Source organism: Butyrivibrio sp. LB2008 (assembly GCF_000621565.1).
Lineage (GTDB): Bacteria > Bacillota > Clostridia > Lachnospirales > Lachnospiraceae > Butyrivibrio.
In genome coordinates this window covers 316,634-358,845 of record NZ_KK211306.1, presented here as the reverse complement: position 1 = coordinate 358,845, position 42,212 = coordinate 316,634, and the positions used below count along the sequence as shown (strand labels likewise).

32 protein-coding genes and 1 riboswitch (1 of these 33 cut by a window edge) are annotated in these 42,212 nt (G+C 41.4%); of the genes, 28 read left to right on the top strand and 4 right to left on the bottom strand.

Annotated features, from left to right (window positions below; translation table 11 throughout):
• The first annotated feature begins 158 nt into the window (after positions 1–158).
• The 22 genes from T356_RS19590 (at position 159) to T356_RS19575 (ending at position 32,188) form a co-directional block, all read left to right on the top strand.
• Positions 159–1,253 carry an ABC transporter substrate-binding protein gene (locus T356_RS19590; RefSeq protein ID WP_051563456.1) on the top strand — a complete coding sequence of 365 codons (1,095 nt, stop codon included), beginning with the start codon at positions 159–161 and terminating at the stop codon, positions 1,251–1,253.
• Between the two features lie 3 nt (positions 1,254–1,256).
• Positions 1,257–2,282, top strand: coding sequence for a FecCD family ABC transporter permease (locus tag T356_RS0114190; protein WP_026515053.1), 1,026 nt, complete (start codon positions 1,257–1,259; stop codon positions 2,280–2,282).
• Positions 2,283–2,285: 3 nt separating this feature from the next.
• Positions 2,286–3,056 carry an ABC transporter ATP-binding protein gene (locus T356_RS0114185; RefSeq protein ID WP_026515052.1) on the top strand — a complete coding sequence of 257 codons (771 nt, stop codon included), beginning with the start codon at positions 2,286–2,288 and terminating at the stop codon, positions 3,054–3,056.
• A 62-nt stretch (positions 3,057–3,118) separates the two neighbouring features.
• Complete coding sequence (locus tag T356_RS0114180; protein ID WP_026515051.1) at positions 3,119–5,287, top strand: ATP-dependent helicase; 2,169 nt, start codon at positions 3,119–3,121, stop codon at positions 5,285–5,287.
• Entirely contained in the window at positions 5,265–6,098 is an 834-nt protein-coding gene (locus T356_RS0114175) for an FG-GAP repeat protein (RefSeq protein WP_026515050.1), read from the top strand. The genes T356_RS0114180 and T356_RS0114175 overlap by 23 nt, the downstream gene beginning before the upstream one ends.
• Positions 6,095–6,961 carry a hypothetical protein gene (locus T356_RS0114170; protein WP_026515049.1) on the top strand — a complete coding sequence of 289 codons (867 nt, stop codon included), beginning with the start codon at positions 6,095–6,097 and terminating at the stop codon, positions 6,959–6,961. Before T356_RS0114175 ends, T356_RS0114170 begins: the two co-directional genes overlap by 4 nt.
• A gap of 3 nt (positions 6,962–6,964) precedes the next feature.
• The gene (locus T356_RS0114165) at positions 6,965–8,074 is read left to right on the top strand and encodes a hypothetical protein (RefSeq protein ID WP_026515048.1); all 1,110 of its coding nucleotides are present in this window, start codon (positions 6,965–6,967) and stop codon (positions 8,072–8,074) included.
• A gap of 180 nt (positions 8,075–8,254) precedes the next feature.
• Positions 8,255–9,796, top strand: coding sequence for a hypothetical protein (locus T356_RS0114160; protein WP_026515047.1), 1,542 nt, complete (start codon positions 8,255–8,257; stop codon positions 9,794–9,796).
• A gap of 53 nt (positions 9,797–9,849) precedes the next feature.
• The gene (locus T356_RS0114155; RefSeq protein ID WP_155839045.1) at positions 9,850–10,242 is read left to right on the top strand and encodes a hypothetical protein; all 393 of its coding nucleotides are present in this window, start codon (positions 9,850–9,852) and stop codon (positions 10,240–10,242) included.
• 161 nt (positions 10,243–10,403) lie between these two features.
• Positions 10,404–11,465 (top strand): hypothetical protein, encoded by a 1,062-nt coding sequence (locus tag T356_RS0114150; protein WP_026515045.1) that lies wholly within the window; start codon positions 10,404–10,406, stop codon positions 11,463–11,465.
• Between the two features lie 156 nt (positions 11,466–11,621).
• Complete coding sequence (locus T356_RS19585) at positions 11,622–12,107, top strand: sensor histidine kinase (protein ID WP_207640527.1); 486 nt, start codon at positions 11,622–11,624, stop codon at positions 12,105–12,107.
• A 353-nt stretch (positions 12,108–12,460) separates the two neighbouring features.
• Complete coding sequence (locus T356_RS0114140) at positions 12,461–13,540, top strand: FtsW/RodA/SpoVE family cell cycle protein (protein WP_026515044.1); 1,080 nt, start codon at positions 12,461–12,463, stop codon at positions 13,538–13,540.
• Positions 13,541–13,568: 28 nt separating this feature from the next.
• Positions 13,569–14,465 carry a hypothetical protein gene (locus tag T356_RS0114135; RefSeq protein WP_026515043.1) on the top strand — a complete coding sequence of 299 codons (897 nt, stop codon included), beginning with the start codon at positions 13,569–13,571 and terminating at the stop codon, positions 14,463–14,465.
• A 360-nt stretch (positions 14,466–14,825) separates the two neighbouring features.
• A riboswitch (ZMP/ZTP riboswitch) is annotated at positions 14,826–14,911 on the top strand.
• A gap of 229 nt (positions 14,912–15,140) precedes the next feature.
• Positions 15,141–15,848, top strand: coding sequence for an IMP cyclohydrolase (locus T356_RS0114130; RefSeq protein WP_035781192.1), 708 nt, complete (start codon positions 15,141–15,143; stop codon positions 15,846–15,848).
• Between the two features lie 92 nt (positions 15,849–15,940).
• Positions 15,941–17,119 (top strand): phosphoribosylaminoimidazolecarboxamide formyltransferase, encoded by a 1,179-nt coding sequence (locus T356_RS0114125; protein WP_026515041.1) that lies wholly within the window; start codon positions 15,941–15,943, stop codon positions 17,117–17,119.
• A gap of 1,255 nt (positions 17,120–18,374) precedes the next feature.
• Entirely contained in the window at positions 18,375–19,880 is a 1,506-nt protein-coding gene (gene pdxR / locus T356_RS0114115; protein ID WP_242846617.1) for a MocR-like pyridoxine biosynthesis transcription factor PdxR, read from the top strand.
• A gap of 103 nt (positions 19,881–19,983) precedes the next feature.
• The gene (locus T356_RS0114110) at positions 19,984–20,529 is read left to right on the top strand and encodes an ECF transporter S component (RefSeq protein WP_026515038.1); all 546 of its coding nucleotides are present in this window, start codon (positions 19,984–19,986) and stop codon (positions 20,527–20,529) included.
• A 13-nt stretch (positions 20,530–20,542) separates the two neighbouring features.
• Positions 20,543–21,106: a TIGR01440 family protein gene (locus tag T356_RS0114105; RefSeq protein WP_026515037.1), complete on the top strand. Its 564-nt coding sequence runs from the start codon at positions 20,543–20,545 to the stop codon at positions 21,104–21,106.
• A 212-nt stretch (positions 21,107–21,318) separates the two neighbouring features.
• The gene (locus tag T356_RS19580) at positions 21,319–23,466 is read left to right on the top strand and encodes a GGDEF domain-containing phosphodiesterase (RefSeq protein WP_051563454.1); all 2,148 of its coding nucleotides are present in this window, start codon (positions 21,319–21,321) and stop codon (positions 23,464–23,466) included.
• 43 nt (positions 23,467–23,509) lie between these two features.
• The gene (locus T356_RS0114095) at positions 23,510–27,049 is read left to right on the top strand and encodes a PD-(D/E)XK nuclease family protein (protein ID WP_026515036.1); all 3,540 of its coding nucleotides are present in this window, start codon (positions 23,510–23,512) and stop codon (positions 27,047–27,049) included.
• Entirely contained in the window at positions 27,039–30,758 is a 3,720-nt protein-coding gene (addA, locus tag T356_RS0114090; protein WP_026515035.1) for a helicase-exonuclease AddAB subunit AddA, read from the top strand. The genes T356_RS0114095 and addA overlap by 11 nt, the downstream gene beginning before the upstream one ends.
• Before the next feature lie 44 nt (positions 30,759–30,802).
• Positions 30,803–32,188, top strand: a complete 1,386-nt coding sequence (locus T356_RS19575; protein ID WP_051563453.1) for a glycoside hydrolase family 53 protein — start codon at positions 30,803–30,805, stop codon at positions 32,186–32,188.
• A 9-nt stretch (positions 32,189–32,197) separates the two neighbouring features.
• Here T356_RS19575 and T356_RS0114080 read toward each other — a convergent pair whose 3' ends face one another.
• From T356_RS0114080 to asnA, 3 genes are all read right to left on the bottom strand, one after another.
• Complete coding sequence (locus T356_RS0114080) at positions 32,198–32,842, bottom strand: potassium channel family protein (protein WP_026515034.1); 645 nt, start codon at positions 32,840–32,842, stop codon at positions 32,198–32,200.
• A gap of 14 nt (positions 32,843–32,856) precedes the next feature.
• Positions 32,857–34,224 (bottom strand): TrkH family potassium uptake protein, encoded by a 1,368-nt coding sequence (locus T356_RS0114075; protein WP_026515033.1) that lies wholly within the window; start codon positions 34,222–34,224, stop codon positions 32,857–32,859.
• A gap of 146 nt (positions 34,225–34,370) precedes the next feature.
• Positions 34,371–35,381 carry an aspartate--ammonia ligase gene (asnA, locus tag T356_RS0114070; protein ID WP_026515032.1) on the bottom strand — a complete coding sequence of 337 codons (1,011 nt, stop codon included), beginning with the start codon at positions 35,379–35,381 and terminating at the stop codon, positions 34,371–34,373.
• A 224-nt stretch (positions 35,382–35,605) separates the two neighbouring features.
• Here asnA and T356_RS0114065 point away from each other — a divergent pair, with 224 nt between their 5' ends.
• From T356_RS0114065 to hflX, 4 genes are all read left to right on the top strand, one after another.
• Positions 35,606–36,025 (top strand): GNAT family N-acetyltransferase, encoded by a 420-nt coding sequence (locus T356_RS0114065; protein ID WP_035781190.1) that lies wholly within the window; start codon positions 35,606–35,608, stop codon positions 36,023–36,025.
• A 65-nt stretch (positions 36,026–36,090) separates the two neighbouring features.
• Positions 36,091–36,579, top strand: coding sequence for a GNAT family N-acetyltransferase (locus tag T356_RS0114060; protein ID WP_035781187.1), 489 nt, complete (start codon positions 36,091–36,093; stop codon positions 36,577–36,579).
• A gap of 130 nt (positions 36,580–36,709) precedes the next feature.
• Positions 36,710–37,237 (top strand): histidine phosphatase family protein, encoded by a 528-nt coding sequence (locus tag T356_RS0114055; protein ID WP_242846623.1) that lies wholly within the window; start codon positions 36,710–36,712, stop codon positions 37,235–37,237.
• A 487-nt stretch (positions 37,238–37,724) separates the two neighbouring features.
• On the top strand, positions 37,725–39,056 hold the full coding sequence (hflX, locus tag T356_RS0114050; protein WP_035781185.1) for a GTPase HflX: 1,332 nt from the start codon (positions 37,725–37,727) through the stop codon (positions 39,054–39,056).
• 1 nt (position 39,057) lies between these two features.
• Here hflX and T356_RS19570 read toward each other — a convergent pair whose 3' ends face one another.
• Entirely contained in the window at positions 39,058–39,759 is a 702-nt protein-coding gene (locus T356_RS19570) for an energy-coupled thiamine transporter ThiT (protein ID WP_035781182.1), read from the bottom strand.
• A 271-nt stretch (positions 39,760–40,030) separates the two neighbouring features.
• Here T356_RS19570 and T356_RS0114040 point away from each other — a divergent pair, with 271 nt between their 5' ends.
• Both T356_RS0114040 and T356_RS0114035 read left to right on the top strand, forming a co-directional pair.
• Entirely contained in the window at positions 40,031–40,267 is a 237-nt protein-coding gene (locus T356_RS0114040) for an HPr family phosphocarrier protein (RefSeq protein WP_026515027.1), read from the top strand.
• A 157-nt stretch (positions 40,268–40,424) separates the two neighbouring features.
• Positions 40,425–42,212, top strand: partial view of an ATP-dependent DNA helicase gene (locus tag T356_RS0114035; protein ID WP_026515026.1) — the 5' portion only. Its footprint extends 678 nt past the window's final position; only the first 1,788 of its 2,466 coding nucleotides appear in the window; it begins with the start codon at positions 40,425–40,427; its stop codon lies beyond the right edge, outside the window.

Genomic DNA, 42,212 nt, shown 5'->3' with positions numbered 1-42,212 from the left:
CCAAGCCCTATCGACGAAGTCGATTCAAATTGGCTTGGTTGATGCATTCTTGAACTTTATGTTCAAGAATGCATAATGTTGAGATTCAGGGGGCAAAAAGTGATTTTTGCCTCTTTTGATGTGAAAACATAAAAAAATCAAGCGATAGAGGAGAAAGTATGAAAAAGAGATTTTTAGAATTGGCATTGGTGCTCACAATGATGTGTACCGGAGTATTTGGTTGTGCAAATAATGGCGCGAAGGAAGCAGGCGCGGAGGTAAGCGCCGAGGCGGGAGCTGAAGGGAGCTTATCAGAAAATGCAGCCGCCGGTACATCAGGTAGTTCGTCGGATGACACAGCGCAGAATGGAAAGACCGACAGGAGCGGTAATCCCATCGAAGTTCCTGAAAATGTAGAGACCATCATATCTATGGCGCCTTCTACAACACAGATTCTTATTGACCTTGGACTTGGTGACAAGATCGTTGCCTGCGACACATATTCTTATGGCAGTTATTCAGCAGATCTCAAAGCTGATATTCCTCAGTTCGACATGATGACACCGGATCAGGAAAAGATTGTTTCACTGAACGCCGATGTTGTTTTTACGACAGGAATGAGCGCGAGCCACGGCGAGGATGTATTTGCTTCGGTAAAAGAAGCAGGAATCTGCGTCTGCGATATACCAAGCAGTGCGAGCTTAGCTGATATTGAAGCAGATATTCTTTTCATCGGAGACGTTGTAAAAAAGAATGATGAGGCAAAGAAAATCGTAGCTGAAATGCAAGATAGCATCGCTGAAATAAAGAATGTAGCAATGAATATAAAGGATGATCAAAAGAAAAAGGTTCTTTTTGAGCTCTTTACACCGTCTGCCGAGTCTCCTACAATCTACACCGCAGGTTCAGGCACATATATCACCGAGATGATTGAGCTTATCGGTGCTGAGAATGTTGCGGGAAAAGAAAAGGATGACTGGCCGGCACTTACAGAGGAAGCAGCAATCGCGATGAATCCGCAGGTTATTCTCACTGCTGATATGTATACTGATGATGTTATAAACGTGCTTCTTGGAATGAGCGGCTGGGAGAATGTAACTGCGATCAAAGACAAAGCTGTATATCAGATTGACAATGACACTGTGAACAGACCAAACCACCACGTGGTAAGCGCTATGGTCGAGATGGCAAAAGCTATTTATCCCGAAGTGTACAAGGATCTGGAAGATCCTTTTGCAAATGACAATGCAAAAGAGGAAAAACCTGCAGCATAAGATATGAATACAAAGAAACAGATAAGAAAAATCTTTTTTATCATATTGATCACGGCTATATCGCTGGTGCTGTGTATATGCGCGGGGAGCGTTCTTCTTTCCGCGCGTGAGATGGCGGACATTCTTGCGTATAAGATGTTTGGAAAGGCGCTTCCGGACGCGGTAAACGTCTCGAACGTTTCAATTCTGTGGGAAATCAGGATGCCAAGGGTTTTCTGCGCTTTTTTTGCGGGAGCTGCGCTGTCTCTTAGCGGAGCCGTGATGCAGGCGGTTCTTCAGAATCCTTTGGCTTCGTCCTACACGATGGGCGTTTCTGCGGGGGCATCCCTTGGTGCAGCAGTTGTGATCATAACGGGAGCCGCGGGGAGCGTGCTTGGATACTTCCTTCTTCCGGCAGCAGGCTTTGGTGCGGGACTTCTTACGGTTTTCCTCGTAATTGCCTTTGCGGCAAGAATCGACAGGAATATGCACAACAACACATTGATCCTGTTCGGTATGGTTTTTTCGCTCTTTGTAAATGCGATGCTCACGATACTTAGCACAATGTCGAGCGAGCACGTGCAGAGACTTATCATGTGGCAGATGGGCTCTTTTTCGGGAAAAAGATGGGTTCATGTCGCCGCACTTTGCATTTGCACGTTAATAGGCGGATTTCTTCTTATCTTTTTCCACAGAGAGCTTGATATCATGACTTTTGGCGAAGAGCAGGCGATGAGCATAGGTGTTGATATTAAGAGGAAAAAGACAATGCTCCTTGCGATAGCGTCTTTCCTTACGGGCGCGGCTGTGTGCTTTTCGGGGATCATCGGATTTGTGGATCTTACGATTCCTCAGATCGTGCGAAAGATATTTGGCGCAAAGCACAGCGTGGTCCTTCCGATGTCGATGCTCCTGGGCGGCGTATTTATGGCACTTGCCGACATGGTATCGAGGACGATAATGGCACCGAGAGAAATCCCTGTCGGCGCGGTGACTGCTATGATCGGTGTTCCTGTTTTTGTCTGGATTTATTTTAAGGGGAGGGAGTGAGCTATGCTGATACGTTGTGAAAATGTCATATGCGGCTACGGCAGAACGCCTTCCGAGAATCCTGTTCTGAACGGGATAAATCTTGATATCGAAGAGGGCAAGAGCTATTGCATCCTCGGAGCAAACGGATGCGGCAAAACGACGCTTCTAAGGGCACTTTCGGGAATGCTTCCGTATGAGGGCAGTATAAGTCTTGAGGGCAAGCAGGTTTCAAAGCTTAAGCGAAAAGAGATCGCATCCAAGATGGCCATGCTGAGCCAGATCTCGCAGATCTACTTTTCATATACGGTCGAGGAAGCCGTGATGCTTGGAAGGTATCTGTACGCTGATAATTTCCTCGGAATTCCGGGAAAAAGAGACAGAGAGATAGTTTCCGAGTGCATAGAAAAGAACGGGCTAAAAGATCTCAGAAACCGCCAGATAAGCAGCCTTTCGGGCGGACAGATGCAGAGAATGCTTCTTGCACGTACAATGGCGCAGATGACGCCTATAATCATACTCGATGAGCCGACCAATCACCTTGATTTAAAATACAGGGCAGAGCTCGAATTTTTTTTGAAAGAGTGGAAGAAGGACAGCGGGCATACGCTTATCGGAGTCTTTCACGATATTAACTCAGCGATTGAGATTGGCGATGAGTTTATATTTATGAAGGACGGACAGATAGTTTTAAAGGGGACAAAAGAGATTTTACTGGAAGGCGATGGACTTCAGAAAATCTACGGTTTGGACGTAAAGGAATATATGAAGAAACAGCTGTCATTTTGGAAATGATCAGGCTTCAATAGATGATAGGCTCGATGGTATCTGAGGAAATGGTAAGCGAAAAGGAAATAATGACAGACAAGGAATTTATTGATAAATACGGACAAAAACTTAATAATGAGCAGATTGAAGCTGTAAGATCGGTTGAGGGCTTCGTTCTGCTTCTTGCAGTTCCGGGAAGCGGCAAGACAACGGTCCTTATAAATCGTCTCGGATATATGCTCTATGTAAAAGGAATACGACCTGAAAATATACTCACTCTTACCTATACCGTTGCCGCAACGAAGGATATGGCAAGACGATTTGAATCTGTATTTGGAAGAGCTTCATCTAATTTACTTGAATTTAGGACAATTAATGGAATCTGCTACGAAATAATAAGAGAATATGGAAGACGTATCGGCAAAAAGCCTTTTGATCTTATAACGGACGATAAGTTATCCGGAAAAATCCTTACAGACATATATACCGAAGTAATGGAAGAGTATCCCACAGAAAGCGATATAAAGAACGTTCGCACTCTTATAACATATTGTAAGAACATGCTTCTTACGGAAGAAGAGATAAAAAAGCGCGGAGAAGACGAAGGACTAGACCTCTTTAAAATATACGATCGTTACAATGCAGAATTAAAAGCAAGAAGTTTGATGGATTATGACGATCAGATGATCTATGCCTATAGAATGCTCAAAAGTTCTTCGGAGATGCTTTCTTTTTTCAAGAACAGATACAAATACATATGTGTAGATGAAGCACAGGATACTTCAAAAAGCCAGCATATGATAATTTCACTTCTTGCCGGAGAAAACGGTAATCTTTTCATGGTGGGAGATGAAGACCAGAGTATTTACGGTTTTAGAGCCGCATACCCCGATGCACTTCTTAATTTTGAAAAAGACCATAGAGGTGCAAGAGTTCTCGTAATGAATAAAAACTACAGATCAAATGCCAAGATTGTTGAGACGGCAGATCTTTTTATACAAAAGAACTTTAACCGCCACAATAAGCATATGTGCGCAGAAAGAGAAGCTTCTTCAGAAATAAACTACGTAACATTAAAGAGCAGAGATTCGCAATATAAATATCTTTTTGAAATGGCCGGGGCAAGTGATTCAGGGCTCGCGATTCTCTACAGGGATAACGAAAGTATTATTCCGCTTATCGATCTTCTCGAGAGAGAAGATTTTTCTTATAGAATAAAAAGCACTGATATGTCTTTTTTCTCAAACAGAGTAGTGGCTGATATTGCCAATATACTGAAATTTGCGTTAAATCCGTCGGATCCTGCGCTTTTTATGAATATCTACTTCAAGTTCCAAACATATCTTCGCAAACCTGATGCAGAGAAAATGATCTATATAGCAGACAGAAAGCACATCGGTATTTTGGATGCCGCAGAGAGTATTGATCTAAACGGGAGAGTCCTCGGGAATGTAAGGTCTCTCAGAACACATTTTAGAAACTTGGCTTTGGAGCCTCCGGCCAAAGCGCTTAATCGTATTGATAAATATATGGGATATGGTGATTATCTGAAAGATAACAACATTGCCACAAATAAGCTCTTTATATTAAAGATGCTGGCAAAAAAAGAAAAGACCATTCCCGGTTTCCTTGAAAGACTCGACCTGCTTCGCAAGATACTGACGGAAAAGAGAGAAGACTATAGGGCAAAACTTATTCTTTCGACCATCCACTCCAGCAAGGGGCTTGAATATGATAATGTTGTTCTGATGGACGTGATAAATGGCGTATTTCCCGGCAAGATGATCAAGAACTTTAAGAGCGCAACATCACAAGAGAAGCGCGATTACGAAGAGGAACGCCGGATTTTTTATGTGGGCATCACCAGGGCAAAAGATAATCTGACAATACTTAAATACGATGATGCACCATCTGTATTTACAGGCGAGCTTTCACCCAAGAAAAAGAAGGATATGGCAAAAACGCATGCAAATGCGAAAAAGGTAGAAAACGTTTTGTTAAAACCGACTCCGCTTCTAAAAAAGAAATCTGTTCCCGTTACATCCGGCGTAAATGTTCCGGACAATCTTATTATCGGAGAACGGATAATTCAGACAAAATACGGAGAAGGCATTATAACAGATGTTTCTTGGGATGACGATGAAGTGCCGACCAAGTTCACCGTAAAATTCGATAACGGAATAGAAAGGAAATTTGTATATCCTTTTGCATTTACTACCGGGATGAGGATACATAATGAGAATACTAAAAAGAAATAGAATTATAGCAATTATTGGCATAGCATTGATGATTTTATTAATAACCGCAGGATGTGGTTCAAATAAGAATTCAGACAACGAGTCCGGCGTGACCGACGAAGCAGAGAGCGCATTAAGCAATGAGGAGAGTACCGCAAACACTGAAGATGCTGCTTCGGAAGGAACTTTGGAAACAACAAACATATCAGAGAAGTGTATTGCAGATTACAATTCGTATGATGAGCTTATTGAAGATATAAAGAACTTACTGGATGTAATGGAAGAATCTGATGAAGATACTTTTTATGATCGGGCGAAGCAGTATGAATGGTATACATCTTGCATGTGGTGGAATTTAAAGAATGATAGTTTTGGATATTTACAAGCGGATATTGATGGGGACGGAGTAGACGAATTACTTTTGGGAACTGCCGGCTCGAAAGACAATTCAAATGATGTGTATATTGACAACATGTATACCATTAGAGACGGTAAAGTTGTTCCTGTATTTGAAAGCCTTTCAGACAGAGAGTGGTATGTTTTATATGAAGACGGCGTTTTTGTAAAAGAGATATATTATCCGGATGACTATTATAGTACTGAATATTTTAAATACACAGCGGGAAAGCAGGAGTTTATTGAAGGTATTTATTATAATACTACCATCTTTGACAGGGAAAAGGGTGAGTACCAGGAGGACATCTACTATTCTGATAGTTCTTCGAAGGAACGTGAATTGACTAGAAAAGAGTATTTTGAGATGGGCGAAGAGCTTCAGCATAAATATAATTTACCAAAGTTTCAACTTCATCTATTTAAGGAAAAACAATGAGATTACGAATAATACTTCCGCTTTCTATACTTATACTTGCAACCGCATGTGAATCCCAAAATAAAAAACTGATCGAAATGGAATCTGAGCTTGTTCAAGATCAGGGAAGTGCTCAGATCAGTGTTTATAATGACGATTATATGGATCATGGCAAGAAAAAGAATTATACCTACATTGATATAATCAAAGACCTGATGAATAATCCGGATTTTGATGTCGAAAGCACAGAAGAGATCCGAAAGGATACAATTGCCGAAATTATGAATAAATCTTATAACGTTACATGTAAGAAATGCGGAAAAGAGGTATATTCATGTTCTATAGAAATTATTAAGCTACCTGAAAACTATACTGAAGGTGCGCCAAAGATAAACGAATATATGCAAAAAGAATTAGATGGTTTGCAGAGTTACTCTGTAGACTTAGAATGTGATTTTCATCCTCATGATTATTCCGGAATGTGCTTTGATAATGATGTCATTGATTCCATTAACGTTATCAACGATAAATTTCTGACCGTAGATGTTTCCTCCTGTTGCGCTATCGGAGGTGCAAGCAGAGCCTATGCTAATAATCAACTTATATTTGATCTGACTACCGGCGAGAAATTATCTTTTAAGGATTTTTTTAAAGGAAGTGACGATGACTTCAAAAAAATAGTTAAAGAAAAATACGGCGACGAATCTTCCATGGAAATTGCGGAATGGATTGTTAGCGATGGCGATTCACACATTGCTTATAGAGATGATGCAGTTGTTTTATTTGCTACAAAGTTCGATCTGACAGGCGCCTCAGATTCCAATCTGGTAGAATATGAATTCACATATCAGGAAATGTTTGGTACAGATACTTTGACAAGATAGCTTTTGAAAAAAATATATATAATTTATGAAAGAGCTGGAAGAATAGAAGATGTAAAGGGTGGAATTTATTTGGAGAACAAGTTGCTAGTGAGAAAACAGTTATTATTTACGACAATTATTGCTACTTTGGTGCTATGTGCATGTGCTAAAGAAAAAATTGTATCTGATGACGTGAGCACAGAAGAAAACAGAACTGTATCTGATGGCGTGAGTATAGAAGAAAATAGTGATTTGGCTGCTTCTCAAGAAGAGACAGATGTGATAGATCACACAAAAAGTCCTAAAAGCAGAGAAGAAGTGAATATCGATGCTGAATCTACAGCTCTTTATGATAAGTTTCTGGCGGATGAAGTAAAGGCTACCTTTTACAAAAAAGGGGATAACAGCGATTTATATTTTCTTTCTGCATTCCTTAAAGATGGCGAAAATTATACATTATCTGAAATAATAGATGGGGAAATCAGTTATAGACGGGATAAATATCAAGAAAATTTGAAATTTGATGTTTTTAAGGATTCATATATTGATTGTGGATTAGATGGAGATATTGAGATGGTTGTTGAAATATATTTTGAAGAGTCTCATTTTCCTCTATATATGATAATCAAGAATGTGGCCGGTAGTTTGAAGGTTTGTTTTGCTGGCTCTAACAGTGGAAGGAAAGGGACAGACATTGAATATAATGGAGTGGTTTCTGAATATTTGAGCTTTGGACGCGAATCAAATATTGAAAACTATGCATACATAGATGCAAAGGGAGACTATAATTCATGGTATGAAAACGAGAACCATCGCTATTTCGGTGGTGATGAGGGTGATACGCTTTATGACTGCTTTAATGTGGATTCCAATATATTTAGAGGAGTAGAAGAACTGCGTGTGAGTTTCATCAGATTTGATAATGAGCAGGAATACGCTCAGTTTTTTCTATTGGATGATTATGATGGCGAGGAAATAGATGATGTTCCTATCAATGGCGTTAATCCTTATGATGAAGCTCGAAAAATATTGACTGAAAAAGGTTACCCCATTATTAGTTCCGAGGAAGCAACAACTTTAATTGATAACAGAAGACGTGAGATTGGACTTACTGATGAAATTTATAGCTATTGAGGCGAATTGTGACATGGAAACATCTGATTATGACACATTTTGGGATAAAGCATTGCCGTATGAATTGTTTTTTTGGAACTAATGGTTCGGAAGAAAATCCAGATGATGTGTATATTGGATAGTGTGTTTACCATTAGAGAGGGCAATGCAGCTTCAACTTCATCTTTTTAAGGATAAACAATGAGACAAAATATAATAATAACGTTAATTTTACTTATATTTCTTACAGGTTGTGGAGCAACAGCCGAAAAAACTCCTATAAATCCGGAATCTGAGGATAAATCAGCCGAAGCATATTCTGATTCTAAAACTAAGTTAATTGAAATAGAATCTGAGCTTGTTCCTGAGCAGGGGCTTGTACAGATCTGCGTTTATAATGATGATTTTATAGATCAAGGAATTGAAACTCAATATACCTTCATCGATATCATAAAAGATAATGAAACAAAAGCGACTATAAATACGCATCACCAGTTTAGTGAAATCACGGATATAGATTGCTTTGACTATAGTAATGATGAAGAAAAAGATATTGCAGTTATTGGTAAATCGGATTCTTATACTACTGTATTTCTGTGCGAAACTGCTTCTGACTATTATTACACCGATTTTTATCCGCAACGGTTTTGTGGAGATTTTGTTCAAGAGTCGTTAGGTAATGATTTTTCTATGAGTAAATTAAAGTCTATATTGTCGAAGGAGGGTGTAGGAAGTTTAGCTAAAATTTTGATTAATGACGCGGAAAAAGTTACATATAGTGATTACAAATCGGCATATATTAATTTTCTTAAAGTTCTTGATAAGTGCGGAGTTGATGAATATGGTTGTTCGGGAGGAGCATATTCAATATATGACATTGACAAAGATTCTATACCTGAATTAATTGTACACTATGGAGACTGTGGAGCTAATCTTCATGCATTTGTATTTACATATACTGATAACAAAGTTAAGTGTATTGATGAGATAGGCACCGGTCACAGTGAGTTCTATGCATATCCAAGCGGCAATGGAATATTGCAATCTTGGGCGCATATGGGAGGAGAAGAATTTACCCTTTTTTCTTTAAATAATAATGAGCTAACAGCAAAAGAATTATATTCCGGAAGTACTGTGTATGAAGATCCGGAAACCGGAGAATATGATATAAAATTCACACCGGAAAGGGATGTAGTGCCTGATACATATTTTCTTACATCATTTGTACCTGATAATGTATTTCCGATAGAAAAATATGAGACTATCTCAGCATACGTGCCATCTCAAGACAATGCGAATTATACCTTTCCGGATAATAATCCAAAATTTTATTCAGAAATCATGGAAAAAGACAATATTGTGAATGCAGTGTCTAAGTACAGGAATGATCCGGTTTATAAAGATATTCATTTTAGTGATTTTTTAAAAAAGCTAGAGCATTCTCCATCGGAAATACATGATATAACATATGCAGATCTTAATTTGGATAATGTGTATGAATGTATTTTTTATGTTCTGGAAAAAGATAGTAAAGATTCTATTCGTATAATTCTGAGTAAGCAGGGAGATGATATTTATGCATATTATGATTCATATTACATGGCAAGTACTGGGTGGGGGGAGGCTGAAAAAACCGATATTACAGAAAATGGATTCTTTATAGAAGAGCCTAATGAACACTTCTTCCAAAATCGAGTTATGTATGATAAAGAAAAATGGTTTTACTATTCCGCGCCTTATTAATCTATACTCATGACTGATTTAAGTTATTTATTGATTTGGAGAACAAGTTGCTAGTGAGAAAACAGTTATTATTTACGACAATTATTGCTACTTTGGTGCTATGTGCATGTGCTAAAGAAAAAACTGTATCTGATGGCGTGAGTATAGAAGAAAATAGTGATTTGGCTGCTTCTCAAGAAGAGACAGATGTGATAGATCACACAAAAAGTCCTAAATGCAGAGAAGAAGTGAATATCGATGCTGAATCCGCAGCTCTTTATGATAAGTTTCTGGCGGATGAAGTAAAGGCTACCTTTTACAAAAAAGGGGATAACAGCGATTTATATTTTCTTTCTGCATTCCTTAAAGATGGCGAAAATTATACATTATCTGAAATAATAGATGGGGAAATCAGTTATAGACGGGATAAATATCAAGATTTTACGTCCACTTCATCTCTGTTCTGAGGTTTTTTATATGACAGAGTACTTCGGAAATTGTAATAGATGTATTCCAAAGGTTATTCCGAGCCATATATAAGAAATCGGAGAATGCCGCTGTTTTAAAGGGTATGATGATATAGTCCAAAGGATAATGGAAAAATTTTGCTGGTTAAAGGATTAGAAAGATGAGGCTACACATAATAATACCGCTACTTTTACTTATATTTACTACAGGCTGTGGATCAGCGGGGAAAGAAAGCTCAATAGATCCGGAACCTGAAGATAAAGCAGTCGAATTATGTTCTGATTCCAAAGAAAAGTTGATAGAAATCGAAGCTGAGCTTGTTCCTCAGCGGGGACTTGCACAGATCTGCGTTTATAATGACGTTTTTGTAGATGACGGTGTTAAAACCAAATATACCTTTATTGATATCATAAAAGATAATGAGACAAATGAAACCATAAATACACATTGCCTTTTCAGTGAAATCACAGACATAGATTGTTTTGAATGTGCCTACGATGGGGAAGAAGGGGAAAAAGAAATTGTAATTATTGGTAATTCCTCTTCTCACACTACTGTTTGTGTGTGCGGAACATGTTTCAATGGCTCTAGTTATCGTTCATGTCTGTTTTATGGAGATTCTATTCAAGGATTGCTTGGAAATGATTTTTCTATGAATGAATTAAAGACTGTATTGTTGAAGGATGGAGTAGATGGAGTACGTAGTTTAGCCAGAACTATAATAAGTGATGCGGAAAAAAATACCTATAGTGATTACAAATCAGCATATATTGATTTTCTTAAGGTCATTGATTATTTGGAAGTTGAGGAATGTGGCTGTCCCGGGGCATTTTATTCAATATATGACATCAACAAAGATTCAACGCCTGAATTAATAGTATTAGGCTTTCACTGTGTATGGGTATATACGTATAGTGACGGCAAAGTTCATTATGTTGGTGAGTTTGGCTATAATCACGACGAGTTATTTCTATCTCCGAGCATAAAAGGAATAATTATGGCTGGAGCCTGGATGGGAGACGAATGGGTTGAACTATATTCTTTAAAAAATAATAAGCTCACATCAAAAGAATTATATTCCGGAAGAACGTTTTTTGAAGATCCGGAAACGGGTGACTATGATGATAAATATACATCTATAGAAGATGTGGTTCCTGATGCATATTCTCTTACATCATTTGCGCCTGATGATGTACTTCCAATAGAAAAGTATGAAGATTGATATGGAGAATAATCTGATAATGAGAAAAAGGTTAGTATTTACAGTGATGAACAACGCCTTGAATATGCCGGAAAGATTGATTCTCAGATCAATAAGATGACATGGCTTATCAGGAATCTCCTTGCGCTTTCTCAGATGGAAGCGGGAGTCTTGGAGATGAAGGAAGAAAAGGCGGACTTGAATGAAGTGATCATGGATATATCAGAGCCGATCGTGATCATGGCAGAAGTTGCAGAGGTGGAATACATCTGCAATATTCCTGAAGGTGTTGAACTCAAAGTGGATACACACTGGTTTAAAGAGGCTCTTTCAAATATAATCAAAAACTCCATTGAGCATACCGATGCAGGTGGCTTTGTTAAGGTATCTGCCGCGCAGAATAATCTGCGTACTACTATTGTTATAGAGGATAACGGGAAAGGAATCGGAAAAGAACATCTTCCGCATATATTTGAAAGATTCTATAAGGCAGGGAATTCATCTTATGACAGCGTAGGAATCGGCCTTGCCATAGCAAGGCAGATAATCCATGCGCATGATGGAAAAATAGAGGTAGAAAGTGAAGTTGGTAAGGGAACAAAGTTTACTGTAACGCTATATCGGAATGTCTTTTCTTTCGTATTAACGACTTTTGCCGTATAAAACCAAAAGAACAGGCATGTCAAAAGAAGCTGTCCCAACATTCTTATCATAAATCGAAATTCAGAGTTAAAGATTCCCGGTAGTAAATTGCTATATATATAATCCCAGAACAACGTGTTTATAAGATCTCCGGCTTCGAACAAGATAAAGTATATTACAATGTTTAAGAGTGCTTTAGGGGTAGAAGAAAAAGATTTGCCATTCATGATGTCGTCTCCTTTGAGTGTTTTCGGCTTACTAAATGATAACGTATGTTATGAAAGTTTTGTGAATCCTGCCCGTTTTCGCTTTACAGTGGCAGTACGATAATGTACAACTATCATATCATACTTCATGGAGGAGTTTTTTTCTATATGCATCGTAAGATTGAGTGGGATGTTGTTATTATAGCAGCGCTTATAGGAGTTATAAGCATCATTGTACATTGGTTTATGGGAAAAGATAAATCAATAAAATTAACCGGGAACAGTACTTTCTATACAAGTGTTGGCATTGGAATAATTGTCATGATCGCGGTGTATATGATAGGCCATAATCTGATAGCAAAGCGGGCAAAAGAGATTGCGATAGGCATAATACTGATTCTGGTATTTCTTAGGTTTCAACCAGAAAATATGTATCTCGGATTTGGCTCCGTGAAAGTTTTGACTGCGGCGGTTATGTGTCTCTATGTTCCGGTTTACGGAGCGGTTCTGCATAAATACAGGCGCGGCGGGATTTTGGAGCTTCTAAAGGCGATACTTTGGATGATCGTTCCCATTTTGATCATACATAAAAGCACGCGTGTGATGACGGAGATTGTGCTTTTGTCGGCTATGATCATGCAGCTTTTGTATTGTATCAAGAAAAGATGGTTTAAGATAAATTTTCTTTTATCTCTGGCAGCACTTGCGGTTATCGTGCTTGCTGCATCGGTATTTGTCGATAAGACCGGAGTGATCGCAAGATGGGGGCATAAAACAATGAGCAATGTCTTTTCTCTGGACGATTCAACGGTTCAATCGTTCTTCGATGTGAATCTTGTCGGCAGTTCGGGAAAAGAGAATTTGAAATTTTTGCCAAAGCCCGACCTGGATTATCTGCTTGCATATCAGGCAAATCGATATGGACTTTTACCGGCGATCGGCATTGCACTTCTGGTTATAGCTGTTATCGCATTTGGCTACAAGTCGGTCTTTAGGTGTAAAAACGATCTCAGTTTCCTGATGGGAACAGGGTGTCTTAACGTCCTTTTGGAAAATACAGTGATCAACATATTTGAAAATACCGGGACGATACCATACACTGATACGTTCTTGCCGTTCTTTTCATCACAAACGAGTTATATTGTGATGGCTTATATCTTTGTGGGAATAATACTCAGTGTTTGCAAAGGTAAAGGTACAAGGGACAGGTTCTTTAGATATGCTGTAAGGAACTTGATGCGCTACTGAATGATTTAAGTTAGAGGAGCAAGAAGAGATGATGAATAAGAGACGTATTTTTTATCTAATAACTGCACTGGTGATATCTTCTGCGGTAGGCTGCGGAAAGAGTGATACAAACGAAGCGCCGGAAGCCGGAAGTTCAAATTCAAATTCAGAAGTTTCGGTAGAAGCTTCGATTGATTCGTCGGATTCCGAGGAATCAACAGGCGAAGAGAGTGAGACTGCACCTGTTATTGCAGACGACGATTTTTCGAATCTGTACAGCGAAGCAAAAGAATGTCCTAACGCCGAGAACTTCGAAGGAAAGTGGTACACAGGGACACATTCGTCTGTCAGTGGCGATATGACGATAACAGATCAGAATGAAAAAGGTTTCCATTTTGCGGGATTTTTCAGCTACTATCTAAATTCAGGTGAAGCTGAGGGCGACGCGGTTTTTGTAAAAGATAACGTTGCTATCTACAAATATCCCGAAGAGGAAGATGAGTATTTAGGTTTCGTTATGGACGGTGATACTATGCATGTCGTTCAAAAGGGCATACTTGGCATGGGCATGAACGTATCGGCGCAGGGAGAATACTCGCAAAAAGAACCTGAATATGTAAATGCTGATATCATCAACAAAGCTTACACCGAGTCTCAATTATCGGAGATAAAAAAGATGATAGGCGACGATGAAGTGTACGATGATTACTTTAAGTTTGGAACTGAGATAGGAGCGGTTGATTATAAGGATACCGAAACCAAGACAGGCGAGAAGTGCAGAGTTGTGGATTGCATTGTCCCTACTTATGGTGTGGAATATAAGGCTGTGATGACGGATAGCGGAAAGATATATCTTAGTCTCAATGTAGGTGGAGAAGGCGATAAATTATATACAAACGATTCCGAATATACAGAAAAAACCGTGCCTGAAACAGTGGAGGAGTGACGGTAGGTTAAGGAAAGAAATATGGGTTTGTAAATAACTCTTTGAAAAACTGCTTGAAAATTTCACTCTACGCTGCTTGAAAATGAAGAACACAGATAGAAGGAGTGTGTTTGAAGTGATTTATCTGTGAAAAATTGAAGAAATAGCAAAAAAACACAGATAGAAAAGTATGTGTGGAGCGATTTATCTGTGAAAATGTAAAATAACAAGTGTTATGAGGCGGAAAAACACAGATAGAAAAAGTGTGTATGAGGCAATTTATCTGTGAACATGAAAAAACAGCTGTTTAGAAGTAAAAATATCATAGATAAAAAGCAGGATTCTTTTCCTTGATTTTTTGGTGGTAAAAGTGTACGCTATATGTGTTCATACAACTGGCGGATAAGTGGGTAACCACATGGGAGTATGGAAATATATTATGAATGTCGACCGCCTGGGCAACCGCTTTTGTGGATGCTCAGGCGGTTTTTTTTAAGTAATCACTAGGTTCGGTATTTTCGAACCGTAGTGTACTACTTAGTTCCGGCGAGCGAATGCGAGAGCGGAACTTCCTTTAAGTAATCACTAGGTTCGGTATTTTCGAACCATAGTGTACTACTTAGTTCCGGCGAGCGAATGCGAGAGCGGAACTTCCTTGTTACAAGCGAGTTCAGTGATATATACGGAGGAAAAGAAATGGTAGATTTGAAGCAGGAAATTTCACGCACCACATACCCGGGAAGAGGTATCGTTATCGGCCTTACAGCTGACGGCAAGAAGGCAGCATGTGCTTACTTCATCATGGGAAGAAGTGAGAACAGCAGGAACAGAGTATTTGTTGAAGACGGAGAGGGAATCCGTACACAGGCATTCGATCCTTCCAAGATGGAAGATCCAAGCCTTATCATTTATGCACCTGTACGTGTTCTTGGAAATTCAACAATCGTTACAAACGGTGATCAGACTGATACAGTATATGACCTTATGAAAGAGGGCAAGACATTCGAGCAGGCTCTTCGCACAAGAGAGTTCGAGCCCGATGCTCCCAACTACACACCTCGTATTTCAGGTATCATGAACGTTGAGGGCGGCAAGTATGACTTTGCAATGTCTATCTTAAAGAGCAACAACGGTGATCCTTCATCATGCCAGAGATTTACATATTCATATGAGAATCCCAAGGCAGGAGAGGGCTATTTTATCCATACATATATGAAGGATGCAAATCCGCTTCCCAGCTACGAGGGCGAGCCTACACTCGTAAATATCGAGGGAGATATCGATACTTTCACAAACAATGTATGGGAAGCTCTTAACGAAGACAATAAGGTATCTCTTTTCACAAGATTCATTGACATCGAGACAGGCAAGTACGAGACAAGGATCATCAATAAGAACAAGTGATATAATATCGCAAGTTTTATTTGTAACGCGCATGATTGCACGTTTTTAGAAGGAACACGGTAATTCGGATATCATATAACAGGAGAATCAATATGAACGAAATCGAACTTAAATACGGATGTAACCCCAATCAGAAGCCTTCAAGGGTTTATATGGAAAACGGAAAAGATCTTCCCATAGAAGTACTTAACGGAAGACCTGGATATATCAATCTTCTTGATGCTTTGAATGGATGGCAGCTTGTTTCTGAGCTTAAGAAAGCTACAGGACTTCCGGCAGCAACATCATTCAAGCACGTTTCACCTGCAGGTGCCGCTGTAGGAACACCTCTTTCAGATATTGAAAAGAAAATCTACTGGGTAGAGGATCTTGGCGAGCTTTCACCTCTTGCAAACGCTTACGCAAGAGCCCGCGGAGCTGACAGAATGTCATCATTCGGAGATTTCATCTCACTTTCTGATGTGTGTGACAAGGACACAGCAATGCTTGTAAAAAGAGAAGTTTCAGACGGAATCATTGCTCCCGGCTACACAGATGAGGCGCTTGAGATACTTAAGGCTAAAAAGGGCGGAAACTACGCAGTTATCAAGATTGACGAGAACTATGTTCCCGATGCGATTGAGAAGAAGCAGGTATTTGGTGTTACTTTTGAGCAGGGACACAACTTTATCGAGATCGGTGAGGATATGCTCACAAACATCGTTACAGATAACAAAGAGCTTCCCGAGTCTGCTAAGATTGATCTTATCATTGCACTTATCACACTTAAATATACACAGTCCAATTCAGTTTGCTACGTAAAGGGCGGACAGGCTATCGGTATCGGCGCAGGCCAGCAGTCAAGAATCCACTGCACAAGACTTGCAGGTTCTAAGGCTGACAACTGGTTCCTTCGTCAGGCACCTCAGGTTCTTAACCTTCCTTTCCTTGATAATATCAAGAGACCTGACAGAGACAACGCTATCGACCTTTACATCGGAGCAGATTACATGGATGTTCTTGCAGACGGCAAGTGGCAGAACATCTTCAAGGAGAAGCCCGCTGTATTCACAGAGGCTGAAAAGAGGGCATGGCTTGACAAGAACACAGACGTGGCTCTTGGATCGGATGCATTCTTCCCCTTCGGAGACAATATTGAGAGAGCATTCAAGAGCGGTGTTAAGTATGTTGCACAGCCCGGCGGATCTGTTCGCGATGACAATGTTATCGAGGCAGCAAACAGCCATGACATGGTAATGGCCTTCACAGGACTTCGCCTTTTCCATCATTGATAAACCTCCCCGCGGATTTCGTTTTCCGCGGGGATTTTTTATTTGATAGGAAATTCCTATCAAATAAAAAACGCTCCGCTATGGATGCGACCGATGCGCAGAAGTATTATGCAAGCTAAAGCTTGCGCGCATCGGCGCGCAAAGAGTTGATTTGCAATTCTTTGTTCTAGCGGACGACCTGTATGGCTATTTGGCACAGCCGCTCCGTCGGTATCTACTTGGAAATGCTTGTGTACGTCTGCGCAGTGATTTTTCATGAATTTATAAAAGCAGGAACCGCTGACTTTCACGTTGTTCAGAGCAGTCATCGGTTCCTGCTTTTATAAATTCTGAATCATCTTGCTCGTTCGAGAACAGCGCATTTCCAAGCAGATACCGGCGGGGCGGCTGTGCCAAATGGCCATACAGGTCTGTGCGGTTATAGAAGAGCACCTGTGCAAATTTTACGTGAGTCGTTACGGTTTTCAGCGGAATCTCACGTAAAATCTTTACATTTCTAGTTCAAGTCTACGTGAGCTACTCCGATTTTTTACAACATCTCACGTAATAAGTTTCCAATTTCAGGCAATATTTACGTGAGTTGCTTTGATTTTTTACAGGGACTCACGTAGAAACTTCTGAGTTATGTGTAGAAGCTGTACGGTGCGAAACCTGGAACATGTACCGCACAGGATTATAGCGTAGAAGCTGTACGGTGCGAAAACAGGAACATGCACCACACAGAATCATTGTGTAGAAGTTGTACGGTGCGAAAACAGGAACATGCACCACACAGAATCATCGCGTAGAAGCTGTACGGTGCGAAAACTGAAACATGCACCGCACAGGATCATCGCGTAGAAGCTGTACGGTGTGAAAACTGAAACATGCACCACACAGAATCATCGCGTATAAGCTGTACGGTGCGAAAACTGAAACATGCACCGCACAGGATCATCGCGTAGAAGCTGTACGGTGTGAAAACTGAAACATGCACCACACAGAATCATCGCGTATAAGCTGTACGGTGCGAAAACTGAAACATGCACCACACAGGATCATCGCGTAGAAGCTGTACGGTGTGAAAAAGAAAACATGCACCACACAGAATCAGTGTATGGATGAAATTTTACGTGTATCCCTCTGATTATTGGCATGGCTTCACGTAAGACGTTTCCTTCGGCATTTTCGGAGGGATAATGATTGTGTGCAGGTGACAGCTTTAACTTATGAAACGAAAAGGGCTTGACCTCGTTTCATAACTCTGGAGTGATAAATGATTATCGTTGCACATTTTTTCAACGATAATGCGGATTCGTTTCAGACATCATGCAACGATAAGTGGTTATCGTTGCAAAGTGAAAATGATTCATATTATAGTATATCTATGCTTACGTACGATTTTTCGAAGGGGGAAGGCCCCTTATATCAAAAGCTGTACAACTTTATAAAGGATGATATTGCCAAAGGAGTTCTTTTGCCCGGGGAGAAGCTTCCGTCTAGGAGGAGTTTGTCGGAAAACCTTGGGATAAGCACGGTTACTGTGGATAATGCTTATGACCAGCTTGTGGAAGAGGGGTACATAGAGGCGCTTCCCAAGAAGGGATATTTCGTTGCGGAGACTTTGACGGTTTCTTTTCCTCAGGAGAAAAAAAGTGGTTTCAAGATAACGGCGAAGAAGGCGAAAGATGAGTATGACTTTGACTTTTCGCTTAGCCGTCCGGCGGCAGAGTCGTTTCCGTTTTCGGTATGGGCGAAGCTTACGCGTGAGAATGTTGCGGGCAGAAGTGACAAGCTTTTGGAGGTGTCTGAGAGTAACGGAATATACGAGCTTAGGGAGGCTATTGCGGGACATCTTGCGTCGTTTCGCGGTCTTAACGTATCGCCGGATCAGATTGTTGTCGGTGCAGGAACCGAGTATCTCTACGGTCTTATAATCAAGCTTCTTGGAAAAGATAAGAAATACTGCGTTGAGGATCCCGGCTATCGCAAGATAAGCCAGATATACGAAGCGGAGGGGGTTGAGCACGCTTTCGGTAAGCTGGATGACGCGGGACTTCTCGTCTCAGAGCTTGACAGGACGAATGCCGATATTGCGCATATCAGCCCTACACATCACTTTCCAACGGGGATAACAATGCCTATAGGAAGACGAAACGAGATAATGGCGTGGGCGTGCGAGAAGGAAGGCAGATATATTGTTGAGGACGACTACGACAGTGAATTCAGGCTTCGCGGCAATCCGATCCCGCCGATGCTTAGCATGGATACGGCGGAGAAGGTCATATATATCAATACTTTTTCCAAATCACTTACTTCGACCATCCGAATCGGATACATGGTGCTTCCCGAGCATCTTGCTGAGCGCTTTTATGAAAAACTTTCCTTTTATTCGTGCACTGTTCCGACATTTGATCAGTACAATTTATCGGACTTTATCAAAAAAGGCTATTTTGAAAAGCACATAAACAGGATGCGCCACCAGTACACAAGGAAGCGTGAGCGTGTTCTTGAGATAATAAAAAGAGAGCTTGAGGGCGTGGATTACAGGCTTATCGAGAATGATTCGGGGCTTCATTTTATCCTGCAGCTCTTTATAAAGCACACGGATAAAGAGCTTGAGAATAAGCTTAAAAATAACAGGATAAAGATTTCTGCAGTCTCGGACTACTGCATGGAAACTCCCGATAAGCAGCTGCAGGGACGGTTTATAATTGATTATTCCAATCTTGATCTGGGTCTTTTGCCCGGTGCATTGCAAACTTTAAGATCATGCTTGTGAAATGTGGTATTAAAAAATAAAATAGAATTATATATTATAAAAATACCAGCAGAGTGTTATATTTTATCCTGATTTTAAAGAATAGCTAATGGTGGAGAAAGATATGACTCAGACACAGACAAACAGCCTTAAGAACCAAAATCATGTTAGATGGATAACTCTGACGGGGCTTTTCATGGGACTTAATATTATCATGTCAAGCTTTGGAATACCTGTTCCGGGAGGACATCTGTATTTATGTGACCTTATTATATGCACTGCAGCTCTTTTGCTAGATCCCGTTGCAGCGTTTGTGGTGGGAGGAATAGGATCATTCCTTGGAGACCTTCTCTTTTACCCGGCACCAATGTTCGTTTCGCTTGTGACACATGGGCTTCAGGCGGCAGTTATTTCATGCATGGTAAGCTCTAAGCTTGGGAAAGACAAGAAGACGCATTTTATGATTTCCGTTGTTGCAACGCTTATAGGCGCTGTTATAATGGTTGTTGGATATACACTTGGAAAGATATATGTATACAGTACGTTTGAATATGCAATGATAAAGCTTCCGTACGAGATAGCGCAAGCTCTTTTGGGAGTGATCGGTTCACTGTTCATATGCTACAAACTTGGGCTTATGAAGATATTCAGGCGAATGGAATTTGAATAAAGAGGGTAAAAAAATGGATTTTAAAGAGATAACAGATCAGAGCAGACAGGCAGTTACAGAAATACTTGAGAAGGCGAATCTTACGCCCGGTTCAATATTCGTGGTCGGATGTTCATCAAGCGAGATACTCGGAGACCAGATCGGAACCGCTACAAATCTGGATTCTGCAAACGCAGTTTTTGACGGAATCGTTCCTGTGCTTGAAGAAAACGGCATTTTTATGGCTGCACAGTGCTGCGAACACCTCAACAGAGCGCTTGTGGTTGAAAGAGAGACCATGGAGAAATACGGCTTTGAACAGGTCAATGCAATTCCTCAGCCAAATCACGCCGGCGGAGCTTTTGCAACCGTATGTTATCAGAGATTCAAGAATCCTGTGCTCGTAGAGTCAATAAACGCCAGAGCAGATGCGGGTATAGACATCGGAGGAACCATGATCGGAATGCACTTGCATTCAGTTGTTGTCCCAATGAGAATCTCCCTAAGAAAGATCGGCGCCGCCCCCATAATATGCGCCCGCCATCGCCCCAAATACGTCGGCGGTCAAAGAGCCATTTACGACGAGTCACTCATGTAACGAAGCGAGGGGAGCGAAAGCGTCCCTGAATCGTTTGTATACTACTATCTCATATCCCACCGCTAAAGGCACCAATAACATCTTAAATTACTGTAAATATCAATTATTGTGCAAAAAGATATGTTATAATGTTTATAATTGTACGATAATTGATATTTTTGTTTGCGTTAATACACTGTCAGGCTACACCACTTGGAGGCTATAGATACGTTATGAAGCAAATGGAAGATGTTATGTCTATCGAAGAAGCCAATCATATTGATGAGCTTACCGGCCTGCACAATCTAACAGGCATTTTGGAACATCTGCAGGGGCATGATAAATACTCTGCTTCTGCAAACACGATCATTATCTTTATCAATGTCATGAATTTCAAAGTATTCAATCAGAAGTACGGCTTCGCCGGAGGTAACGACTTCTTGAGAGGCATGGCATCTGAACTTCAAAAAATATTCCCTGATGAACTTATTGCGAGAATAGGCGGAGACCAGTTTATCGTTCTTGGAAATTCCATTATTGAAGAGGAAATTCTCGAAAAAATGGAGGAATTCAGAGAAGCCGTACATAATTATGAAAAAGGCCTTAAGATGAAAATCAAGGCCGGTATTTATCGTGCCAAGGGAAATGAGGACGATCCCGTTATCATGGTTGACAGAGCCAAGATGGCATGTGATGACATCATCAGAGTATATGACAGGGATAACAATTTTTATACTGAGGAATTGGACAAAAGAAATGAGCTTAGACAGTATGTTATAGATAACTTTGAGAATGCCTTCAAACAGAGATATTTCCGGGTTTATTATCAAAAAGAGGTAAGATCCATAACAAGAAAAGTATGCGGATATGAGGCTCTTGCAAGATGGCTCGATCCTAAATACGGGATTATCTCACCTGCGGTTTTTATTGAGGTTCTTGAGAGTGTCCATCTTATTCACAGACTTGATATCTACATGATAGACCAGGTATGTTGTGACCTTAGAGATGATATAAATTCGGGATATGAAGTGGAGCCTATCTCTGTCAATCTCTCAAGGCTTGATTTTGAACTTTGCGATATTATGAGCGAGATCGATAAGTGCAGGGAAAGATATGATATTCCCAAGAAACTCCTTCATATCGAGGTTACGGAGAGTGCGATCGCAGCGGGAGCGGACTTTTTGGGTAAGCATATCAAAAAGTTCAGGGATGCCGGATATGAAGTGTGGATGGATGATTTTGGCGCCGGATACAGCTCTTTTAACAACCTTAAAGACTATGATTTTGATGTAGTCAAGATTGATATGGGATTCTTGCGTGAGTTTGAGACAAACCAGAAATCCAGGATTATTCTGGCTTCGATAGTACATATGGCAAAAGAACTCGGAATACATACACTTGCAGAGGGCGTTGAGACGGAAGAGCAGTATGAATTTCTTTTGAAAATAGGATGCGAGAAGATGCAGGGATACCTTTTCGGTAAGCCAAAGCCTGTTTCTGAATTTGTAAGAAATGTCGATTGCAGCTCCGAAATCAGCGAAGAGTTTGAGTACAGCAGTTATTATGATGATATAGGAACTGTAAATTTCCTGAACAACACACCTCTTAGACCCAAAACGATGGAAATCATGATAAAGCTTCCCATCGCGATAGCAGAACTTTGCGAAGATAAGGTGAGTTTCATTTATGCAAATGAGGCATATATGGAGTTCATAAGGGAAATGGGCGCAAGTGATATTGAGGAAGCAAACAGGATTGTGCATTCTTCTGAAGTTGAGGATACAAGAGGACTTTCCAAGATACTGAAAATGGCTGAGGGATCATATAACCAGAGAAGCGAGGCGGATCTTGTACTTAATGGAAACGTGGTCAATACAAAAGTGCGATTTCTTTCAAGGCATGGCGATAAGGCCGCATTTGCACTGGTTTCAAGGAATATTACCGCCGAGAAGAGTGCACATACCATGGATGATTACAGCGCGCTGGTCATGCATTTGATGAATCTTTACAATCGTATCGATGTATTTGACGAAGATGGAAATATTGAAAATGTCTTTATTAACGGAAACCAGAAGGCTATTACCGATGTTGAGCGCAGGACGGCAATAGCAATCGAAGTGTATTCAAATATGCATATTGCTGAGCCTGAAAGAGAACGGTTTAAAGCATTTTTCGATATGAACACGGTTCATGACAGAATAAGTAAGTCCGGTCAGCAATATCTTATTGACTACTACAAATCTGTGATTCCGGGAGAAGAAGGCAGAATCTTGATGTACATCATTCTTCCTTTCTTTTATAATGGTAAATGGAGATTCATTGCGGCTTGCAGGTACATTGATGAACTGAATGAGCTTGTAAAAGAGATGTCGCAGTTATGATATGCCGTAATGAAAATAGACAGATAGAGGTGGCATGCGATAAATGCTTAGGTTTTGTTTTGGGGCATCCGGTGCGGGGAAGAGCACAGGATTGATAGAAGAAATAATTAAAAGAAGTTTTAATAACACTGATACTGATTATCTTATCATAGTACCGGATCAGTTTACGATGCAGACGCAGAAGGATGTGGTAAGGATGCATCCTTCACATGCCATAATGAACATAGATGTATTGAGCTTTGGGCGACTTTCACACAGAGTGTTGGAAGAAACGTCTAAAAGCTCTTTTTCTGTGCTTGACGATGTGGGTAAAAGTCTTGTACTTAGGCGAGTAGCCGATATTCTCGGGGACAGACTTCCCATAATAGGCGGAAATATGCACAAACTCGGCTATATTGATGAAGTTAAGTCGATAATATCAGAGTTTATGCAGTATGGAATAGGGGATGACTCTCTGAAACTGCTTGAGGAAAAGAGCTCATCCAAGGCAGCCCTTAATTCCAAGATAAAAGATCTTCGCCTTCTTTACAGCGAGTTTCTTCGCTATATCCAAGGAAAATTCATAACTACAGAAGAAACACTTGATATTTTATGCAAGGCAATCCCACAGTCTTCGCTTTTAAAAGATTGCGTGATCGTATTCGACGGATTTACCGGCTTCACACCTATTCAGTACAGAGTTATAAAAGAGCTTTTAAGAGTTTCACAGGAAGTATGTGTATCTCTTACAATAAGCCCGAATGAAAATCCATATGCCGGATCTTTTGAAGAGCAGGAACTGTTTATGCTCACCAAAAAGACTGTGCGTGATCTTGAAAAGATAGAGTATGAGCTGTGCAAGGAGACAGGCGCGATTGCGAACGGAAGTCTTGATTTCGAGGCCTGGAGAAATATCAGAAATACAGAAATGAGCGGTAAAACCGAAGGTGGGGACATCTTTATCAAAGATGAGACGGTAATGAGGCTTAAGGACAATCCGCCGCTTGCTTTTCTGGAGCAGAATCTATTCAGATACAGTTCGCACAAATATGGTGAGAAACAAGCTTCGATACAGATATTTGAAACCCAGACAGCAGAAGAGGAAGTTCGAAGGACAATGATAAAGATCCGCGAACTTGTCAGGGAAGAGGGATATGCCTACAGAGATATCGCGGTAGTATGCGGAAATCTCGGTGCATATGCAAATCTGGTCAAAAGAGCTGCGAGAAAATTCGACATTCCCGTATATATCGATCAGAATACGGGACTTCTTTTGAACCCTTTTATTGAATATATTACAAGTGCCATAAACATAGCTGTTTCAGGTTATAGATATGAAGATGTATTTCATTACATGCGAAGCGGAATGACCGGTTTTTCCAAGGAAGATACCGACATTCTTGAGAATTACGTGAGGGCGCTCGGAATAAAGGGACAGAAGCAGTGGGAAGACCGCTTTATGCGCAGAATGCCTACGAAATTTAAGAGAAAGAAAAGTGAGAGCGACGACAATGAGCTTGAACTTATCGAAAAGCTTGATGGCATGAGAGCGCGCATAAGTTCTGAGTTAAAACCTTTGTTTGAGGCAAAAGAAAGAACCGCCGCGGAGATGACGGATGCACTTATCAGAATGATAGAGGAGAATGAGTGCAGCAAGAAACTCGAGCTCTATAAAGATAAGTTTGATAAGTTCGGAGACAGGGAGAAGGCAAAAGAGTACAATCAGGTTTATCAAAAGGTTATGGATATTCTTAAGCAGATCTCCGCGCTTATAGGAGATGATAAGCTTGATCTAAAGGAATACAAGGATATCCTGAAGGTCGGATTTGGAGATATCGAGGTTGGAACGATTCCGCAGGATGTTGACAGAATCATAGTCGGAGATATCGAGAGGACAAGGCTTCGTGAGATTAAAGCTCTGTTCTTTATGGGAGTTGTGGATGGCTACATCCCTTCCAATGCAGGTGGCGGAGGAATTCTTTCTGATATGGACAGACAATATCTGACGGAACTTGGCACAGGTATTGAACTTGCGCCTAATCCGAGGCAGCAGATGTATATTCAGAGATTGTATCTTTATATGAACCTTACCAAGCCCACGGACAGGCTGGTCTTATCTTATTCAGAGCTTGGAAATGACGGAAAGAGTGTGCGCCCTGCGTATCTGATCCCGAAGATAATGTCTCTTTATGAGGGCATGGAGGTTGAAAGGCCCGAGGATGCACCTTTTGAAGAGCAGGTTTCATGCGTTAACGACAGCCTGGATGACCTTGCGGGGATGATGAGGGAATACTCACTCGGAATACTGGGAGATAAGAAAAAGACTGAGCTTTCGACTCTCTATGAGATTATCGGAAGGAAGTATGAAGATAAAGATTTTTTGAAAAAGCTGACAGATGCAGCATTTAAGCATTATGAGGACAAGCCGCTTGCCAAGAATATTGCGCTTGCTCTTTACGGGGCAAATCTTGAGAACAGCGTGAGCAGGCTCGAGAAATTCGCCTCATGCTGCTATGCGCACTTTTTGCGTTACGGAATGGGACTTTCAGAGAGAAAAGAATATGATTTTGCATCGACTGATCTTGGAAATGTCTTTCATGAAGTGCTTGAAAAGTACACGAGCGAGATCATAAGCAGGAAGATCTCTTGGAAAGACTTGCCCAAAGAAGAATCTGACGAGATATTAAATCGAGCTTTAACAGAATGTGTCGATGCTTACGGAGAGACTATATTATTAAGTAACACGCGTAATGAATTTATGGTCGAGCGCATAAAAAGGATACTTATACGAACGGTCGATACGCTTAAATACCAGATTTCAAAGGGAAGTTTTGAACCTGCATATGTCGAGATGGATTTCAGGGAAGCCGGTAATATTGATGCGATCAATATAGCTCTCACCGAAGATGAGAAGAAAAAAATAGTTGAGCGAATGAAACTTCACGGAAGAATTGACCGAATCGATCTATGCGAAGACTCGGATCATGTTTACGTTAAGGTAATCGATTTCAAATCCGGAGGAAAGAAACTCAGTATCGCCTCGTTATATTACGGCCTTCAGCTTCAGCTTGTAATGTATATGAATGTTGCGACCGCTGCGAGTAAGAAGATTTTTGGCGGAAAAGAAGCTGTTCCTGCAGCAATCCTTTATTATCATGTGGATGATCCCATGGTAAGCGGTTCGGGAGATTTACAACCGGATGTTATCAATAGTGAGATAATAAAGGCACTCAGAACGACCGGATTGGTCAATGAAAACAGAGATATCATAAACATGCTTGATAGCAGCATAAACGGTACGTCTGACGTTATTCCCGTCGGGTTTAACAAGAACGGAGATGTAACGGCGGCTTCGAGTACCGTTACAAATGAGGATTATTCCGCTATTACAAGATATGTCGATAAGAAGATACGCGAATTTGGCAGGAATATCCTAAACGGAGATATAAAGATAAATCCGTATGAGATGGATGGAAAGGGAGCTTGCAAGTACTGTGAGTATAAGGGAATATGCGGATTTGATGAAAAGATTCCGGGATATTCAAGAAGAAAGCTTGATCTGGACGACAAAGAAGCAATGGAGTTTATAAGAAATGAAAGTTGAGTTTACTGATGAACAGAAGGCGGTAATAGAAGCCAGAAAATGTAATGTATTGGTATCGGCAGCCGCCGGCTCGGGAAAGACGGCTGTTCTTGTTGAGCGCATTATACAGATGATATATGAAGGAGTTGATATAGATCATCTTCTCGTTGTTACTTTTACCAAGGCGGCAGCGTCTCAGATGAAGGAGAAGATCACTCTTGCGATTCAGGAGAAACTTGCGGGCGATCCTGATAACGGACACCTTCAGAGGCAGGAGACACTCATACATAATGCGCAGATAACTACTATAGATTCTTTTTGCCAGTACATTATTAAAAATAACTTTAATTTTATAGGGCTCGATCCTTCGTTCAGCGTGGGAGACGAGGGTGAGCTCAAACTTCTTCAGGAAGACGTGATGCGGAATATGCTTGAGGAAGAATATACCAAGGCCAAAGAAGGTGACAATGAAGATTTTCTTTATTGTATGGAATATTTCGGCACGGGAAGCGACGATAAGGCGGTCGAAGAGTACATAGAAAGACTCTATCGTTTTTCTGTGAGTATGCCCTGGCCCGAAGTTTATATCAACGAAAGAGCCCTTGATTATGATATTTCGGGGAAGAACTTCGACGATCTTGAATGGGTAAAAGAGTGCGTTGTATCGGTCAAAAGAATCCTCTTAGAAGCGCAGGATAAACTGAGTACGGCTCATGAGCTTACTCTTTTGCCTGACGGACCGTACATGTACGGTGAACTTCTCGAAGCAGAGGCTGAGATGGTTGGCCGGGCTGCAAAGTACGATTCGTATGATGAACTGTATGACGCGGTGAGAGGGATTTCTTTTGCCAGACTCCCTTCGAAGAAGGATGACAGCGTCTCTCCTGATAAAAAGGAGCGCGCGAAGGAGCTAAGGGACAAAGTTAAGAAGGACATCAAGAAGATAACGGAGAGCTATCTGGTGCTTACTTCCGATATGGTGGCAGAGCAGATGAAACTGTGCGACAGGGCGGTCAAGGAGCTTTGCAGATTGGCAATCCGCTATAAGGAGCTTTTTGATGAGAGGAAAAGGGAAGAGCGGCTGATAGACTTTTCCGATATGGAGCATTTTGCGCTGAATATCCTTATTGATTATGAGACGGGAACGCCGACGCGTGTCGCCATGGAATACAGGGAATTCTTTAAAGAAGTTTTAATTGATGAGTATCAGGACAGTAATGCTGTGCAGGAACTTATACTTCAGGCAATTTCCGGTATAAAGGCGGGATCTTCCGAGAGGTTCATGGTTGGCGACGTAAAGCAGAGTATTTATAAGTTCAGGCTTGCAAGGCCTGAGATCTTTATGAAGAAGCTTGCAAACTACAGTAAAGATGCCGGCGCAAGCGACAGGAGAATCGATCTTCACAAGAATTTCCGAAGTCGTGAAGAAGTTCTTGAGGGAACGAATTATATCTTTAGGAAGATAATGGGCGAAGATCTGGGCAAAGTCGAGTATGACAAGGATGCGGAGCTTGTTACTGGTGCCGCTTATCCCGAGCCTTCTTTTGACATGACACCGGAACTTATATTGATAGACGATCCCGAGGGCAAAAAAGAAAATGAAGCATATGCGATAGGAAACAGGATTCGCGAGCTTATGCGTGAAGATCCGGAGCTTAAGTTCAAGGATATTGTAATTCTCCTTAGAACAAACTCGGGATGGGATGATGTGTTTAAGAAGGCGCTTGAGGAACAGGGGATTCCGTCCTATATAGAGTCAAAGAGCGGATATTTCAACGCGTGGGAAGTATCTGTGATGCTTGATGTTCTGAATGTTATTGATAATCCTACGGTAGATATTCCTCTTGTTGCGGTTATGCATTCGCCTGTCGGCGGCTTTACGGATGAAGAACTGGCTATTGTTAAAATTACACTTAATAAAGATGAAAGCGGTATTTTGGGCGAGTCTTTTTATGAAGGAATAAAGAGACTTTTGCGCATAAATCCTGATGTTTTTGAAAATCAGGCGTTACTTAATAAGCTTAAGGATTTCGTCTCTCTTATAGAGGAACTGAGGGAGATATCCGCATATACACCTGTGCATGAGCTTTTGGAGTATATCATTGATGTCACGGGCTTTGAGCTTATCGTGAGTGCCATGCCTGCGGGAAATCAGAGAAGAGCGAATATAGAGCTTCTTTTGTCCAAGGCTGAAAGCTTCGAGAAGACAAGCTTTAAGGGATTGTTCCACTTTGTAAGATACATTGAGCATATCAAGGTTGTGCAGGACTACGGCGAAGCTGGAATGATTGATGAGAATGCCGATGTTGTCAGGATTATGAGTATACATAAGAGTAAGGGCCTTGAGTTTCCGGTTGTTTTCCTGGCGGGATTATCCAAGCAGTTTAACAAGGGAGATACTAAGGGCAATCTGATTGCGGATATGGATCTCGGCATAGGTGTAAAGTGCATTGATTCTAAGCTAAGATTAAGATCCGAGACTTTAAAGCGAGTGATCATCGCGGACAAGATGAATACCGATAATCTCGGTGAAGAGCTGAGGGTTCTTTATGTTGCACTTACAAGGGCAAAAGAGAAACTTATAATGACTGCATCGGTCAAAAAGCTTGCCGACGATCTTGCAAAGGAGCTTAAGCGCCAGCCGGAGCTTGCGCACGGTGCTTCTATGGGAAAAGAACTTATGCCTTTTTCTGTAAGGCTTTCGGCTTCGTGCTATCTTGATCTTGTTTTGCCTGCACTTATAAGACATCCTGCTATCAGGGATATCGCGGAAAAGTATGGATTGTCGGAGCTTATCACTGATAAGTATATGGATAGTGAAGACAGCGTACCTAAATTTGCGATTAAGTCAGTGAGTGTCGATGACATTGCTTCTTATGATGAGACTGAGGGTGTGAAAGGTCTTTTGCGCCTTGACGGAATCGAGACTTATTATGACAAGGAGCTTGCCAAGATAATTGAAGCCAGATTTGATGCGGCATATGGCTATGAATATTTAAAGGGATTGTATACCAAGACCACCGTTACTGAGCTTAAAAAGCATATTCTGGAAGAGGCGGGCGAGCACTTCACCAAAGAGGAAGATTACGGCGCGGAGTATGACACGGGTGAGGAAGGTGCGGTTCCTTCGGCTGAACCGGGGGAAGGAGCAAGTGCCGCTGCCTTAGATACGGCGGTTGCAACTGCGAAGGCAGGAACCTCCGGAATGACAGGCTCAGAGCGAGGAACCGCGTACCACAGAGTTATGGAGCTTCTTGATTACAGTGTCGGAAGCGGAGAAAAAGAGCTTCGCATGTGGCTTGACGGTCTGGTTAAAAAGGACAGGATAGCGCGTGCGTCTGCGGATTGCATAAGACTTCGGGATATAGCTACTTTCCTTGGCACAGATCTTGGGCAGAGAATGGCAACTGCATTTAGCAAAGGGCAGCTTATGCGAGAGAAGCCTTTTATGATGGGCGTTCCCGCAAGTGAGCTTGACAGTAAGTTCCCTTCTGAGGAGCTTGTACTTGTTCAGGGAATCATCGATGCGTGGTTCGTGGAAGGTGATGATATTATCCTTCTTGATTACAAGACAGATCACGTCCGAAGCGCAGACGAACTGGTAAAACGCTACAAGATACAGCTCGATCTGTATAAAAGAGCATTGGAAGCCGCAACCGGCAAGAAGGTCAAAGAGATTTATATTTATTCTTTTTCTCTGGGACAGGAAGTAGCCCTGGGGCGTGGTTAGTGGTCCATAAACTGAGTTATGCATATAAGTGTAAAGAGGTGGATATGAAACAGAAGATTATAAAAGCTTTTTTTGTAGCTACTTTTTTTACAATTGGTGTGGTAACCGGATGTTCCGATGCCGGAAATATTAAGATGGGCACAGAGGCAGAAACGGCAAAAGACGCAGATGCGGCGAGTGAGACTTCCTCTGTAGGCAATGCGGGCGCTGCGAGTGCGACATTTGTAGACAGTGATACTGCAATCAATGCTATGACAGAGCCGGAAGGCGGGGAGGCTGATATGGAGACATGGAAAACTGCAATTGACGGACTTCCTAAGGACTTTTTCTTTGGAATGGATGCATCGTCGCTGCTCGTAGAAGAAAAGAGCGGCGTGAAATACTATGACTTCGACGGCAAGGAGCAGGATGCGCTTAAAACCTTCGCTGATTCGGGTATCAATTATATGAGGATTCGCGTATGGAACGATCCTTATGATGAGAACGGAAACGGCTACGGCGGCGGAAACAATGACCTTCCTACGGCAATAGAACTGGGCAAAAGAGCTACGGACTACGGAATGAAAGTTCTGGTCGATTTTCATTATTCCGACTTCTGGGCAGACCCGCAGAAGCAGCTTGTTCCAAAGGCATGGAAAGGCATGAGCCCTGAAGAAAAGTCAAAGGCTGTATATGATTACACCAAAGACAGCCTTAAACAGCTCTTGGATGCAGGCGTCGATGTCGGGATGGTTCAGATAGGAAACGAGATCAACAACGGTATGTCAGGCGAAACAAAGATAGAGAATGTCATTGAGCTGTTAAAGTCAGGAAGCAAAGCGGTTCGGGAGATATCGAAAGAGAGCGGCAAAGATATAGGGGTTGTAGTTCATTATACGGATATATCCCCGAAAGAGGGCGTCTTGTCTCTTATAGAGAAACTTGTAAATAACGGACTTGATTTTGATATGATGGGACTTAGCTATTATCCGTTCTGGCACGGTGATATGGATAATATGAAAAGTGTGATAGGGTATATTGAAGAGCACTTTGGCAAGAAAACCTTTATTGCGGAGACTTCCTATTGCTATACTCTGCAGGACGGAGATGGCTTTGGAAACAGGGTAGGCAAGGCTGATCTTGTGGACGGATATCCCGCATCAATCGAAGGACAGGCCTCTTATATACATGACCTTTATCAGAACGTAAACAGTGCCGGCGGAATCGGCGTGTTCTATTGGGAAGGCGCATGGCTCCCTGTTGGCCCCGCAAGCGCCGACAACTCACCGGTCTGGGAAAAGTACGGAAGTGGCTGGGCAAGTAGCTACGCCTCAGACTACGACAAAGACGCCGCGAAGTATCACGGCGGCTGCTCCTGGGACAACCAGGCATTCTTTGACTTTACGGGCCACCCGCTTGAGTCGATGAAGGTGTTTAAGTATATGAGATAGGAGAGAGTTTTATTTCCACTTCTCAATATCCTTCTTCTCCAAAATGACCATGAGAAGATTGTTCTCGTTGAGTTTGTGAGAAGGATTGATATATTTCCATTCGCCGCCTTTTTCTTTGATCGCTGCGACGTTCATGTTGTGTTTTTTACGAAGATCGAGTTCTATGAGGCTCTTGCCGATCCAGGTGCTCTTTGGCTGTAACTCAACCATGCAGAGATTGTCGTCTAGCTCGTAGTAGTCGTGGATTGCCTGAGAAGCGAGGATTCTTGCTGAACGCACACCGCCTTCTTTCTCGGGATCGATTATCTTGTCGGCGCCGACTCTTTGAAGTATTGTGGCCATGCGGGAAGAAGAGGATTTTGCGATTACGAGCGGAACCCCTTTTTCTTTGGCGATAGATACTGCCATTATGCTTGCGGCGATGTTACCGCCCATCGCTGTTATTACGATGTCCATGTTCTGAAGTCCGAGAGCCATGACCTCATCTTCATTCTCAAGGTTCGCACAAACAGCGGAAGTTACCTTGGATGAAATATCTCTTATACATCTTTCGTTTTTGTCCGCAACAAGGACATCTTCACCGATAGCATAAAGGCTTTTTGCCACGCTGCGTCCGTATTTTCCAAGTCCTAAGACTGCTATTGATTTTTTCACTTATATACCTCCGTTTATCCGACGTAGAAAATTCCCTCGGAGTAGTTGATACTGTTTTTATTTGATTCATTTCCGGAAAAGAAAGCCACCATTGATATGGGACCTGTTCTTCCAAGAAACATTGCTATTATTATGATGATCCGTCCCATAGGATTGAGCGCCGCTGTGAGGTTTCTCGACAAACCAACGGTTCCGCAGGCGCTTACAACTTCAAATAACGCGTCCTCCATCGGAACGGGATTAAATATCGACAGAAGTACCGCAAGTGTAAGAGTGGCAAAAATGCTGACATAAACGACAGCTGCGGCCTTTCTCATCGAGTCTATGGAAACACGCTTGTTAAAGATAACATTCTGGTTCTCGTTCCTTACATATGAGCGGACATTCATAAAGAGTAGGAATAATGTGACCGTTTTGACACCGCCGGCCGTTCCGATTGGTGATCCGCCTATAAACATGAATAAATATGAGACAAGACAGGATGCCACTGTGAGGTTCTCCTGTGGAATAGTGGTAAATCCGGCTGTTCTTAAGGTTATTGACTGGAACAGGCAGTTGGTCAGTTTCTCTCCAAAGCTCATGTTTCCTATGGTTCCGGGATTGTTATATTCGGTCAAAAGAAAAATAAGCATGCCGCCAAATATCAGTATAAGCGTGAAGCTGAGAACAAGCTTACAGTGCTCGGAAAATCTTTTTACCATAGTGATGGGAGAGAAGCGCTTGATCACGCCCTCTTTTACCGAATGAAGAATATCGAACCATACTACAAATCCCAGACCGCCCATGATTATAAGGATCATGGTAGTTGCCATAACAATCGGATCATTCCTGTAATTGGCAAGGCTTCCCTGGCCGATAACGTCCATTCCCGCGTTGCAGAATGCGGATACAGAGTTGAAAATCGAGATCCACAGGCCTTTTGCAAAGCCAAACTGCGGGATGAAAACGAATGAATACATCATAGCGCCGAGGCCTTCTACTATAAAGGTTCCCTTTAACACTCGGGTAAGGAACTTGAGCAGCTTAGTACCCGAACTCAGGTTAAAAGAGTCCTGGAGAAGCATTCTGTCACCGAGCGAAAACTTTTTGTGTGTTATGAGCATTATTGTTGCGGCAATGGCAATCATTCCAAGTCCGCCCATCTGCACGAGGATCAGAATGATCAACTGGCCAAAAAAGCTCCAATGTGCGTAAGTATCAACGACAACAAGTCCCGTAACACAGACTGAAGTGGTTGCTGTAAACAACGATGTCAAAAAATCAGTGAATTTACCGTTTGCTGACGAAAAGGGCAGCATTAAAAGCAAAGCTCCGACAAGTATTGTTATAAGAAAGCTTATCGGGATGGTATGCGCCGGTGATAATTTTTTTGTTTTTTGCATTTTATTTTTTGATAATGAAAACAAGTCCATATTTCTCCCTATCTTAATGACATGATAAAGGGTAAGTCTTTTAGGGGGGATTGTCAATGAAAAAAGGCTGCGAAATAATCTTCGCAACCTTGTATTTTATTTGAAATTCAAATTAATCAGAGAAGCTGAATTCCGTTCTTCTTAGCTTCTTCAGTCATTTCATCGGGCCAGATTGAACACTGTACTTCACCGATGTGAGCCTTTCTTAAGAAGAACATGCAGATTCTTGACTGACCGATTCCGCCTCCGATTGTGTAAGGAAGTTCCTTGTTAAGGATTGCCTTCTGGAAAGGAAGCTCGGCTCTTTCTGTACATCCTGCTTTTTCAAGCTGAGTCTTAAGTGAGTTCTCATCTACGCGGATTCCCATACTTGATAACTCAAGTGCGATGTCAAGAACAGGGAAGTATACGATAATATCGGCATTGAGTGCCCAATCATCATAGTCGGGAGCTCTGCCGTCGTGCTTTTCGCCTGAAGCAAGGAGATCACCAATCTGCATGATACATACAGCGCCCTTAGCTTTTGCAATGTAGTATTCACGCTCCTTGGGAGAGTACTCGGGGAACATGTCTTCAAGTTCCTGAGTTGTGATAAAGAAAATATCCTCAGGAAGGATTTCCTCGATATAATCGTACTGGATAGACATGAATTTCTCGGTTTTTCTGAGTACTTTATATACGTCTTTTACCGTTGCCTTAAGGAAATCCATGTTGCGGTCTTCTTTATTTATAACCTTTTCCCAGTCCCACTGGTCAACAAAGATAGAATGGATGTTGTCGGGCACTTCGTCGCGGCGAACAGCATTCATATCGGTATAAAGACCTTCTCCGACATTAAATCCGTATTTCTTGAGCGCATATCTTTTCCATTTTGCGAGAGAGTGTACAATCTCAGCAGGGCGCTCGTTTTCATTGAGAATATCAAAAGAAACAGGACGCTCAACACCATTGAGGTTATCGTTAAGTCCTGATTCGGGTGTTACAAAAAGGGGTGCGGTTACTCTCTGAAGATTAAGCCTGTTGGAGAGCATACCTTGAAAGAAATCTTTTACAGTCTTGATACCTACCTGTGTATCGTGGAGATCAAGAGCAGATTTGTAGTTCTTAGGAATTTTAAGGTTTTCCATAATCTTTTCCACTTTCTTATATAGTTTCCTTTTTCATAGAAAGAGCTTCCCTATGAAAAAATGTCTCACAGTTAATTAAATCGCTTTTTCCTTCATATTGCAAGAAAAAAATGATTATCATTGCATGTAGGTAAATTGAAAAAGTTTATTGAGAGTATGTTATTTATTACATATAATAGTTAGAAATGTTGATTTCGGAACAATACTAAGAAAAGAGGACAGCTATGGAAATCAGATTCTACGAAGAAAAACCGGACATTGAAACGTACTATGAGCTCAGAACTTCAGTCGGCTGGGAGAACTTCTGCAAGGAGCAGGCAGAAAAAGCTTTGGCTAAAAGAGATTATTTCGTAATCGCCAAAGATGGCGAAAAAGCCGTAGGTATGGGAAGCGTCGTAGGAGATGGCATGTACATGACCATAGTTGATGTGGCCGTAAGACCTGAATATCAGGGACAAAATATCGGATCAGGCATAATAAATAAGCTTGTTTCCATGATTGAAGAATCTGCACCCGATGGCGCAAGGCTCAGCATTCAGCTTATCGCCGCCAAGGGAAAAGAGGGATTCTATGAAAAACAGGGCTTTACGGCTCTTCCTTGCGAGGATTCAGGTCCGGCGCTGAGGAAGCTTATATATACGTGAAAGATTAGCCTGTGTTCTATAGAATATAAGGAAGACGTCGAACTACGGAATCAGGAGATAGTTGAGTGAATGGTGTGATAAGAAAAGCAAAGGAACAAGATATATCAAGAATAGCGGAGATACTCGTATTTGTGAAAAGAATGAAGTACAGAGATATTTTCCACAATGATGAGTTTTCTTTTGGTGAACTACAAGTGCTGACTGTGGCTAAGCAGTATATGGAGTGTTGCGAAAGCAATGATTCTGACATCCGGCCGATAAGAATATTAGATAATATTGGGGTTTACGACGACGGAATAGTTAAAGGACTCATCCACGTTGAGGGCAGTGAGGTTGTCGAACTCTATGTGGATTATTTCTTCTGGGGACAGGGCGTTGGCTCTGCTTTGCTAAAATTTGCGATTAAAGAATTTAGCGTAGACAGGCTTTGGGTACTTGAGAAGAATATAGATGCCATAGACTTCTACAAAGCTTACGGCTTTATCGAAAGCGGTGAGAAGCAGTTTGTTGAAGGAACTGAAGAGATTGAGATTTTGCTCGTCAGGGAAGTGTGAGAGCTTTGTGTAGATTGTTGATGCGACTATAATGAAGAATATAAGGCATGTAGCGAAGTATTCGGTATCATATGGAAACAGAACTAGTCATTGTTGCAGATAAGTTACGAGGAAACAGACTTTGAATGTTGTGATAATCAGGCATGGAGCAGTTGATTATAATATAAGAAAATGGGGCAATTCAGAAGAAGTTAATCAAGATTTTGAGGCGTACAATCATGCTCCTATAATTTCTGCGAAATATCACGTTCCGCAAGGAAATTATATGGCATATTATGTGAGTTCTTTGCCCAGAACACTGGAGACGGCAAGGGCAATGTTCGGAGATTGTGATTATATCGCTACAGATCTTATAGACGAAGTCCCTATTTCCGCGAGTGTAAGCACGAAGTTAAGACTGCCATTGGTGTTTTGGAATACTTCAAGCCGTTTGCAATGGCTGTTTAACAGTAAAAGACAGAAAGAAAGCCGAAAAGAGACTATAATCAGAGCAGAGAAGTTTGTAGATGGACTGATTTTGAAGGGCGAAGATTGTGCAGTGGTTACACATGGATTCTTTATGATCACTCTTTTGAAAGTGATGAAGAATAAGGGATTTGCGGTTACAGGAAAAACATCAGGCTTTGCAAACGGCGAGTTTGTAGTAGCGAAATTATGAATTTGCAGAGAGTGTGGTGTAAGAGTACCGTACAGAATTACCAGAAGATAACTGTGCGGTGAGAAAAACAAAAATGATACCGTACATAATGGATGGAATGATAATGTACGGTGCAGAAAACAAGAACCGTACCGTACATAATAATTGAAACGAATTTTTGCGGTGCGAAAACCAAGAATAGCACCTTACAGAATAGTAGAAATGGAACCGTACGGTGCGAAAACCAAGACCAGCACCTTACAGAATAGCAGAAATGGAACCGTACGGTGCAAAAACCAATACCAGTACCGTATAGGATAGCAGAAATGCAACCGTGCGGTGCGAAAACCAAGAATTGCACCGCACAGAATAGCCAGAATTAAATCATACGGTGCAAAAGTCAGAAACAACAAAAAGGGCGCAACAGCAGGAAAACATAGCAACAACACACAACCGTAAGGAAATATAGAATTAACACAAAACAGTGCACAACAAGGAACAAGAAAAAATGAAAAATGAATTATACGAAAACACCCAAAAAATAGATACCGTAAGAGCTATCCTCGTCGGACTCAACACGGGCAGGAGTGATGATGAGTTTGAGCGCTCGATGGATGAGCTTAAGGAGCTGACAAAGGCTATAGACATCGAGGTCGCATCGACGGTGACGCAGTCGCTTAGTGCTCCTGATAAAGGCACATATATTGGAAGCGGCAAAGTACAGGAGATTGCGGCGGCGCTTGATGTGCTTGATGCAAGCATAATAATTTTCAATGATTCTCTTTCCCCGATGCAGGTAAGAAACCTCGAGAAGATACTTGATACGGAAGTTATCGACAGGACGGGACTTATCTTGCAGATCTTTGCAAAGAGAGCGGGAACAAGGGAAGCAAGACTCCAGGTTGAGTCGGCGCAGCTTCAGTACATGCTCCCGAGGCTTGTCGGAATGGGCAAGACTCTTTCAAGACAGGGCGGCGGTAGCGGAAGACTTTCCAATAAGGGATCCGGTGAGAAGCAGCTTGAGCTTGACAGAAGACGTATTGAGCATAGAATAAGTGAGCTTTCAAATGAACTGAAAAATCTTGAAAAAGAAAGAACGACTCAGAGGAACAGAAGACTAAGATCAAATATTGCACGTGTCTCGCTTGTCGGTTATACAAATGCAGGTAAATCAACGGTTATGAACAATCTGCTTCGCCTATACGGCTCGGAGAGCGCTGATGACAAAAGTGTTCTTGAGAAAGATATGCTGTTTGCGACACTTGACACTACTGTCAGGAAGATAACTCCATCCGGAAGAAGACCTTTTTTGCTTACAGATACAGTTGGATTTATAAGTGAACTTCCGCATGCACTTGTCAAAGCATTTCGGTCAACGCTTGAAGAAGCTAAGTATGCCGATGTTTTGCTTGAAGTAATTGACTTTTCGGATCCGGAATACAGATTTCATATGGAAATAACCGAGAAGACTCTCGCTGAGATTGGTGCAGGGGATATTCCTATAATATATGTATTTAATAAGTCCGATCTTGTTCAGAGAGAACAGGAGGAGAACGGACGCCTTGTTATGGAGGTTCCAAAAGCTTCGGGCGACAGAATCTATATCTGTGCTAAGGATGATGCCTCATTAGATGAACTTATCGCAGCAATAGAGAGAAAATTGAGTGAAGGAGAGCTGGAATGTGAGCTTCTTTTGCCTTATACCGAGGGTGGCGTTGTAAATATCCTTGAAAACAGAGGCGTTGTAAAAGAGACAAAATATGAGCCCTCCGGAATTCGCATAAGAGCGATGCTCCAAAGGGCTGACATTTTACAGTACAGCGATTTTATTGTGGAATGAGTTATCCGAGCTGCACGGCTTTTCTGATATCTTTTTCATTTGCTTCCATCTTGATTCTTTTAAGAGTGTATCTAACCGCCGGAATACTTAGGAAAACCAGTGTCATAACAGCTTCGGGGACGATGTATGTTGCATTGTAACCGAGGCTGTATCCGAGCGGAGTCTTACCTGCGGGCGTATATTGTGCAAAGAATATTACTCCTGACAATACTGCGAAGAAATATCTGCCCAAAACGCCGGCGATATATCCTTTTATCATTCCATACTTTTTATTATAGAAGAAACCGCTGAGTCCCAAAGCTGCAAACGCAAGGATGTAATCGCAGATAAGCTGCGGAACACTGTATATCTTAGGATTATCGGTAAGCTGTAAAAAACCGTAAGCAAAAGCAGCAGCCATACTGACTCTGGGACCGTATACATAACCTATATATGTAACAAAAAACATACTGAGAATAGTGATCGATCCTCCAAAAGGGAGATCCGGCAATTTGCAGTGTGAAAGAACGAATGCAAGAGCAAGACAAAGACCGGATACAGTGATCTGCTTTATACTGAGCTTTCCTTTACCGTCCTTGTTGACGAAGAAACTCATGATCGCAAGTGTGATTATGATAAGTACTACCAGTCCTACATGCCCTATTGTGGTCAGGCCGTATACCATGCCATCTTCAGATGAGATTTCTTCCAGAAAAAGATTCATTATTTTATCCTCCTTACTACATTGAAAAAATGTAGCGATATTAAGTTGTGATTTTATATCAATTAAACTATCAGTAGTGTGTTTTGTCAATGTTTTCGGGGGATTAGCGCACTTTTTGAATACTAAAAAGGGGTAAAAATAAAATTTCGAACACAAGAATTTCGCAACTTTTTCACAGTTTTTTAACAAATTACTATTTACTTTTTTCAACAATGTATGTATATTTTTATGAGTTAAATTTAAGTAGTGCAATGAAAGGAAGTAACATTTGATGTTTGGATGTAACAAGAAGAACATTATGCTCAGACCGAATCAAGTACAAGACTTCGTCAATGCCGCAACTAAGTGTGACTTCGATGTAGATATATATTATAACAGATATGTTGTGGATGCTAAGTCGATTCTCGGAGTATTCGGACTTGATCTTACAAAGACTCTTACGGTAGAGTATCGCGGATATAACAGCGAGTTTGAGAATTTTTTACAGACATTGGCAATTGCCAGCTAATTGAATGAAACGTTCATCATTTGATTAATTTTGGACGATTCAGTATACTTATCGAGAGAGGTTTTTAGTAATACCTTTCGAATAAGAAAAATAATTGTTCATTGTGGTAGTAAAGCTCTCCATGGTATAAAATATGCCATGGGGAGTTTTACTATATATGGAAAACTATTCAATTGAGATTTCAGTCCGCAGACTGGTCGAATTTGTACTAAGAAGCGGAAGTATAGACAACAGAATACATCAGGTAAGCGCGGATGCGATGCAGGAAGGCAGCAGGATACACCGAATGATCCAAAAGAGCATGGGACCTGACTATCACGCTGAGGTGCCGCTTAAGTTTACATATAATACAGGCAGGTACGATCTTGTGATCGAGGGACGCGCGGACGGTATTCTGGATAAATTTTTTAACGCGACTTCATATGACGCTCAGGAATCGCTTTTTGAGAGTGGCAAAGAGCTTCCTCTTATCGATGAGATAAAGGGAACCTACAGAGACCTCAAGAAGATGAAAGAGCCGGTTGAAGTCCATCTGGCGCAGGCGAAGTGTTACGCCGCGATCTATCTGGGGCAAAAGAACTGTCCCGGAATCAAAGTCAGAATGAGTTACTGCAATATGGATACCGAAGAAATGAAGTATTTTGATTTCAAGTACTCATCTGAAGAAATAACAGCCTGGTTTGAAAAACTTATTAAAAATTATTTGAAATGGTCTGATTTTGAATATGAATGGGATGAGATCAGAACAAAGTCCATAAAAGCCGTGCAGTTTCCTTTTCCATACAGAGAGGGGCAAAAGGACCTTGCTGCGGGCGTTTACAGGACTATTATACATGGGAAAAAGCTCTTTTTGGAGGCCCCTACGGGAACAGGTAAGACAATTACGACGGTATTTCCCACTGTTAAGGCAATGGGAGAGGGGAAAACTTCCAAAATCTTTTATCTTACGGCAAAGACGATAACAAGAACCGTTGCTGAAGATGCCTACAATACCTTGAGAAAAACGCAGGCTCTTAAGTTTAAGACTGTGACTATAACGGCACGGGATAAGATCTGCTTTTTGGATGAAGATAAAAGAGAGTGTAATCCCGAGGCTTGTCCGTATGCTAACGGGCATTATGACAGGATAAATGATGCAATATACGATCTTTTGACAAATGAGGATTCTTTTGACAGGGAAAAAATAGTAAAGTATGCGGAAAAGCACAAGGTCTGCCCGTTTGAGATGTCACTTGACATGAGTCTGTGGGCGGATGGGGTTATATGCGACTACAACTATGTCTTCGATCCGTTTGTCTATCTCAGAAGATTCTTTGCAGACGGTGTTAAGTCTGATTATGTATTCCTGATTGATGAGACGCACAATCTCTTGGACAGAGGGAGGGATATGTACAGCGCGGCTCTCAGAAAAGAGAGCTTTTTGGAGCTAAAGAGCACGATAAAAGAGTTTCATCCAAGGATTGCAGGGCATCTTGATAAGTGTAACAAAGAGCTTTTGGAGCTTAAAAGAAATTGCGACGGATGTACCGTGGTCGACGGCATAGATAAGTTTATAAATGCGTTAAACAGGCTTTCGGGGATACTTTCCGAGTATCTTGAAGAGCATATGACAGGGCCTTGCAGAGAAGAACTTTTACTGTTCTATTTCGATATTTCAAGATTCCTTACTATATATGACAAGGTCGACGATCACTATGTCATCTACAGTGAATTTTCGGAGGATGGCAGCTTTATTCTGAGATTGTCATGTGTTGATCCGTCTGTAAATCTTGCTGAATGCATGGGAAGAGGGCGCTCGTCGATTCTTTTTTCCGCGACACTGTTGCCTATTCAGTATTACAAGAAGCTCCTGGGCGGAACGGATGAGGATTTTGAAATATACGCCAGATCTGTATTTGATCCCGGCAGGCTTGGAATCTTCATAGGAAGGGATGTGACAAGCAGG

Bases quoted from the DNA above. Each gene is read 5' to 3' on its own strand.
- T356_RS0114185 (WP_026515052.1), top strand. From the start codon at position 2,286: ATGCTGATACGTTGTGAAAATGTCATATGCGGCTACGGCAGAACGCCT.
- T356_RS19585 (WP_207640527.1), top strand. From the start codon at position 11,622: ATGAAGGAAGAAAAGGCGGACTTGAATGAAGTGATCATGGATATATCA.
- T356_RS0114190 (WP_026515053.1), top strand. From the start codon at position 1,257: ATGAATACAAAGAAACAGATAAGAAAAATCTTTTTTATCATATTGATC.
- T356_RS19580 (WP_051563454.1), top strand. From the start codon at position 21,319: ATGAAGCAAATGGAAGATGTTATGTCTATCGAAGAAGCCAATCATATT.
- T356_RS19570 (WP_035781182.1), bottom strand. From the start codon at position 39,759: ATGAATCTTTTTCTGGAAGAAATCTCATCTGAAGATGGCATGGTATAC.
- T356_RS0114110 (WP_026515038.1), top strand. From the start codon at position 19,984: ATGACTCAGACACAGACAAACAGCCTTAAGAACCAAAATCATGTTAGA.
- T356_RS0114150 (WP_026515045.1), top strand. From the start codon at position 10,404: ATGAGGCTACACATAATAATACCGCTACTTTTACTTATATTTACTACA.
- T356_RS0114175 (WP_026515050.1), top strand. From the start codon at position 5,265: ATGAGAATACTAAAAAGAAATAGAATTATAGCAATTATTGGCATAGCA.
- T356_RS0114135 (WP_026515043.1), top strand. From the start codon at position 13,569: ATGATGAATAAGAGACGTATTTTTTATCTAATAACTGCACTGGTGATA.
- T356_RS19590 (WP_051563456.1), top strand. From the start codon at position 159: ATGAAAAAGAGATTTTTAGAATTGGCATTGGTGCTCACAATGATGTGT.
- T356_RS19575 (WP_051563453.1), top strand. From the start codon at position 30,803: ATGAAACAGAAGATTATAAAAGCTTTTTTTGTAGCTACTTTTTTTACA.
- T356_RS0114040 (WP_026515027.1), top strand. From the start codon at position 40,031: ATGTTTGGATGTAACAAGAAGAACATTATGCTCAGACCGAATCAAGTA.
- T356_RS0114065 (WP_035781190.1), top strand. From the start codon at position 35,606: ATGGAAATCAGATTCTACGAAGAAAAACCGGACATTGAAACGTACTAT.
- T356_RS0114095 (WP_026515036.1), top strand. From the start codon at position 23,510: ATGCTTAGGTTTTGTTTTGGGGCATCCGGTGCGGGGAAGAGCACAGGA.
- T356_RS0114105 (WP_026515037.1), top strand. From the start codon at position 20,543: ATGGATTTTAAAGAGATAACAGATCAGAGCAGACAGGCAGTTACAGAA.
- T356_RS0114180 (WP_026515051.1), top strand. From the start codon at position 3,119: ATGACAGACAAGGAATTTATTGATAAATACGGACAAAAACTTAATAAT.
- pdxR (WP_242846617.1), top strand. From the start codon at position 18,375: ATGATTATCGTTGCACATTTTTTCAACGATAATGCGGATTCGTTTCAG.
- T356_RS0114125 (WP_026515041.1), top strand. From the start codon at position 15,941: ATGAACGAAATCGAACTTAAATACGGATGTAACCCCAATCAGAAGCCT.
- T356_RS0114170 (WP_026515049.1), top strand. From the start codon at position 6,095: ATGAGATTACGAATAATACTTCCGCTTTCTATACTTATACTTGCAACC.
- hflX (WP_035781185.1), top strand. From the start codon at position 37,725: ATGAAAAATGAATTATACGAAAACACCCAAAAAATAGATACCGTAAGA.
- T356_RS0114140 (WP_026515044.1), top strand. From the start codon at position 12,461: ATGCATCGTAAGATTGAGTGGGATGTTGTTATTATAGCAGCGCTTATA.
- asnA (WP_026515032.1), bottom strand. From the start codon at position 35,381: ATGGAAAACCTTAAAATTCCTAAGAACTACAAATCTGCTCTTGATCTC.
- addA (WP_026515035.1), top strand. From the start codon at position 27,039: ATGAAAGTTGAGTTTACTGATGAACAGAAGGCGGTAATAGAAGCCAGA.
- T356_RS0114160 (WP_026515047.1), top strand. From the start codon at position 8,255: ATGAGACAAAATATAATAATAACGTTAATTTTACTTATATTTCTTACA.
- T356_RS0114130 (WP_035781192.1), top strand. From the start codon at position 15,141: ATGGTAGATTTGAAGCAGGAAATTTCACGCACCACATACCCGGGAAGA.
- T356_RS0114075 (WP_026515033.1), bottom strand. From the start codon at position 34,224: ATGCAAAAAACAAAAAAATTATCACCGGCGCATACCATCCCGATAAGC.